This is a genomic window from Peribacillus sp. NPDC056705, assembly GCF_043656335.1.
This window is the reverse complement of record NZ_JBHTYI010000004.1, coordinates 1-57,671: the sequence shown is the minus strand read 5'-3', so window position 1 is coordinate 57,671 and position 57,671 is coordinate 1. Positions and strand designations below refer to the sequence as shown.

Sequence of the window (57,671 nt, the reverse complement as noted above, 5' to 3'; positions counted from 1 at the left end):
GGCGGCAAGCATGCCTGCTGCTCCGACAACGCCAACAATCCATGGCGGGAAAGCATCTTTCGCGATTTTAAATAAGGCAAGGTCCGTATCTCCGCCTTGTAGGTTCGGTACCTGCAAAACCGCCGTAAAACCGATGAAAAGAATGAAAACCAGAATGATTTGATACAGAGGTAAAATGGCAGAGTTTTTCCTGAGAGCCGATTCGTTCTGGGAAGATAAACTCGCTCCAAAGCAATGCGGCCACATATATTGGCCCAATGCGATGGTCAGGCAAAGGGAAATATACCAAGAGATGCTAAACCCTTCATCCGGAAGCAATAAGAATCCCGGTTTTGTTGCTTCTAGGGTTTCGAACATTGGTTGTATTCCACCGAAGTAATGTATTGGCAAATATATGCCCAAAAACACAATTACGACAAGAATGAGGATATCTTTCAATACTGCCGTCCAAGCCGAACCGTGAATACCTGAAACATATACAAAAACAGTTACGCAGAGCATTCCGATCCAAACAGCAACCGTTGGGGGAATCAACCCATATGATGCTTCGGAAACGATGATTTGAAAGCCTTTTAATTGTAATACGATATAGGGAATCATTGATAGGACCCCAATAACAGCAACCAGAAGTCCCAATGGCTTACTATTATACTTTTTTGTGAAAAAGTCAGATTGCGTCAGGACATTATGTTTTTTCGCATAGCGCCAAATAGGGGGTAAAATCCAGAAAGGAACGATGTAAGTAAGAGCGCAAAATATATAGATAGTGGGACCGCCCATACGGTATGCCGCTCCGCTGGCGCCAAGAAACACAAAAGTCGAAAACATCTCTCCTGCCATCAGAACGAACATGATTAAAGAACCGAAGTTCCTCCCCCCGACTGCCCACTGGTCAAGCTTCATTTCGCGCCCCTTTTTTGCGCGGATACCTAAATAAAAAGCCAAAACAAGAGTCATGATGATGATTAATATGGAACTGTTCATTTATTCTCCCCCTGTCTATCACAGATCACACTGCTAATATAAAGGCAGATGGATGTCAAAATAAGCCAGGCAGTGGACCAAAAGATAATGAAAGGCAAACCGAATATATATGGCTCCACACGGTTAATCACAGATAATGAGCCAATCGCGGGTATGACGCTGAGCAACACAATGATTTTCTTCAAATTGAAGTCCCCCTCTTAATAAATCTGTTAATGAAGCGAATGTGAAGGCGCTAAAAGAAATGGGTTATGCACCTTGTTCCTTAACCACCACAATGGCAGTAGCTTCACTACTAACCTCAAAAAAGAAACAATATTACAAATTTTCAAACTGCTATTATCATTTTCTCTCTAATTAATGTTGCAGGTCGGATTCCAGTGTAATCACTTTTTACTTGGCTTACATATAGCATAAGAGACAAAATTATGCATCATCTGTTATGTCATTTCCTTATGCCTGGAATCTATTATAATGGATGAACTTATCCCCCCTTCCTTTTATTATTTGCAAGAGTTATGCCAATCGCATTTATTCATAACCATTCACCCTATAACTCTATTAATACTAGTGATTTAGGAATCCCAATGACCTTACAATTCTTTTAAAAAATTATTGATCATCTGATTCCTGAGTTTTAATCACCTCACCTGAACTGTTTTTAACTCATTAAACAGGTGACAATGTTGAAAACCAAACGTAAGGAAGTCTCCTCCCTGTATTTATAATCATTTTTCACTTGTAGGAATAATCGGCAATAGAATGTGGGAAGGAAATTCCCTGCTATGATAAATCGTTTGTCTGGCCGTTTTTGTTTCACTGCTTTCAATCATTGATTTCCCTGTATTCGGGTTGGGGGCATATTGAGGGAAACTGCTTGATGATATTTCAAGCAGGATTCGATGACCTGGAAGAAAGACATTGCTTGTAGCCCACAAGTTAATTTCGTATTCAACGATTTCCCCATTCAGTTCTTTTTCAGCTCGATGGCCGTTCCGGTATTTTGCGTTGACGATTCCCTCAGTTAAAATAACCGCTGTGCCATCCGGTGATTCATCCACAAGCTTTGCAGTAAAATCAGTATCCGATGCGTCAGTTGATGCAAACAACTTCACTTTAACCGGACCTGTTACTTCAAGTGCTTCTTTCATAGGCCGAGAAGTATAAACAAGCACGTCGTTCCGCTTTTCGATTTCGCTCTGATCATACGGCCCCATTGTAAGTGGGCCGGAAAAAAGTGTAGCTCCACCCTTTGTCGGTACAGGGTTTTGGGGATCATATATATATGAATCCTTCTTTTCGCCCTCCTGCTCATTTCTGCTTAAGCTCCCATCACCTGTTTTCGTATTCGCATTTCCATTACTGTGCAAATAATAACTCGTATATTCAGTCCGTTCAAGCGGCCATTCCATTTCATCACGCCATACATTAATCCCCATCACAAATATTTTTACGGGTGGTTCCTTCTCAATACCATTATCGATGCCTTTTAGCCAATGATTAAACCAGCGAATATGAAGGGTGGTAATATCTTCTTCAAGGTTAATCCAATCCCCAGACGCATGCACTCCAAAAGAGCGTTCACCCTGGATCGAGGAAAAAAGGCCATGGCTCCATGGACCAACAATTAGTTTTTGAGTATTGCTTAGTTGACCATTCACTTTGTTCATTTCCACGTAATTTTCCAGAGTGGGGCCGATAAAACAATCATACCAACCGCCCAAATGAAAAGCAGGCAGCTGTATGCTATCAAATTTCCCAGTAATACTTGAGTTCTGCCAATAAGTTTCGTCTTCGATTGGGTGATTCAAATGTTCAAAGAAAAAGTTATCTTCGTCCAGAACCTTTAATGGCGGCCAATCATTAATAGGTGCATATGCATACAATTCCTCAATATTGTTGAGAGAGTCAGCAAGCATTCGAAATGCTGAAGTCATTTCCTTATTTTTTTCATACTTCCGCTTCAGCAAATCAGGTACAATCGATTCCAATGTCCACGTTTCAAAAAGGCCGAGAGCAAAAGCCCCATTACGATAAACCGTTCCATTTCTTTGGTCATTCAGCGTCATTGCTGGAAAAATGGCGATTAAGTGTGGAGGTTTTTTTTCCGCTGCAAGCAGCTGCGTATATCCATAATATGACAGTCCAAACATGCCCACTTTCCCCGTAGAATACGAGAGTGAAGCCGCCCATTCCACTGTGTCGTATCCATCATCTGCTTCCTGGCTGAATGGCTGAAATTCTCCTTCTGACTGAAATCGTCCTCTCACATCCTGAATGATGACGACGAACCCATTTTCAACAAGACGATTGGTGTCCAAATAACGATGGGAATAAAGCGGTAAGTCCTTACTGTACGGAAGCCTGGTCAATAACACCGGAAAATGCCCAGTCAAATTAGGTCTGTATACATCCGCATAAAGTACGGTGCCGTCCCTCATTGTGCATGGCACATTTTTTTCGACAACTATTTCAACTTTTTTCATCATGACCGCTCCTCTTTGCTATACCATTGTTTTGAGTTACTTTCGACTTTGTATTAATGATCCCCATCCTGTGTTCCTTTCGTAAAACAAAGAGACCAAGTGCTTTTCTTTCCAAGCCTTGGCCTCTTCCTTTTTTATAAACGATTGGCTTAACACTTGGATGCATCATTATATTTCAATGACCATTCAATTTATTTTGAATGATCCTTTATCAATTCACGTCAGACCTTGGATAAAATGATTGACTCGATGATTTCCGCTACCCGGTCCCCCACTTCGGAAGTGGATGCCGTGCCATTCATATCGGGCGTGAGCACCTGGGCTTCCAGCAACAGTTGCTCAATCGCTTCAAGCACAATCTTACCATGTGATTCATAGCCAAAAAAGTCGAGCATTTGGCTTGCTGACCAAATGGAAGCAAGCGGATTTCCGATACCCCTGCCGGCAATGTCAGGAGCTGAGCCGTGAATTGGTTCGAACATCGATGGAAATTCCCTTTCAGGATTAATGTTGGCACCGGCAGCAAGTCCGATTCCTCCAGCAAGCGCTGCTCCTAAGTCTGTTAAAATATCACCGAACAGGTTCGAAGTGACAACGACCTCAAAGCGCTTCGGGTCTTTGATCATCAGCATTGCCGCTGCGTCGACAAGATATGAAGCCGTTTCGACTCCGGGATATTCCCTGCTGACCTCTTCGAATACTTGATCCCAGAAAACCATCGAATAATTCAAGGCGTTGGCTTTAGAAATGCTCGTGAGCGATCTGCCTTCTTTTTTCGCGGTTTCAAAAGCATATCGGATGATCCTTTCCGTCCCTTTACGGGAAAACACACCGTTTTGCAGAACAACTTCATGTTCCTGCCCTTTAAACAGCCAATCTCCTGCGCCTGAATATTCACCTTCACTGTTTTCGCGGATGAACAGCATATCAATATCTTCACGTTTCACATCAACGAGAGGCAAGTGTGCCCCTTTTAATAATGTCACGGGCCGGATATTGACATACTGATCAAAACTTTTACGAATTTTCAATAATAGCTCCCATAGGGAAATATGGTCTGGAACGCCCGGAAACCCGACCGCACCCAAATAAATCGCGTCAAACGATTTCAGCTTTTCTATCCCATCATCATCCATCATTCTACCATTTTCGGCATAAAATTCGCAGCCCCATGGGAAGTATGTGAAATCCAATTGAAAACCTGAATCCAGTTCAGCCACTTTTTTTAATACTTTTATGCCTTCATTAATCACTTCAGGGCCAATGCCATCTCCTGCGATGACCGCAATTTTGAATTGTTTCATAAATGATCTCCTCAATTTTCAGTCTTGGTTCCAAACGACCAATTTCATTTCGGTCATTTCTTCCACAGCGTATTTAATGCCTTCACGGCCAGTCCCGCTTTCTTTGACTCCGCCGTATGGCATTTGATCGACACGATAGGTCGGCACATCATTGATGATCACACCGCCTACATGCAATTCCCGTGATGCGTACAATGCGTTTTTCACATTGTTTGTGTATATCCCGGCCTGCAAGCCAAAGCGGGAATCATTCACTTGATCAATCGCTTCCTTCACTGAACCCACTTTATTTACAATGACAACCGGAGCAAATGCTTCCTGGCATGAGACTTTTAGCGTATGATCTGCATCTGTAATGATTGTCGGTTCAAGAATGTCACCTTGCAATTTCCCCCCTGCAGCGATCGTTGCCCTACTGCCTTTGGTTTCCTCAATCCAGCCCAATACACGGGCCGCTTCCCCTTTTGAGATTAAGGCGGATATATACGTATCCGGATCCAATGGATCGCCAATTCTAAGTTTTTTGGCCGCTGCAGTGAATTTTTCGACAAACTCTTCATACACTTCTTCATGTGCATATACACGTTGCAATGAAATACAGACCTGCCCCTGATTGGAGAAGGCACCCATGATGCAGCGATCGATAATTTTATCGATATCTATATCTTTATCAATGATTAAGGCCGAGTTCGAGCCAAGTTCAAGTGTGGTCTTTTTCAGACCCGCTTTGTTGCGGATTCCGATTCCAACGCTTGGGCTGCCTGTGAATGTGATCATGCTTACCCGATCGTTTTCTACAATCGCTTCTCCGACAGTGCCGCCCGGTCCTGTCACTACATTTAATACGCCAGCCGGCAGACCTGCTTTTTCAAAAATTTCTGCGATGAAAAGTGCGGACAGCGGAGTTTGCGAAGCAGGCTTCAAAACAATGGTGTTCCCTGCAGCTATTGCCGGTCCGACTTTATGCGCCACTAAATTCATCGGGAAGTTAAATGGAGTGATGGCACCAATGACCCCGATCGGTTCTCTTAACGTGTAACCAATTCGGCCAACACCGCCTATGGCTGCATCAAAAGGAATTGTTTCACCGTGAATCCTTTTAGCCTCTTCAGCCGAGAACTTATACGTTTCGATGGTCCTTCCAACTTCCGCTTTTGCGAACATGATCGGTTTGGCTGATTCACGGGAAATGATTTCTGCCGCTTCTTCCGCATTCTCCATTAATAACGCGACAGCCTTCTCCAATATATCCGCCCTTTGATATGCTGGCATTTTTGCCATGACTTCGCGCGCATTGTAGGCTGCTGCAATCGCCTTTTCGGTCAGCTCTTTATCCGCCATGGCAATTTGGGCGATTTCTTCCCCGGAGAAAGGGGAAAATAGCGGGGCATAGCTTTCCGTTTCGACTTTTTCGCCATTGATCATCAAATATTGTTTCATCGATTTAAATTGATTCGCTAATTTACTCATTTAGGGCCTCCAATACCATTTCATGAAATTGAACAATTGCTTTTTCCGAAGAAGAATATCTACCTTTGTTAAAGGCACGGGAGCGGAAACCTATTTGTTCCAGCTCTACAAGTTCCACATCTTCTTGACGGACTTGTTCGGCAAACGTAACAAGATCTTTCTCTTCCTGAGTCAAATTCTCATCGCGGAAATAATATGTGTAAACAGCCAAAGTCGTTTCGTGATCAATCGGAACCATTTGAATGGTTGCCATATTTCCAGGACCTGGATAAATGGTCAACATCAAGTTAGGCCACAGCCAGAAAAAGGATCCTCCTTGCATTTCAGCCTTATTTAAATCTACCGTTCCGTAATTTTTATCCGGTTTAACAATCGAACCTTGCAGTGAATAGTTATCACAAGTAATGATTTGGTAATCATCCATATCAAGTGCTGCAACAAAGCTTGGATGTGCTACATGGCAATGGTCACATTCTAAATAGTTATCTATGAACGCTTTCCAGTTTGCTTTGATCACCCTCGTTTTTTGGCTTGTTCTTTTTAACTCACTTAAAAACGGGTATTTACTTAAACGGTCAAAGAAATCGCCGTAAGATTCACTAAGCGGTTTCGCGTTATCATCCAAGTTTACAAAAATTAAAGATTCCAAGATTTCCATGCGAACGGAGCGTAAACAGGCATCTTGTACACAGGCTTCATCTTCTCCTTTAAAATTCGGAGCTTTGTTCAATTTCCCATCCAATTTGAATGTCCAACCATGATAACTGCATTGTAAAATTTTCTTCTTGCCTGATTCACTTTTTTCAAGCTTAGTGGCACGATGCGGACATACGTTATAAAAAGCGCGGATCACCTCATCCTGGCCGCGGTTCACTATGATCGGCTCATTGGCTACCTCTGTCGTAAAGAATGATCCCACTTTTTCCAATTGGCTGACATGACCCACAAGCTGCCAAGATTTAGAGAATACTAGATCGATTTCCTTTTCGAGAACTTTCGGATCCGTGTATTTGTCATATGTCAATGTTCTTTCAAATGTACGATTTGTTACATTTTCCACCTTGTTATAAGCCATCATTTATTTCCCCCTAAAAAGTGATTACTAGCATCCCTGCTATACTAGCTATTAAAAATTGATATTTCTTAATTGATCCGAACTTCCGATTCAGCTGGCTGACACCGGTATATTGGCGAAAGGTTCCGTCGCCAACTTAATCGAATCTGTCGGACAACCATCAAAGGCATCTTCCAAGTCTTCCTCCAGATTTTCGGATACTTCGGTTATTCCTGTGTTGGCATCCAGGATTGAAAAGGCGATTCCTTCATCGTTATAATCGAAAATCTCCGGTGCAGTCGCTCCACATGCCCCGCAAGCGATACATGTCTCCTGGTCAACTACTGTGTATTTAGCCATGTGGTTTCCCTCCCTCCATTTACATGATTAAACGGACGTTGTGCTTTTCTCTTTTCCTCCCATTGTGCTCGTGCTGTGCAGCGGCTGAACTTTCGCACTCGGGTCGATATGAACTTTTGCATTACTCACTGCTGTAGGCGCTTCACCGAACCCGCTAGCAATCAGCTTCACCTTGCCTTCATACGTGCAAATATCTCCTGCTGCGTATATGCCTTTGATATTCGTTTCCATTTTAGAATTGACAACAATGGAATTGTTTTGAATTTCAAGACCCCAATCCTTAATTGGCCCTATTGATGATACGAATCCATAATTGACGAGAACGTCATCGACTTCCAATTCAAGCGGTTTTCCACTCTTCGCATCCGTCACAATCACTTTTTCTATATGTTCATCTCCGATCAATTCGGATGGGAGATAAGGAGTCAAGACCTCAACCTTGGATTGTTTCAAACGCTCTACACTATGTTCATGGGCACGAAATTTATCCCTGCGGTGAATGAGTGTCACTTTTTCGGCTATCGGTTCAAGCATTAGCGCCCAGTCGACCGCCGAATCACCGCCACCGAACACAACCACTTTCTTATCAGCGAATTGGCTCATATTCTGGACGAAATAATGAAGGTTGGCATTTTCAAATCTTTCTTCGCCTTCCATTTTTAGTTTCCGAGGCTGGAATGCCCCGTTTCCAGCAGTTATGATTATCGCTTTCGTGTAATGTGTTTCTTCGGATGTCGTAATGGCAAACATCCCATCCGAAGTACGAACAATGGTCTCTACAGATTGATTAAGACAAATATCCGCTTTGAATTGACCCATTTGCTCCAGTAATCGATCGATTAGCTCCTGGGCCTGGATTTTCGGGAAACCTGCAATATCATAAATGTATTTTTCAGGGTACAAAGCAGATAGCTGCCCTCCCAATTGAGGCAGACTTTCAATGATTTTCACTGAAGCTTGGCGCATCCCCGCATAAAAGGCTGTGAATAAACCAACCGGTCCTCCCCCGATAATAGTTATGTCAGATACTTCATACTTTTCTTCCAAATTCATTCCCCCTAGATGTCTTCCTTGAATAAGATAAATCCGCTTACTAGAAGTCCGCTATGCTCAGATGTCGATTCATGCAATAATATGACATGCAAACGTAGCACTTCGTCAATTTCACCAATTGATAATTTTATATAATGCAATATGTGTGCCAACCTCCGGAAACACACTAAATAAACAAAATATTTAGAATTCAAATTGAAAACGCTATCATACCGAGTTATAATTAACTCGAAATTGATGAAACCTTAATCAAAATTCACTCATTCCCTTTTGAAAAGAGGATTACCCTATGAAAAGTACGGATTCTACTGACAGTGTCGAGATGACGCTCCAAACTTTATTAAAAATTCTTGATCATTCCTCAGATGAGATTTTCGTCCTTGACGGCGAAAAGCGGATTCTTTACGTCAACAAGGCATGTGAGCGCCATTATGGTCTGAAACCTACTGATGTCATTGGCAAATATAATGTGGACTTATTTGAAAAAGGGTACTGGAAACCCTCCATCGTGCCTGAGGTATTTAAAAGGAAAAAACCTTGCTACATAAAACAACAAACGTATATCGGGGCTGAATTGATGACATCAGCAATTCCAATTTTAAATGATGCGGGGGAAATTGAACTGGTCGTCACTACATCCACAGAAACCCAAACATATAAAATGTTAAAAGCAAATGAAGCAAGTGGTGAGTCAAAAATCACTCATGACGAAGATGAAACGGGGAGATTCATTACTAATAGCGGTAAAATCAACCGCATCCTCACTTTTTGTGAAAAGGTAGCGCCGACTGATTCCACGATTTTAATCCAAGGGGAATCTGGAACGGGAAAAGGAGTGCTTGCCCATTTCATCCACAGGATCAGTAAACGGAAAAGCAAACCTTTTCTGACAATCAACTGTGCAGCCATCCCGGAGGAACTGCTCGAATCCGAACTATTCGGCTATTCAAAAGGTGCATTTACCGGTGCAAACAAAACTGGAAAACGCGGATTGATTGAATCCGCAGACGGTGGCACTGTCTTTCTTGATGAAATTGGGGAAATCCCGCTCGCTCTGCAGGCAAAGCTTCTCCAAGTAATCCAGGACAAACAATTTATTCCCGTCGGCGGCAGTGAAATGAAAAAAGTCGACATCCGCATCGTCGCAGCAACAAACCAGAACTTAATAGAAATGGTCAATGATAAAAGATTCCGTGAAGATTTATTTTACCGTTTGAATGTGATTGATATTCAACTGCCTCCATTGCGAGAACGAAAAGAAGATATCATTCCCCTTACGTACAATTTTTTAAATAAGTTCAATGAAAGATATCACGAAAATAAAGTCATTTCGGAAGAATGCTTGAATCTATTAATTCATTATTCATGGCCCGGCAATGTACGCCAGCTCGAAAACTTGATTGAAAGGTTGGTCTTAATAAGTGACTCCGTTATTTTAATGTCCGACTTGCCAGAAATGATAACCGAGAACGTTGAACAGGTCACACAGATTGATCTCCCCACTACTCTCGATAAAGCACTTGATGAAACGAAACGGATATTGATCAGAAAATCTTACCAAACATATAAATCATCAAGGAAAGTCGCGAAGGACCTCTCCATCAGCCAAACGAAAGCCTCAGCATTGATCCGGGAGTACTGTGAGGACTTAATGAATAAATAGGCACCATGAAAATGACAATGTTTGTCCACCCTTAAACAAGTCCATTTACCCCCACCCGAAAAATGCTGGTTATTCGTTGCTAGTGATCGATGGTGAAGGGTAAACACTTATATTCCCAATTCATATGAGCTTCCATTGTAAATCGCGACCTCTTCTTGTTAAAATCACTTAGCTATTAAAATCAGGCACGAACAGTAAATAAGAGACTTCCCCTTTGCGGGCAAGTCTCTTATTTTTAAGAAGATCCTACTATTTTTTCGCCTCTCGGCTTTGTACTATTTGCATCTGGTTCTCTTGTGATGCCAATATGATTGAAATTATCATTAATGGACAGTTTGTATGTCAATGATCCTGTGCCGGATTCATCAGGCTTGAAAGTTCCTGCGTTTGTCCGTTTTCCATCTTTCAGCAACCACACCTGATACACCTCGGACTTTTGAAGGCTAGGCAAATTCTGAATCTGAACGATTAACCTTCTATCTTCTCCTTGCTGCAAAATGTATGCAGCACCGTCCGTATTCATATTTACAGCGGTCTTATCGGCTGGCTGCAAAGATAGCGACGTTTTAACCTCCATTGGCAGATCGATAGCTGCAAGTTCTTTTTTCAGTTGAATATTGGAATATAACAGCCCAAACGCCAAAACCAGTGCGATCAGTAAGAGACCTGAAGTGACTGGTGTAAACTGCTTAAAGAAAAAACCACTCCAATTCTTTTCCCTTCTCACCGGAGCTTCAACATCAGTCTCAAAGACAAAATTCATAACCTCTGATTTCAGGGAAGAAGAAGGTTCTATTTCTTCGAAATCCCATTTCAATGAATTCCAGGCTTCCGTCATTTGTTCATACTCCCTAGTGCATTCAGAGCATTGCATTAAGTGTTCCATGAATGCTTTTTTTTCTTTTTCTCCCAGTTCACCAGATAAAAATGAAAGCAGGTTAGTGCACTCTGTATCCATTTACAAACCACCTACTTCCAAATACTTTTTCAACAATTTAAGCGACTGATGAAGTCTGCTCTTAATGGTACCAACCGGTTCATTTTCAATTTTGGCAATTTCCGTTAACGAGTACCCTTTCCAATACAGTAAATCAATCAGCCTTTTTTGCGGCTTGCTTAACTTACTCTTTGCATTGGCAATTTCACTGTGTAATAGCCCATTTTCTATATCATTATTAGGATCTTCTATGTCTATTGGATGACTCATGTCCATTTGTTTGTTATTCCGGATATGAACGCTGTCTTTACGGACATAATCCACACACACATTTCGTGTAACGGTCAAAAGCCAGCTTACAAAGTGCCCCTTTTCGGAATTGTAACTGCTTTTTGTGGTCCAGAGCTTTAAAAAGACCAACTGCACAATCTCCTTCGTTTTTTCAGCATTTCCATTTGTGAACTTAAAAATATAACCATTGATTAATTTAATATGCCGGTCATAAAGTTCTTCCAGAGCAGGACGATGCTTTTTCATTACTAGTGCCATCAATTCCTTATCAAGTTTTTCTTTCAATCGCACCTGCAACTCCTCACAAGTAAATTTTTGAAAAAAACGTATAACAGGAACGACCATCACTGATCGTCCCTTTTTTCTTATTTTGGAAAAATCGTCTTGTTATTTACAATATACCAAACTTTTTTCACACCTTCGCCATTGACATCTCCCGCTGCCTTATCATTCACAAAATAGTAGAGTGGAAATCCTTTGTAGGTTACCTGCTCTTCCCCCGTATCTTCCCTTTTAATGGTTCCAAAGTCTTTTTCCTCAAATCCTTTAGGAACAGCAAAATCCCTTTCCATGAATGGCGGCCATTTTTTGAGACAATCACCCATGCAATTGCTTTTTCCTGATTTATCATTCTTGAAAAAATAAAGTGTCATTCCCTTGGAATCAGCGAGGTATTCGTCTGTTGTTCCACTTTCCAACAATTTTAGGGTTACCGCTTTTTCATCGGCAGTCCCACTAACCACTTGATCATTTTTGGGTGAATCATCAGCTTCATTTCCACATGCCGCCAAAACTAGGACCATCATAAAAACTGAAAATACCATCCACTTTTTCATATACTCTCACTCCTCATAAAATTTACTTCCATCCCCATTTTTGAAATACTTGATGGGATTCTTCCGTTTTAAGATAATCAATGAATCGTTTTGCTTTTTTCTTGTTTTCACTCTTACTTGTTATGCTTACCGGGGTCCCTCTATAGAGCTTGTCTTCTTCAGGAAGTTGAACCAGATCCGTCACATCCGCCAGACTGTAATGCCAGGATTCATAAGTAATCCATGCGTCCAATTTAGAATTTGCCTTCCATAGATCGATAGCTTCTGCACTGGACTTCACTGAAATGTCAATATTCCTGCTAATTCCAGGGATCAATCCTTTTCTTCCGGCCAAATCTTCCCATAGCCCCAGTTGCCCGGCTCCATTAACATCTACAATCTTTACGCCCTTCTTCGTTAAATCCTCCAATGACTGTATATTCTTCGGGTTTCCTTTTCTAACCAGAATGCCAGCTGACCGTGCATACAATTCTGTACGTTTTTTTTCATCAAGGACCTCCGGATGATCATGCATGAATTCAGTCAGCATATACTCGGACCCTCCGTAAATGATATCTGCATCCTGTTTGGCTTGATCAATCCATTTTTCTTCAGGTCCCGCTGTAACTTCAACTTTTATCCCTGTTTCTTTGGTGAATCGTTCCGCTATTTCCTTGATAGGTCCAAGAGGGCCACCTGGACCGTATACTTTTACGACATCGTTGACTGCTTGCCCCCGTTTCGTACCCATTTCCGGTGAAAATCCTAACAAGACTGTCATCAATGCTATCCAACCGACAAAAATGACCTTTTTCAATTCTTTTATCTCTCCCCTCTAAAAAGCCTTTGTACTATAGATAACGGGACAAACTTCCAAACGGTTTGAAAAAAATCGTTAATTATTTTTAACTTGCTGCAAAATACATCTAATGATCTCCAGTTTCTCGCAACAAAAAAACCATTCGAACACGGAATGGTTGCAGATGAGACTCCAAAATAATTGAGTTTGCCTACAATTTTTTGTAGGTTTTTAAAATGGCCGTTGATTGGAATGTAGTGCCCGCGGCGCCATTGCACCTGCGGTTTCTCCCATTGATGCGCTTTTCTAAGCAGGAGTCTCGTACATTTCGTTCCTATCAACTTTGTTTTAACATGAAGATAGAGTTCCTTTTGCCTACTTTCATTCCCATACTTTTTCAAGCCTCTTAAATCAAAGATCAAAAAATCGGCTGAAAAGGTCAGCTTGATTTGCTTCCCTTTCTCTGTCTATTTCTTTTTCTAACCATAGCAATTCCCAACAATAACAGAGGAATAATCGTTTGCATCAAAAGTCCATGAAAAGGGAAGGCGACGATATCATATCGACTGACATCCATAGAGCTAGGATACGACCAAAAGCCGAATTCTACAATCAAAACCCCCATCGGCCATACAACAGAACGATAGTCGGAGAGATTCAGCCACTGCGCAGTACCCAAAGCAGCTGCATAATAAAACACAGAAATTTTGACAAACGCTCCTACTATCCATACGGCCATGATGGCGGACTCCAAATGTTCAAAAAAGTTGGCTAAACTGATATACCGAGTTACATTCATCAGGGGATAATTCTTTGTCGATGTTGTCGATCCGAGTACAAAAAGAACGATAAGATTCACCACAACTAACGTCATCATCACAGCAAACACAGTCATCATCCCATATTTCATTCCTTTTTTCACATCCGCTAAAAAAGGGAGGAGAAAAATGATCAGGAAAAACTCGCTGAACCATCCTCCCGGTATAATTGAACCTTTGATTGGAGGCATAATTCCATTCCCCAATATCGGGAATATATTCTTAAATTCAAAATCAGGGCCGAGTAAAATGATTAAGAGGAGGATCGGAAGGATAAAAACAGGAACAAACAATTGGGCAGCTCTCCCCAACACCTCTATCCCTCCACGGACGATAAAGGCACAGAGGAGCAGCATCGATGCCATGATCACGCTAATCGGAGTTTTGACCAGAAAAGAGTCGACAATAAATTCTCCATAACTCCTTAGGATTTGCCCTGTGATCGGGATATAAAAAAACAAGAATAAAAAACCGAGAATTTTCCCCGGAATCCGACCAATGATTTGTTCACTGAATTGGATAACCGTTTGTTTCGGATAAAGTTTGTGCAGTTTATAAGCGATATACACCGTCGCATACCCGATGAGAGACGCCAAAATGGGGGAAAGCCATAAATCAGCTTTGGCATATTTGGCTGTGATGCTTGGGACACCAAGAATAGCCGTTGCCACGATTGTTGGATATATCATGAATGCCATCTGTAAAGCTGAAATTCTTCCTTTCTCCATCGTCTTCCTCCTTTCTGTGGTAGTACGTAAATCTGAAATCACACAACCACTGGATAGATTCACTTTTTCGTAAACTCATCAAACGGCTAAAAAAAGATGCAATCCAATCAGTTGGTTCTGCCCCCGTTGCGCGAGTATGGACATAGATAGCACCTTATCGATAAGATTTTTAGCATAAAAACGCTCATTCAGCTTGTTTCGGTTCCTTTACGATTTCTTTTCCTTACAACCGCAATCACCAACAATATCAGAGGAATAATCGTTTGCATCAAGATTCCTTGTGAAGGGAAGACCATGTTATCATTATGATTAACATCTATTGAGCTAGGCAACGACCAAAAACTGAAAATGACAATCAAAATCCCTATCGGCCATACAACGGGCCGATAGTCGGAAAGATTCAGCCACTGCGCCGTACCTAAAGCAGATACATAATAAAATACGGAAATTTTCAAAAACGCCCCTACTATCCATACCGCCATGACAGCGGACTCCACATGTTCAAAAAAGTCGGCGATACTAATGTATCGAGATATATTCATCAAGGGGTAATTCTTTGAGGGTGTTGTTCCCCCTAGTACAAAAAGAACCAAAAGATTCACCACAATTAACGTCATCATCACGGCAAATACAGTCATCATCCCGGATTTCATCCCTTTTTTCATATCCACCAAAAAAGGAAGAAGAAAAATGATCAGAAAAAACTCGCTGTACCATCCTCCCGGTACAATCGCACCCTTGATTGGGGGCATTAAGCCATTACCCAATATCGGGAATATATTCATAAAATCAAAGTCAGGAATCAGCAAGAGGATTAAGATACAAATTGGAAAAATAAAAACCGGTACAAACAACTCAGCAGCTCGCCCCAACACCTCTATTCCCCCGCGTACGATGAAAGCACACAAAAGCACCATCGATGCCATGATCACACTAATAGGGGTATTTACCAGAAAAGAGCTGACCACAAATTCCGCGTAGTCTCTAACGATTATCCCCGTGTTCTGGATATAAAAAAACAAAAGTAAGAAACCGAGAATTTTCCCCGGAATCAGGCCAATAATCTTTTCAGTGAATTGGAAAACCGTTTGTTTTGGATAGATTTTATGCAGTTTAAACGCAATATACACCGTCAGATACCCTATTAGCGCAGCAAAAATGGGGGAAAGCCATAAATCAGTTTTGGCATATTTGGCAGTGATGCTTGGAACTCCGAGCATAGCCGTTGCCACAATCGTCGGATACATCATGAATGCCATCTGCAGAGATGAAATTTTTCCTTTCTCCATCTGCTCCCTCCTTTCTTTAAAAGACTGAATTTAATGCCGCAACAGATTCACTTTTCCATAAACTCTCCAAATGGCCTGAAAAGAGTTTCCATCCATTGAGTGGGTCCTGACATCTGCGGGAGATTGAACATGGACAAAACCAGGCCAGTGAGGAGCAGTGTAAGAAATGCCACTTTATCTTTTTTTGGGTTTTTTTTCATTTTCGGCCATTCAAACAAAATGATTAAAGCTACGATCACGGTTGTACACAAAAAAGCCCCCCATCTCACTTGTCCTTCACCTCATTTTCAGACAAACCTGCCGGTTTGTTTATATAGCCCTGTCTTCGAATATGGGCCGCAACATCGATTTCCACTTCCATCTCAGCGAATATATCATCCCAGTGGTTTTCGACCTTATTAAACTGTTTAGGGTACTTCCTATAGAAATCTTTACCCAACCCTAAAATGTCCGCTTTCTTATCCTGAGTATGCAGAAAAGCCATCTCGATGCGATCTTCTATATCTTTTTGGTATGCTCGTTCTGCAGCTTTTAGCATTTTTGGACTTGAAAGGTTTAAATTCGTTCCATTTTGTATAACAGCTCCTTCTGTATTTACCTTCACTAACAATTTCCATTTGTTATTTCGAAATTGCGGAATCTTCTTGATTTTAGCCGTCACTGGATTCAAAGAAATCTCCCCTTTCACACCTTCGGGTTGAAAGGTCACGGTGTATGATTCAATTTCATCCCTTAACCACAACAGCCCTCTTGTTTCTTTTTCTGTCATCATCCCGGTCATCTTATCCTTTTTTAAAACGGCTGTCCCAAAAATGTAAGGAATTCCCTGTAATTTTGTTTGCCCTTTCCCCGGCGGCAATATTTTAACGACTGGAAGTGCGGCAGCTTGAGGTTTACCTGTTAACATTTCATCTAAATCCTGTAGTGTGACCAGCATCCCAATATGTAAATCAGATAGTTCTCTAAGCACTTCCCCTGAATATTTTTCCAGGGGTGGCAACGATTCCAGGATAGGCTTTGCTTTCCCTTTACTGACATACACATTTGCTCTCTCTCTTGGCTGAGGATGGCGCAGCAAAAAATCCAGCTGCTCTTGAATTCCTTCCATCGCTAACTTTTCACCGAAAACAAATACTTTACAATGTCCCCAAAATACTTTTCGCGGAAGCTTGCTTTGAAGCTTAGACAATGCATCTGAAATATTGGGGCCTTTTTCACTTCTAACCAATGTCGCAACCGCACTCCCTCCCTGGCTGGTCGCTCCTGAACTGCCTCCACTGCTTATTGAACTTGGAATGAAGACTTGGACAGATAGTTCTATTTGATTCTTATCCTTCTTATCGATGGCGGCTGCTGTGACAATCGCCAAATCAGTGATTTCTATTCGATCCCAACAACCGCTTAGAAAGGGGGTCGTTCCACAAATAACGAGCAAAAGAAGAACGCTTTTCATGAAATGACGCCTCTTTCCTTTCTCCGAGATCCTTTTTCGCTTCCAGCTATTATTCACTCCGTTTCACTCCCCCTTTTAGGATTTGATTTCTGTTCCGGGGCTTGACGGTATACATTAGAATCCCCTGTGAGACGCGGACGTGTATCCATCATCCACCAAGGGGCTCTCCACAGCACATCTTTCAGCTCTTTACCTTTTAACGTCGCCAGTGGCGCTAAGTATGGAACGCCAAAGGAACGTAAGCTGCATAAGTGAATGACTATGGCGATGATTCCCATCATGATGCCAAGCAGCCCTAAGGTACCGGCAAGCAGCATCATTGGGAAACGCAGCATCCGGAAAGCAATTCCGGCAATATAGCGAGGCATCATAAAAGAAGCGATTCCCGTAATCGCAACCACAATGACCATTGGCGCTGAAACCAAGCCCGCTTGTACGGAAGCTTGACCAATCACTAGCGCTCCAACAATGCTGACGGCAGAACCTACCTGCTTCGGCAATCGAACCCCTGCCTCCCTTAGTGCTTCAAACGTAATTTCCATAGCCAATGCCTCTACTATTGCAGGAAAAGGTACCGATTCCCGGGATGCTGCTATGCTTAGCAGGAGTGCGGTTGGGACCGCCTCATGATGGAACGTTAAAATAGCAACATAAAGTGAAGGAAGCAAAAGAGATAATCCCATAAAAAAGTATCGTAACCAACGGATAAAGGTGCCTGCCATAAAACGTTGAGCATAATCCTCTTGTGATTGAATTAAAGAAAAGAAGGATATTGGTGCAATTAAAGTAAAAGGAGTTCCTTCTACAAGAATGACAGCTCGTCCCTCCAGCAAGCTGGCACAGGCTACATCCGGCCGTTCTGTCGACATGATCTGAGGGAAAGGTGAAAACGGATTGTCCTCGATCATTTCCTCGATGTACTCGCTTTCTAAAATACCGTCTATTTTAATTCGTTCCAACCGTGTTGAAATCTCTTCAATCAGTGTTTTATCCGCAAGTCCATCTATATAAGCAATCGAAACATTCGTCCTGGTAAGAGTTCCAATCTTCATAGATTGTATTTTAAGGGCAGGACTTTTGATAATACGTCGCAATTGGGAAGTATTTACCTCTAGAGATTCAATAAACCCCTCTCGTGACCCCCTAACTCCCCCCTCTGCCACAGGTTCTTCAATCGCCCGCTTTTCCCATTTGGACAATCCTAAAGAAAATCCATCGCTTCCCCCTTCATATAGAAGGATCGGGTTTCCAGAGGAAATCGATTCAATGCAATCCGCCAAAAAATTCACTTTTACCACTTTAGGAACGGGCATTTTATGTTCAATAAACTCATTTAATTGTTGTGGTTCTTTTGATGACTCCTGCATGAGTGGGGATAGCACATATTGCTCTATCGCCTCGATGTCTGAGAGTCCCGCAATGTAAATGAGCATCGCCCGCGTCTCTCCGAAAAGTAAGAACGAGCGGAACATGACATCGGAGCAATTATTATAAACAGAACGAAGTGTTTCAACATTTTGACTGAAATTCTCATCAAGTGAATCTGCAGGTTTGGAATCCAGATAATCATTTTGTACCAGGGATTTTTTTTCTTTCTTTTTTCTTAACAATTTGCCAACATTACGAATCAAGCTGGTTACCCCCATTTTTTTGCAGGTCGCTCTAACTCCATTTTTCTATGTTTCTTCATTAAGGGTATTTTATACAGAAAATCATGAGCTCAGCATGAACTTATATTTAGCAAATTGAAAAGTTATGTTATAAGTTGATATTGAATAAACCGTAATCCTTTGTGATATCCTGTTTGTAATTAATAACAAAGGGGTATATCAAAAACCGAGGCTAGTGAAAAATACTGCCTCTGTTTAAGTATGGATTTTGACCAAGATATGCAAGGCCATAAAGTGGGGGATACTTTTTAAAGGATGGATATTCGCTTTAAAATACCCCTTCTTTTTTATCTCTTTATAGAAGATTCATGGGCAAACAGACTAAAACATTAGAAGATAAGGGAGATTCTATGTCATTCTTAATCACATTGCTCGGATTATTAGTTTCCACAATAATCGCTACAATATTAAATGCCATATGGACCCGTATTCCACTGCCGATATATCAGATATCCATGGGAGCAGTGCTTTCATTATTGCCATTTCAATTATCATTGGATTTTCACTCAGAATTATTCATGATCTGTGTCATTGCTCCGCTGCTCTTTACAGAAGGAAAAAATACGTCCCGTAAAGAATTGCTTGAATTGCGTAAACCTATTCTGTTATTGGCCTTTGGGTTAGTGTTCGTGACTGTTTTTGCAGGAGGTTTTTTCATCCACTGGTTAATACCTGATATGCCGATGGCTGTCGCTTTTGCTTTAGCAGCAACGATTACCCCTACAGATGCCGTAGCGGTACAATCGATTACAAAAGGGTTGAAATTGCCCGGAAATATGATGCCCATCCTTGAAGGTGAATCACTTTTCAATGATGCTGCTGGAATCGTTGCTTTTAAAGTTGCCTTGACAGCTGCCCTAACTGGGGTATTTTCTATAAAAGATGCTTCGCTAAATTTTATATTTGTAGCTTTAGGCGGTATCTTTATAGGTATCCTATTGGGCTATTTAATCGTTAAATTACGATTATTTTTACGGGTTCATGGACTTGAAGAAATCTCCATGTCCATTGTTATTGAACTGATTACGCCTTTTGCCATATATATGGTAGCTGAGGAATTCCATGTATCCGGAATCTTGGCAGTGGTTGCTGCAGGTGTAATCCATGGCATCGAGCGGGACCGCCTTCAGAGTTCCACAACTAAATTGCAAATTGTATCAACTAATACATGGTCTGTATTAGGTTATGTTTTGAATGGACTTGTATTTGCTTTATTAGGATTCATGTTGCCGAGTGTTTATCAGGAAATTGAGTCCGACCTAAATAGGGGTACTCTTTTTGGGATAAGTGTTTTGATTGTTCTTTTATTATTGGTGATCCGTTTTATTTGGGTATACATTTTGCATAATACCTTCACGAAAAACAGAGTGAATCCCTTAGAGCAATTCATCATGTCAAGGGTTCATCCAGAAGATAGCGAAAACACCGATGATGATTATGTCTCAAGATCCCGATTTGCATTTTTGACATCCGTTTGCGGCATTCATGGTACCATCACATTGGCTACAGCTTTATCCATACCATATTTCATGCCGGATGACACTTTATTCCCGATGCGTAATACAGTCTTGTTTATCGCAGCTTGCGTCATATTGTTAAGCGTCATATTGGCTACGGTTCTTTTGCCATTACTGGTAAAGACACCGGTTGTATTCAAAGATGAGCGCCTAACCCCTGAGGAGGCTAATAAAATTATTTTAAATAAAACGATCGAACAGCTGAGCAAAGAAGCAACCATGGATAATCAGAAAGCAGTCCATCAAGTGATGGAAGATTTAAATGAACAACTGATAGATTTGGAGCGGGGAATAACGAATAGACCGGATAATCGGACAATACGCGATTTAGTGGAGCTTGGTGCCAACAAGGAATTGGAGGTCGTTTCTGGATTAGTCGAAAAAGGGACTATATCGCAAACAGCCTTTGAACTTTATAAAGTGTATATTTCAAGAACCTTAAATTATATGCAAAAATCTTCGCTGAAAAGGGCTTGGATCAATTTGCAGGCCATTCTTTTCAAGAAAAAGATCAATGTCAAATGGGATAAGAAATGGGAAGCTAAATTGGAGGACTCCATCATTAAAAATGCTGACCTGATACGGGAGTTCCGTAAAGCCCAAAAAGAAGCTTCAAAGGAAGCTATTTCATTGATCAAACAACAAACTACACCTGAAAACCGTCATGAAGTCATGCTTGTCATTCAAAGATATAATCGTTATTTGAATCCATTCGGAACATTAAGTGAAAAAGAAGCTAATCGCTTTGAAGAGATGGTGAGTCATTTTCAGTTGAATGCTATGCAAATCGAACGTGATATCATTCAGCAAATGGTTGAAGATGAGCAAATATCCATGCAAACAGCGACTGAGCTTAGACAGAACTTAATCTATGATGAAATGTTAATGATAGAAAGCCGATAAAATACAAAGAGACACCGATACAACAGCGAGCGGTGTCTCTTTATTTAAATCCAAAGGGGGGCAAACAAATGGAGAAATGTCATAGGAAAAATGAAAATAAAAAGACCTGCTATAGTTCGAGCAGGTATAAGAGGGTTCCAGTTTAAGATGGTACGGTATCTTCATGGAACCTGATCCCATTATCCTTTTTGGTGTTCTTGTTCGTTCAAATGGTAACTTCGTTTTGCAGCTTTAACTGTTGTTTCAATTGAACATACTGCAGTTCATGAAGCATCATGAAGCCGGCGGGTTATACGAAAATGCCTTTATTTTCTTGCGGTTCAGCTTTACACCTCTCTAATTGATCAATCCTCCCTCAATTCTCTCTTTTATCAAGTCCATCATTCAATATCTTCACTTGATGACGGAAATATAGATAGAAAATGATCCAAATGATCATATAGAATGGTATAAAAATCCCAATTCCTATAGCTAATCCTTTTAAGCTGAATGAAATCCACCCAACAAAAAAGGATAATAGGAAGTAAAGGATGCTGACAGTCAGGAAGTGCAGAATGGTTTGAGATAATAAACTCCATTTTTCATTTTCAAAGATGATTGTTGCCGTGCTGAAGAACCAGCCACAGCATAAGCAGCCTATCGCGTTTTTTACAAATATTTCACTGTCTAATGCTGTGACCTCCCCAAAAGCGATCACTCCAAAACACGTCAGCACCATCACGAGTGCCCCAAGGCAAATCCCAGCAAAGCTACGGAATAATAGTGTTTTCATCATAATCCCTTCCTTTTCCATTGAAATGCTTTCTTGATCCCTTGAACATAATGGCGAGAAACATATTCTTTTTCCCCTGATCGGAAATACACACATAAGGTACCGTTGAAAGATGCCTCGAATCTGCTTAACTCATCCAAATTTGCAATCACTGACTTGGACAAACGCACGAATTGATTACCAGGAAGGTCCCTTTCCAGTTCATATAACCTTTCTTTCATTTCGAAAGTACCCTGTTTCGTCCGCACCATTATGGAATCTTGCTCTGTGAACAAACAGATAATTTCTTCTGCCCGGAAGACATGCTGCATTTCTTCTTTTCTACCAACAAAATACGGTCTTTTCCTCTCCTTCAAGCGCTCCATCAGTTCCTGCACTTCCTCATTCCATTCATGATTGCGGATAAGCACCTCTATCGCCTTGATCTCCTCATCTATCTCTACGTTTATTTTCATTCTGCGGCCTCCCTTTACTTATAATGTAAGTATATTAATATCTTTGATATTTCGTTTGTGATTTCCAGCTACATGCCGCTTTATAGCGATAACATGCTTGAAATGGATACACAGATACACTAAATAACCGTCCAAATAATTGGACGGCCCTTTGCAAAATCTTAATTCCCTTTTGATTGCGTTCATATTAATTAGCTTATTTAATGACCTTTTCCAAGAGTTCGATCACTCTTTGCTTGTAAACGTACTTGGCATCACCACGGCGACAACCTCGCCTCGGGCGCAAAGTTTATCGATCGCAAATACCTCTGTTTCGATTCTCCATTTCTTAGGATGAATCTCATGAATTTTCCCAACTGCCATTAATGGCACATCATTTGGGGTTGGCTTTACAAACTCCACTTTAAGTGAAGCGGTCACGAACCTGGGAGGCTCCACTCCATCTCCAACTTCATGCCCATTTTTACGATGCATTGCCAGTGCAGCTGAACCTGTTCCATGACAATCAATTAACGATGCAATCAAGCCGCCATAAACAAATCCTGGAATTGCGATATGCTCTGGACGTGGTGTATAAATTGTCTTTGTTTGTTCGCCTTGCCAACCCGTTCGAAAATGATGACCATCTTTATTTAACCGACCACATCCATAACACCATGCAAATTCATCTGGATAATCATCTTGAATCGCTTTTGGCATATTCTCCTCCATCAACTCTCCCCCTTTTTCAGAATATTATAACACTACTAAAGGATAATCGGTCTATTAGGTAAATGGTGAAAGAGTAGTGTTTTAGTTTTAATTTTCATGAAATAGTAAAATGACGCAGCTTTATACATACTGAGGAAATCGACAACATACATAAAAAGTTTGCAAGGGCTCCTTTACTCGATATAAATGACAAAGGCCCCTGTATGCATGCAGCATTCAGGAGCTTTCCTTTGACTAATATATAGTTAAGAAGTATCTGCCATTGCATTATTAAAAGTTAAGCCTTTTTCTTAAATCCCAATACTTGAATGTCATTTTACCCATTTTCGACTTCGAAAGTGAATCATATTTACGCCCAAGTGCTAGGTTTTGTTTTTCCAGCTTAGTAATTTGTTTAAGCTGAACTGTGTTTAGTTTTTTTAATTGCTTCACTTCTTTAACCAATTCTTTATTTTTCACTTTAAATTCATTGTTTTTATTATCGACAATTGCCTGTTCTTTCATTGAAACTTCCACATCTTTTGGTTTTAATTTAGGATTGCCATAGGTTTCAAACCCTATCGTTTTTAAATATGGCATGTTATTTTGAAAATTTTGTTCAAAGTTTCCATAACTTTTATGGATGTGGAGAAATGTATAACATCCGGATTTTTCCATTGAAGTGATTTGACCATACCCAGACAGTTTAGACAGTTTTTCAACTCGTTTTATTTCTTCAGGTATGTTTTTGACAATATAGGTAAAAACTTCGTCACCATTAAACTCTGCAGGCAATTTTTTCACTTTTTTTGATGGTGCAAGCTTATTCAGTTCATCAAAATCATCTTCATCAATATAAAACATATCCGAGCTTTCAATCACATAATCTGTAATACGTTTGCTCCATAATAGACCTTGCAGTTTTTTTATGGCTTCCGAAAATAAAAACTGCCTGCTAACTTGATACATTCGTTGCGCAGCAAACTCATATATATCCTTATTACATAGCGCTAATTTGACAGCTTCACGGAAATCCTTCTCTGTAACAGCATATAACGGGTAATCTTCGCCAAAAAGCTTTATATGCATTTCAGTTGGATTCATTATTACAGCCTTCCTTAAGATCCCATACTCCAATAGCTTTGTGGACAGTTCCAGACTGCTGTCCATTTCCTCACTTCTCCAGGTTATCCCAATATCACTGTTCACGATTAATTGTTGGGCATTCTCCCTTGTCAATGCCCCGTACCATGTAAGCCCATCTGTATTTTTAAGGAGGTATGCAGCTTCTTCCTTAAAATGAGAATCATCTTTAACCCATTTGAATTTATCCCCCGCTACATCAAGTGACAGATTCGGAATCTCACGTTTTAATTCTTTAAAAGCAGTAATGATGGGAATGGTCTTCCAGTCCGGGTCGAATTTCCCTGTATATACAAGTTTGTTTTTTAACCGGGTCTGCCCTTCTGCTGATTCAACGTTCGGTATCATCGGCGTAAGCAGGGAAACTTTGTTTTTTTCTTTATTCAAATTAAGAATCTCAATGACAAAATCGCACATCTCTTCTGTTTGACATAAGAAATACGCACACTGATCATATATATTTTTGATGCTCTTAAACTTTTCTTCATTAACATCCTGACCTATGTGAGTCAAGCCTGTAGCATAAACTAATGTATTCTTTATGATATGCTCATGCTTTGCTATTTTTTCAACAGTCTCAATGCTTCTTACAAATAGCCAATCATATTCATTTTGACTCCAATAATGTGAAATGAGCATTTCAGCTATATCAAAATCAATGACACCTTTTTTTACCCACTCATCATCGGTGGCCCTAAAAAAAGGATCAACAAAAGGATTGAGAATGGTTATATTATCAAATTTCTCAAGAGGCTGAATTAGGATATCACGTTTGACCGGGCTAGCTAAAAGCAAGTCAACTTCGATGTTGGAATCTAAAGCAATGGTCGATGCTAAGGAAGATAAAAATACTGCAGATCCATCCATTGAATTCATGTCAATAAAGCCAAATAGAAGCACCTTCATTTTTCTGTTTTCAACTAGTTCATGTGAATTCAAAGTTTTCACTCCAATGACTGAAATCTGGTATGAATTTTTATTTTTTTATTTGCTCTTTAATAGATGATTTAAGCGCAAGATATTTTAGCGTGAATTTCCCTGCATATGTAACGTTGAATTTGTGTTCTAATAACTTAAGTCTTCGCATTTCTTTGTTAAGCTTAATATTTTCTTTTTGGGCCATCTTACTTTTTTCTAATTCTTCCCGGAGCCTATTATTTTCTTTTGTCATATTCTCAATTATTTTTTGCTTTTCAGTGCCACTTGCCTCTATGAGCTCCAATGTCATGGACATCATGTCTTTCATTTGTAATTCAAGTTCCTCATACATAGTTTTCCAATATTCGTTTCGTTCGTCCATATTGAAAAAACTCCCCTCATTTAACCTTGGATAATCTCCAATTCTCTTTTAATAACAACATCTACCGCGCATTTTTCACGAATCGACTGAGAAGCTTGTTTTGACACTCTTAAAAATACGTCCGAGTTGTAATATAAGCGCTCTATTGCATCCGCAATATCGATAGGGGACTCAGGTTTTGTAAGAAGGCCAGAAACGTCGTGTTTAACGAATTCCGGAATTGCCGTGATATCTGTTGAAATCGGCACTAGCCCACTGGACATGGCCTCGCACATTGAAACACCTTGAGAATCCAAACGGGTCGGGCAAAGGAAAATTCCATACTCCTTATGTAATGCAGCGATTTGCTCCTGAGAGAGGAAACCTTTATGAATCGTTACATTCTCAAAATCCAGGATTGGCTCAACGGTTTGATCGAACAATTTCCCATCACCATAAAATCCAAATTCCAACTTATCGAAGTATGGTCTCTTCGATAGTTCCAGCACCGCTTTCACCGATAAATCATTGGCGTATTTTCGTGAAGCGTATGGCCTGATTGAAAGGACTTTTGTCCGCTTTTCAACGGGCTTTTCCATAAAGGTAAACAGATTGTCATCTATTACATTAGGAATGATTACTGAATTTTTCGATTCCGTTCTTGCGTCACATTCCGCAATATGTTCTTTGAACCATTTGGAAATATGAACAAAGGTTGTATCCAATTCATTCGTTTGATAAAACCAATTCATAAAAGAAAGCTGTTCTATATAATAGTCTTCCGACATTTCAAGTATCTTCCTCAAGCTTTCAGGGCTTTCAAGAAAATTAAACCATCTCCTATGCCATGCCTCCGTTTCAAATCCATGTATCCAGGTGATAATCGGTAAATCTGTGTTCGTATCTTTTATCGCTTGTACCATTTTTGGATTAACAAAATGAATGAGCGCTTTTTTATGTACTTTATGATTTAAGAAAATGCGCAGATGCTGTTCAGTTCCTCGATAAACAGGCACATCTTCATACGTATACTTTTCTGCTTTTTTATAGGCAGGATGCAAAACAAAGACATCGACCTTCAAACCCTCATCCAGATAAGCCTTGACTCTTCGATGGATAAACCCATTCCGATATAACTGATCTTCATGCGGATAAGCATTGGTAATGATTACATATCTATCTTTTTCACTAAATGTAAGCTCATATAGATTTATAGATTCCTCCATTTTTGTTCACTCCTACTATTCAGTCATCTTCAATCAGCCTGCTACTCATCTGTAAATGAAGGATTTTTAGAAGACCCTTTTCCAATCACTTTTAAAACCGTCAATCGATTATAACAAACATGTATTACTGAATATCGACATCAATATGAGAATTCTGTAAATATAAGTAAAGTTTTCATGAACTTTTATATATTTTTGTTAAATTTCAGTAATGACATAACCGGAAGGATCAGCATTCGTATAATCGCCCTCTTACATATAAACTATTATATTTAAGTCTGTTAATAGGACTTGGGAGTGTATAGCATAAAATCAAAAGCTCATCATATCCTTAATGGAATTTATTTGGTCCAGGGACCAATCAGTACCTTTTTCTACCTTCAAGAATTATTCAAGCATGTTTTTGTAAGAATAGAATAGAATCGAAAAAAGACCAATTTGCTGAAGAGAGTGATATAGATGGAACCCATTACCTTTAAAGCATGTGCAATCACTAATGAAATTGATTTGAACAAAATCGCCATTCATTGCGGCATTCCTAAAAAATTCACCTGGGAAGAGCCTTTAATCCTTAAAGGCGATATTCTAAGTTCCATCCTTAATAAAAATGTGGACGAATCGCAACAGGTGCTGGTTTTCTCCTTTGGCAGCATTGTCTTCATTAATTACTCACACGCGGATGAGATTAAGGAGTTTTCATCCTTTATCCATTCTTTCGAGCCGGACATTGATCTCGTTAATGTAGACAGATATACAGACGATTACAGCCTTCACTTCAGTGAAACTGAAAACATCAATTTGACAGACGAATATGTAGTTGTGCCTAAATATGAATTTTTCTATCCTGAATTAATTTCCACCATTCTCGCAAAATCGGTGGCACTTGAAAAAACAGAGGAACAACTCGGAAAAATCCACGACAAGCTCGAAGCCATGATAGACCGGCTGGAAAAAGGCAAGCTAAGAATCGGCAACAAGGAATTAGCGAGGACGACGGCAAAAATCGTTCGTCACGAGTACAATACCCTAGCGTATATCATGATTCTGGATAAACCTGATATTACATGGACAAGCAGTATTGCCGGCGAATTTTATGACAGAATGCTTAATTTTTTTGAATTGAATGATCGGTATAAAATCTTGAAAAGTAAAACCGAAATTTTATATAACATTATGGATGGGTTTTCTAACATCAGCCATTCGATCAGGGGACTATTCGTTGAATGGATCATTGTGATTCTCATTGTCTTTGAGATTGTTCTGACGATTTTAGAAATTGTAGGATGGATACCATGAATTCTGAACATGTCGTATCCATATCAATGGTGAAAATTTTCCTGCATGGCAGGTTGGATGGAGAACTTTCAAAAAATAAGCATCATTAAGATGCTTATTTTGCGTTTAACCACTCTTTCATTTTTAAGTTACTGTATATGGAAGTTTAATTAAATTCCTTCCATACCGGGGACTAGGTACTTTTTGGGATTTGCATCTCCTTTATGCCTCTAATAATGATTGATCCCCCTATCGTTTACCTCTTATGGGAGAACGTTTTTCTTCTATCATACTCCCCCGGGGTTGCCAACACGTTCCACTGCCCTCTATATATTCCGGAAGTTATCTAAAGCTCACTTAATCCAGAGCAAAATGGAAAATAAATTCCTCCCCTTCTTCCCCGTTAAATCTGTATCCTTTGTCAACGAATCCAGCTTTTTTATATAAATTTATCGCTGGAACATTCGAATGATGCACTGTTAGTATAATCTCATTTTTATCTGGATGACTTAGTTTGATCATCTCAGGCAACACTTTTAAAGTCTTAAAAGCCAGCCCCTTTTTTTGATGGCGCAAATCCAAGGAGAATGATTTAAGAAGAACCGCATTCTTATTACTTGTATATTGATTTCCCGCTTTATCCGTATATAAGGCAAAACAGCCGATCAACTCCTCATCTAAATAAATGACCATGGGAAGGTTATATTTATCCTTTCTGAAGTCTTCGATAACTTTCAAAGGTAAGGAAGTATAGATTGCTTGTTCTATAGGTAAACAATAGTTGCTCAGCGCCTCATAGTCATTTTCGATAAAAGGCCTAATGGTTAATCCAGTCAACATATTTGCACCCCATTTTTCACATTTTGATAAATCCATATTAACAGATACTAAAGTTTTACAATCCACTACAAACAATAATTTTCAAAAATGTTTATTCACAAAAAAAGGAATGGCTTGTTTGCCATTCCTTCAGACTGTAGAAAAACTCGAAGAAAAGCGAGTTGATTACAACCTTTTTAAAAAACGTTCCTGGTAAAAAAGGACCATTAAGGATAACCAAGGCTTATTTTCTTCTTCGGTTTTGCAAATCATGATGTTAAATCATTCAGATGCCGATAATTCACTTTCCGTTACCCATTTATGGTTCTTTACTTTTTCTCCCCCCGTAGTCGGTGTATAATCGACCATATAAACAGTCGTTTTTTCAGCAGATTCAACTTCAGCGACTGTCCCGTTCATCCCTTCCATATGAGAAGCATTTACTGTGACCTTCGCTCCGGGTTCATACGTCTTCTCTCCTGCATCTTTGATTTCTTCTTGTATGATCCATTTATGATTTTCCACTTTTTCCTCGCCATTTGCAGGCGTATACGAAATGGCATAAGCAGTCGTATCAAATGCACCCACTATTGTTGCTTCAGCCCCCCTCATGCCTTCCATATGACCTGATTTGATAATCGCTTGACTTCCAACTTCATATGTTGGTTTTTCTGCAGCTTTTAATTCTTCAGGAACATCACCCGAGCTAGAATGGTTCATATCCATTTCACTATGTCCCATTTCTTCTTTATCCTCTTTGTTTTTATCATCGCTGTTGGAACATGCGCCAAGGATTAAAAACAGCGCTGCCAATAATGATAGGATGATAGGCAATTTTGTTCTTTTTTTCATATTGAGTAAACCTCCTTTATGATTGCATCCATCTTACCAATTAAATATGCAGAAAATATGGAGTGACTCGTGAAAAAAGTAATGGAGCCCCATACATTTTTTTGCAATAGTCTTGCCTGAATTGAACCTGATGGCGTTAATATTAAAGGTCTGAAAAAAGAAGAACCATTCCCGCAGATAGAAAAATCACCTTTTTTTGGCTGAACAGAATTCTATTTAGCCACCACAATCTTTACTTTTATTGCTATTCGACTTTTCTTGCAAAAACTTTTTGAATTGCTCTTTTGTAATATTTGATTTCATTGCCAATGTGACTAATTCCAGCCATTCGTCAGGAAGGTTTCCATCAAAATCCTTCATATCATCATCTCTTTCTTTTTATTTTTAGTCTATTTTTCCAATAATGTGTAAAACTATATTCGGAATATCATTATAAATTAACTCAATCATCCATAGCTGCATTTTAGTGTAAATTTAATAAGTCTTTACATTTACCATAAGGCCCCCATGTTTGTTTGTAATCAGGGAATTCCCCATTCTTCTATATTAATAACCTTAATTATTTCATAATAAAAGTGAACAGCATGCTCTCGCGTAGTTTAACAGAGGTAAAAAGAGATGAGATGGATATAGAGGGTATTTGAGGTGATCAATCCTTCCGGATATTGCCTGGTAATCAAGCAAGAAGGACTTGGTCAAAAGTCCTTCTTATGTCTAGTCTCCCAAAGTTGATTGTTCGATTTTTTGCATGATATGCGAAAGGTTCATGGAGGCATGTTTTTTATAATCCCTGCCTATGGATTTGAATAACCCTTTCGCTATACCTATTAACATGATTTTGGTATGTCCATCCGAAATAATGGACTTATTAGGGAAACTTGATATAGCTTGCGCACCGCCAATCTTATTAGCTGTTTCCTTAATAAAATCAATGATTTTAATTTCCTGGATTTCCCCTTCAATGTCGGTTTTATAGATAATTTGATTTCTCCAAAGCTTAAGTTCAATCCTCTGTTTAGTATAATCGAAGAGGTCTTCCGTGATATGAACATTGCTCATTTGAATGGAGTCTTTAATGGGATATAATTTCGGGTTAGGATTGATTTTCTTTATTAAGGATTGGTCAATCGTGACCTTTTCCCGCTTAATGCGCGTATTTTTCGTTTCACATAAAATCAACCTTAACTGTCCGGCAATTATATTGTTGAACTCTTCTAATCCAAAGAGTTCAACGAGCATTACGCTATATTCCAAAATGGTGATCGCTTCATCGAATTCTCGTTTAGCAGCTGCATTCGATCTAGTAAAAACCAATCGATTCTTCCTCTCCATATCCTTCTCACCCCACTGAATTCAAATTTATTGAATAAATTGTAAAAACTTCTGTAATGGATTATTTAGACTGTAGGCAAATTCGAAAAAAGCGAGTTTGTCTACGTTTTTACGAATTTCGCTTCCTTTCCGCAGCCTGGCTGCCGGTATTCATAAAAAAGACTGTCGGGAATGGACAGTCTTTTGGTATGGACGCCTTAGATATTCAGTCTTTTTATCCATTATCTATCGAAGTGCTGTTTCATTAACTCTTTAAATCGTGTTCCATCTATTTCTTCTTTCGTCACTTTCCCATCTTCCCACTGTGTAAAGGATGTATCAGTTAAAGTGATGTTCCCGCTGTTTGTCAAACGGGTGATTAATGAATGTTTATTAAATGGCGATTGGGGATTTTCCCTGATGATCGTTTGGACCTCATTAAGTTCCGTTACATTTTCTACCGGTTTTGAAGAATCAAAAGCATACCCTATTCTCCAATCGCGATCCTTATGTTTCAGTTTCAATTCAAGGATATGATCTCCATGGTCGGTACTTTCTTTTTTTATCCTGAATTCACCATTTTGGGAAACGACCGTTTCTGCGTTCAACGGAACTGGTTTTAAAGGCAGGTTCCCGCCAAAACCCGTATCGATCAAATAGGTTCTCCCCTCATGGTTCAATAAAATGGTGACATGGGTCCTTCCTATGGTCATCCACCCCTGATTATAGATGACACCCCGTACCAAGAATACATCAAAGTCATTCTCCTTCAGGAAAAAATAAAGGGCTGCATTCAATTCATAGCATAATCCACCCTCATTCCTCACGAGGACTTTGTTCCTGATATTCGTTTTATTAATATCACTCAGATGGGATGCCATGATCGATAAGTTTTCAAAAGGAATGGTTTTCGCTGTCTTTTCCAGCATTTCATCTAATTTCTCAAATGTCAGTTTCACATCTTCCTGGAGCCCTATTCTTTTCCTGAATAATGCATTCAGTTCATTCATTAAGATTCCCCCTTAGACAGATACCGACGAAGAGTATCTCGACTTTGTATATATTCATTATACTTTGTCCATATTTCATTCTTCAATCATTCTGCCATTAGCTCCACCACTTCCCCAGACACTTAATTCACCAATATTGGATTGGCCATATAACCGGATTTCCCTACTCGTGAAATAATATCCGTTCTACTTATCGCAAAAACTTTCACCTTAATTAATATTCTACCTTTTCCAGGGTGGGCTTGGAAAAATCTTTAGATAGCAATTTTTACTCACCTACTGCTTTCATTTGTCACTCTTCTTATATTTAAAGTAGTGACCATCCTTTAATAAAGTTGTCTTGAAGATGGAAACTATGCTACTCCAAAACATACCCACACGCAAATAATCAGATTTTGTTAACATAAAAAAACCGATGTCCCTTTAGGGGCCATCGAGCCTTTTTTGAAAAGCTTCCATTACCTTTTATTAAGTGATTGACTTCTATCCAAGTCATGATGCAATTGTGCTGCTGGAACCTTAGGGTTAGGAATCTGCCCCTTTGCAACTGGTTCAGCAACATAAACAAAATCTCCCGTACCATCTGGAGCGCTTCCTGTTGCCCAAAGGCCGTCTCCTTTTACCTTCTGACAAGTTCCAGAATTCGTACGCTTCCGATTGAGATTCCATTTCCGCTTCCAGTGGGAATGAAGCGGGAACGACTACGCCATTTTTTTCTTCAAGTTCTGCAATGGCCGCCATCCATTGATATTGGTGGTAACGATCACGGGCTAACATTTTACGGAAAGTAGCACGGACCCCTTCATCTTTGGTCATATGGTATAAGCGGGCCACTTGAAGGCGTCCTTGGCTTTCAGCATGGAGATTCGATCGCATGTCCGCTAATAGATTTCCGCTCGCTACAATATAAGATCCGTTCCAAGGCACCCCATTTGAGTTGGTTGGCAGTCCGCCAAGTCCGCTTACGAGCAAATGCTGGGGATTAATTCCATCCATGATCGCTGCTGTGGCAGGATCTTTTGCAGCTTCTGCCTGATCTTCCGGAGAAGCGCCATCAAGTAATTGACTAATGAGCGAACAAAGCATCTCTACATGTCCAATTTCCTCTGTACCAATATCCATCAGCATATCCTTGTATTTTTCTTCTCCACGGCAGTTAAAGCCCTGAAAAAGATATTGCATCATGACAGTCATTTCCCCAAACAGTCCACCTAACACTTCCTGAATTTGACGTGCAAGCATTGATCTGGCTGCTCTACCTTAACTTCAAATTGCAATTCTTTTTGATGACGGAACATATTAACTCCTCCTTTTATTAATAGTTGACTTTCTAGGTTTTTATTACCCGCCTGCCCATGCTTGAAACATGAATCCAGTTATAACGAACAGTAATTAGAAAAAGTTTACATGCAATCAACAATGATCATTGAACTAAAAATCCAAGGATTATTTTAGGATTATGAATGGATCACTAATAAGATTTAAAAAGATCCATATACCTGTCTATAACTTTACAATACAGGGTACAGTAGAAGAACCATATATAGGAAAACCAACCACATTATAAAGAAACTTAAAAGGAGGATGGAAAATGGATTTCAGGCCCCGAAATCAAAGAAATCAATCCATTTCAGAATTACGATATACTTATTCCGCTCGTAATCTATGGTCCGGTTTTCTATTCGGGATCGGATTGGTGGCATTCATCGATGAGACCATCTTTCATCAACTATTAAATTTGCATCATTTCTATGACAAGTCCACATCCAGCATTGGACTTGTCTCGGATGGTTTATTTCATGCCCTAAGCTGGTTCGCAACGGTCGGGTCTCTGTTCATGTTCGCTGACCTTCGCCGCCGAAAGGGATTATGGCTGAAAAGGTGGATAGGAGGAGTTTTGCTTGGGGCAGGTGCTTTTCAGTTATATGATGGGACCATCCAGCACAAGCTAATGCGTCTCCATCAAATCCGTTACAATGTCGATATTCTCCCATACGACTTGATTTGGAACATTGCAGCCGCAATCATGATACTGATCGGCATTACCATCGTCATTCTAACAAGAAGCAGCTTACTTAAAATGAAAGAAGACGGCCGCCATGCACAGTAATGGACATATTCATGATAATGGAACTGGTTTTGAACCGATTTTATTGATTCTTTTCTCACTTGTTATAGTTATTTATATCGCAGCTGTCGTATTTTCGAATCGCCGCTATAAAAAATGGCCCTTATACCGTACTTTCTTTTGGATTCTTGGCACCATCTGTGCAGCCTTTGCAATTATAGGTCCCATAGCAAATCGGGCGCATATGGACTTCACCACGCACATGGTTGGTCATTTATTGCTTGGAATGATTGCACCAATTCTACTCGTGCTTGCTGCACCTATAACTCTTGCACTGCGAACACTTGATGTACAATCAGCAAGACGACTTTCAAAGTTGTTGAAAAGCTGGCCGCTGCGAATTTCAAGTCATCCAATCACTGCTTCCACGCTTAATATTGGGGGACTCTGGATCCTTTATACGACTGGGTTATATGGGTTGATTCATCACAATTCTCTTCTACATGCCTTGGTGCATTTTCACGTGTTCATAGCCGGCTATCTATTCACTGCGTCCATGATCTATATGGACCCTGCGCCACACAGGTTCAGCTTCATGTTTCGAGCTATCGTTTTTACAATTTCACTGGCCGCCCATGATATCCTTTCTAAATATATTTTTGCCCACCCTCCAAGCGGAGTCACCAAGGAACAAGCGGAAAATGGTGGAATGCTAATGTACTATGCCGGTGATGCCATTGACGTCGCACTAATCTGCATCCTTTGCTATCAATGGTTCAAAGCCACCCGGCCTAAGGGTTCATTTGCCTTGTAGGAAGGACGGTTCCATGATTCCTTTGGTAAACTCCATGTTTCTGTTTATTCATCCAGCATTTGGCTCATACTAATTTTTGATAAAAAAAATTTAGGATGGAGCTGAATGGAAAATGGAATTCGAAGCTAATAATTCTACTGAAAATGCTCTTCGTGATTATAAAGCTGGAATCGGTGTCTTTACGCATAAAATGCCTGATCTCGCAGAGAAATTCAATTCATTTACGGAAGAGTGCTTTAAAGAAGGTCAATTATCCCAGAAAGAAAAACAGCTTATCGCACTAGGAATAAGCTTATATTCTCAAGATGAATACTGTATTATCTATCATACAAAAGGATGTCTTGATCAAGGCTGTTCCGAACAAGAAATTCTTGAAGCCATTGGCGTGACCGCAGCATTTGGCGGAGGAGCCACCATGAGTCAGGCTGTAACCCTCGTCCAGGAATGCATCCAGGAAATAAATCAGATGAAACAATAATAAAGAAGGGATAGGAGAGTTGGTCCTATCCCTTCTTTATGTTCTTAACAAATGCTTTTAATGACTCATATTGTTGTTATTTCCTTGTGCCGGTGCATACGAATTCAACATTTGTTGCATATCCTGCTGCGCAAGCTGTGGAACTTGGTAGTAATGATGTTTGTTTTGATATATCGAAATCTCATATGCCATTTCAATGCAGTTCGGAACGGAATCTGCAAATACGCGGCGAACCACCGGATTCGTTATTTCAAGCGCTGCCATTGCTTTCATGGATGCTGCAGACTTGACAGCTCCAAGCATCAAGCCTGAAATGCATTCATCCGTAATTTCCGAGACGGATTGCAAAGGTTTCTTTGGCTGCGTTGGTGTCAATCCATATATAAAATCGTTATCTTGATTCATTTTGTAGCTCTGAGTCCGTTTAGAAGGATCCTGGCCCGTTTGGAAGCACTCCAATGAGATATTATATTCATCTTGGATGAACTGATATTGACGATCCATGATGTCAAGTAATTCCTGATCCTTGATATGCTGACGCAAAAGAGTATACGTGTTTAAAGTACCAATCGTTCCCGACAACACTTCATGTACATCGAATACTTCGTGACCACCGTGATTCATTTGTGGGGGAATGGCACCCGTTTGCATGTTCTGGTGTACTTGACCTTGTTGATATTGGTTTTGCATTGTATTTCCCTCCTCGTTTTATCAATGATGCGAACAAGTTTAGTATGTTGAACCCCAACTGGATTATTCAATCTAAACTCTTCCAAGAAGACCAATTAAGCTGCAGACATGTTTTCTGTATAAAAAAAACGTGACGTTTTAAACTATTAACACATTTATTTCAATGGGAGGATTTCTAATGACATATAAATGCTTCTATTGTACTGATGAAACGGAAGAAAAAAATCCATGCCGTAACGTTTCAAGTTACTGACATGGATAGAAATGAAATGCTCTGTGATGAATGTTATCAAGAAATGCTACAAGGAATAACCTGTTAAGTATCAAACAGCATTTATATTTTCCAACTTTGCTTTAATGAATGAGCATAAAAATATCCCCTTAATCATGTTGACTTTGTGATTGAATGCCCCAGCATGATTAAGGGGATTAGATAATGAAAGGACAATTAAGGCATCACTACCATTGCAGACTTTCGATTAAGTAGCACTTTGTACATTGCTGACTATAGTCATGCTTTACAAATTCATGAATACAATTCTCCCGAAAAATGTTCAGCTCTCTTTTCAGCTGTTCCAATTGAGTTTCCAACTGTTTCATTTCAACTTTTATCTGGATTACCCGATTCATCGAATTCTCCCTCTCGTCGGAATCATTGATAGATTTCCCCGTCCGTTTTCCTGAATTCATTCGCTTTTTCTTTAAGCCCTTCATCGATTACCGACTCAAAACCCAGACCCTTTTCCTTCGCCAGATCACGGATGTCCTGGGAGATTCTCATACTGCAGAATTTCGGGCCGCACATTGAACAGAAATGGGCTGTTTTGGCACCTTCAGCCGGTAGAGTTTCATCATGATATTCGACCGCCCTTTCAGGATCGAGGGAAAGATTGAATTGATCTCTCCAACGAAATTCGAATCTAGCCTTCGAAAGGGCATCATCCCGTTTTCTTGCATGCGGATGGCCTTTAGCAAGGTCAGCTGCGTGGGCCGCAATTTTATAAGTTATGACCCCTACCCGAACATCCTCTTTATTCGGAAGTCCCAAATGCTCTTTCGGTGTCACATAACAAAGCATGGCAGTTCCAAACCATCCAATCATGGCAGCTCCAATCGCAGAAGTGATATGATCGTATCCAGGAGCTATATCCGTTGTCAATGGTCCCAGGGTATAGAATGGTGCTTCTTGACAGACTTCCAGCTGCTTATCCATATTTTCTTTAATCAAATGCATCGGTACGTGACCAGGTCCCTCCACCATGACTTGAACATCGTGCTTCCAAGCAATCTTCGTCAGTTCCCCAAGTGTTTCCAATTCAGCAAATTGTGCCTCATCGTTTGCATCTGCAATGGATCCAGGACGAAGGCCGTCACCTAATGAGAAAGAGACATCATACGCCTTCATGATTTCACAAATCTCTTCAAAGTGAGTATAGAGGAAACTTTCTTGGTGGTGGGCCAAGCACCATTGTGCCATGATGGAGCCCCCTCGGGAAACGATTCCCGTAACTCGCTTGGCTGTCATGGGGATGTATCGCAAAAGGACACCAGCGTGTATGGTGAAGTAATCGACACCTTGCTCAGCCTGCTCGATTAATGTATCCCGGAAAACTTCCCAATTTAAATCCTCCGCGACTCCATTCACTTTTTCCAATGCTTGATATATCGGAACCGTCCCAACTGGCACAGGTGAATTTCTGATAATCCATTCCCGGGTCGTGTGAATATTCTTCCCGGTGGAAAGATCCATTATATTGTCTGCACCCCATCGTGTAGCCCAAGTCATTTTCTCCACTTCAGCTTCGATCGATGAACTTACAGCCGAATTCCCAATATTCGCATTTATTTTCACATGAAAATTACGTCCGATGATCATGGGCTCACTTTCAGGATGGTTAATATTTGCCGGAATGATAGCCCGCCCGCTAGCTACCTCTTCTCTTACAAACTCAGGGGCCACATTTTCCCTGATCGAAATGAACTCCATTTCTGGAGTAATGATACCTTTACGGGCATAATGGAGCTGGGTCACGTTTTGCCCTTTCACTGCACGCAATGGTTTTCTTTTCAAACCCGGAAAAACTTCGGCATTGGATTGTGACTCAACTTTTTTATACCCGTTATCTTCGGGCTTTATTTCACGGCCATCATACTCTTCAACATCTTCCCGTTCCAGAACCCAGCTTCGTCTAATCGGGGCCAGACCTTTTCGAATATCAATGGGATAATCTGAATCCGTATAAAAACCGCTTGTGTCATAAACTCGTAAAGGCGGATTCTCTTCTTCGCCGAATGACCCTGTAGTCGGACTTAGCTTAATTTCACGCATAGGTACTTTAATATCGGGTCTAGATCCTTCAGCATACACTTTTTTACTCCCGGCAAAACTGGACATAATTGAAACGTTCATGTCATTTACAGAATTACTCATCATGATTTCATTTCTCCTTTTTAAGTTCATTTAAAAAGGACAAAATCCAATCCATTTCGCACGAAAAAGCCAGATCTCATATTTAAGACCCGGCTAACGTTAGTATGACTACAGAAATGACCAATTGAAATGTCATTGTTTAGTAGATTCTAACTTCCCCACGCTGGTATGAACCAGATCAGGTCCTGAGGGTTAAGAAGCTTATGCGCTTCTCTCTCAGCCCAACTTTTATTGGACACCCCTAGTCTGAATAATTTAATTGATTACAGGGTAACTATATATCACCCTTTTCATTCTGTAAATAATTTGAAAGACCTAATATTTTCATTACAACTCTCCAAAATCTGTTATTTGGAGAGTGCCATTAATTAATTCCCCAAGCTCTCAAGAATTGGGTAAAGCTCCTCTAAATGCTTGATTTCATAGGTCGGAATCACTTCATTCCGTTCCTTATCATGGCGATTTATCCAAACTGACTTTATGCCTACCCGTGATGCTCCAAGGATATCGGTCATTAAATTGTCTCCGACCATCAATACTTCATCCTTATCAAGCTCCATGATTTCCAAAGCATGCTCAAAAATGGAGGCATCTGGTTTACCTCGTCCAAAAGCGCCTGAAATCACGATTTGGTCGAAATAAGGAACCAGTTCAGGGGTAATTTCAAGTTTGGTATTTTGCAGTTCAGGAGATCCATTCGTAAGCAATAGCAATTTGTACTTCCCTTTTAATTCATCGAGAACACGGAAGGTCTCTTCATAGATAAATGGCTTTTTGCGTCTCTCGGCCGGGAAACGTTCTGCCAGTTCAAGCCCGAATTCCTGATCATCGATCCCTAATGCCTTCAAACCTCTCGTCCACGCTTCTTTCCGATAAGCCGGTGCAATCCCGGCCATCTTCCGGAATTCATCATGATCATCCTGAAAGTTTCCCCATAATCCCTCAAATGGGTTGATTCCGATCATTTGAGTGAATGCATATGTATCGTAAGAAGAATAAAGCTCACGTGCTTCCTTTCGCACAGCCTCTTCAAACTCGACGACATTCAGGCCATATTTCTCCTTAGCCACTTCGCATGTGGCCACAAAAGCCTCTTTTACACTTTTCTGATCCCAAAGTAATGTATCATCTAAATCAAAAAAAACTGCCTTCAGCAAAATGTCCACCCCTCTTCCCCTATTATTGAATTCGTAGAAATTACACTATTACAATAATAAACCACAACCAATAAAAAAAGAATAACTATTCGGAAAATGCCTTCCTCTTTCTTAAAATAAGCAAAAATGACTTACCCCTTCTGGTAGGAAACCTAATATAGTCCCTTTATCATCTTTTAAATACATAAAGCTTTCCATTACTGGCAATCTTGAACTTTGGACCATTAAACCCCCGTCGTATCAGCTCTTTCCTCATATATACCATGAGGGCGGCATGACTCACGATCAGAACATCCCTGTCCCCCTTTGCTAAGACCTCATCCAATACTTTATTGATCCTTCGCTCAGCGATCTTAATTTCCGCCCTTGTCTGCTTGTTGATTACCGAGCAGCAGCGGATCCAGATTGCCCAAAGGATGAACGGCAGCTTAACCTTTCCTTTAAGTGGAGGGGAAGGTATTTCCCGCAGCTCCTCCATCCGATGAACCGTACCTGGATAGATATGTTCCGCTGTCTTGACAGCTCTCGACATATCACTGCAATAACATTCCTGCCATTCCTCCACACCAAACAAAGTCGTTCCGTAAATGATATCCGCTGCATCATAGTCCTCAAACCATTGCCTCATATCATCCGCCGTAACAGGTCTCCCAGTGGGAAATTCATGTGCCACCTTAAAATGCCGTACCAAACCAATTTTCATATATTCTCCTTTTTAACTTTTAAAATATACATTTCGTTTTCTTGTAAAAGTCCTTATCAATATATTACCCTATGTAAAACCATAAAAATATGTATGGTGCACCATAAAAAACCTTACTGATCTCTTCTTGACATTGTGTATGTCTAAAAACTCTTACGGATTGTCTCACTATCAGCATTTGATTATGATGGCATCAAAAAAAGAGAAAGCATTTCGCCTTCTCCAGTTTTGGTTTATTCTATGAATTGAAGTTCCGTTATCGTACATCTTTTCCTGAATTTATATTTCCCGCTCAAATCACTGAATTGATAATCATTGAGGGATTTCCCCAGTTGTTCCTTTAGCTTATCCACAGTGATTGATTCCTCTATTATCTCTTTCCAATTTTCCTTTCCTATTAACTCTTCGAACGGAATTGTAGCCAGGACTTCATCATATATCTGGATACTTTGATCGATGCCGAAGCTGCCATAGATACTGCCATTTTCATCAGCAAAGATATGCTCCGATTCCAATTCTTCCACCAATACTTCTAGATATTCCTTTGACTTAACAGGCTTAATGGCAATCTCTGCTTCCGCCGTTACAGGTCCCAATCTCTTATCGACGATCTCTATCGTCAATTTAACGTGAACGGGCGGATACCCAAACCCTTCACAAAGTTCTGCTGCCGAATTATATACCATCCATACATCCTCCTTTTGTCACTATCATTATATAATAAAAATACTCCATCTCATTACCCAAAACCCTTATTCAAGTTCACTTGGCAATGCATCTAATTATTAAATCAACTCTTCTTTTTGAGTCATATGCTCCTTCATCATCTGAAGGGTCAATCGTAACATTTCCGAAAAAATCAGTGTAATCCTGATTTCTTCCGTTCAAAGGCATAATTACCATTCATATTTCACACCCATTTTATACGTTTATCCATAATACACCATTACCTATTTGCGAACATATCCAAAAATTCCAATGCATCTCCATGCATTGGAATTTTTATAAGCTTAAGATTAAGGCTTTAACACCACTTTAATGCATTCATCTTCGTGATCGTTAAAAATTTGATAAGCTTCACTCGCTTTTTCGAGAGGGACTTTATGAGATATGATTTCCGTAGGGTCGAACTTTCCATCCGTGATTTCATCAAAAAGTTTTGGCATGTAGTGAATGACTGGTGCTTGCCCCATTTTCAGGTTAATGTTCCTTTCAAATAAATTGCCTAATGGGAACATATTATATTTGGATCCGTATACGCCAGTCAGTTGGATCGTACCGAATTTACGTACGGCGTTAAGTGCAATCTCGATCGCGCTTAACGTTCCGCCCTGAAGTTTCAGCTTTTGCTCAATCGCCTCGATCGTTGATTTCTTGCCATCCATCCCCACACAATCGATGACCACATCGGCCCCGCCTGAAGTGATTTCCTTAATGTAGCTGCCCATATCGTTATACTCGTCGAAGTTATACGCCTCAACCTTATTCATCTGTTTTGCCTTATTGAGCCTATAAGGAAGATTGTCGATTGCAATGACCCTTTTTGCGCCTTTCATCCAAGCGAACTTCTGAGCCATCAAGCCAATCGGCCCACAGCCAAGTACCGCTACCGTATCATCTTTCTTGACGCCAGCATTCTCTACACTCCAATATGCGGTTGGCAGCACATCGGACATGAACAATAGTGCTTCATCTTCAAGTTCACATGACTTTGGTATGACAAACGGCATGAAGTTTCCATATGGGACCCTTAAATATTCTGCCTGCCCGCCTGGATAGTTCCCATATCGTTCCGTAAAACCAAAGTATCCGCCTGTATCCACCGCTTCATTTGGGTTGGAATTATCACATTGGCTCTCCATATCATGTTCACAATAATAACAGTGCCCACAAGATATGTTAAAAGGCAGGACAACCCTGTCCCCTTTTTTCACCTTCGTTACTTCCGGACCCACTTCTTCAACGATGCCCATCGGTTCATGGCCAATGACATAATCCTTATGCGTGGGCAAAGCACCCTGATATATATGGAGATCGGATCCGCAAATAGCCGTTGAAGTCACTCGTACGATGATATCATCCTTTTGCTGCAGTTTCGGATCTTCAACTTGTTTTACCTGTATCTCTTTTGCTCCTTGAAAAGTGACAGCTTTCATAATCAACCTCCTAAAATATTTTTAATACATTTGATATACCCGTCAAAAACTACCGCTAAGCCTAAGACCACCCAATTTGCCCTTCAATACAAAAAAAGCCCCGGAAAAACCGGGACTCACATATAAAGCAATTATTTAGTAACCTTATAAATTCCCATTTTCATTGTGACTATCATGTTTGTACTCTCTTAGTACCTCGCTGAATACATCAGGATAATTAGTGAACAGCCCCGTTGCACCCCATTCAAGAGCCTTTTTCATATCCGCTCTATCATTTACTGTATATGGATGGAATTGAAGGTCATGACTGCGAACCATCTTCACATATTGTCCGTCAACCTTATTGAAGTTCGGGCCAACGCCAATTGCATATTCCTTAACGGATTTCAATTCTTCATCGGAAATGGTTGCTGGGTTCTTATAAGAATAGAGTTGTACAAGCGGTAACTTTGGATTCATATCATGAACCTTCATAAGGCTTTCTTTACTGAACGATTGTATTAATACATTCTTGGTACGGCCTTTTGAATCCACCATTTTATATTCTTCGAGAACCTGCAGAAGTTCTTCTTCCATTCCTGGATATACTTCAGGTGACTTTGTTTCGATATAGTAATTGGCCTGCTTTCCGAACTTCTTAAAGACTTCTTCAAGAGTGGGAACCTTTACCCCCTCATATACCTCTTTTGCCAATTGCGGATATTGTTCATTGAACCATGAACCGGCATCCAGTTTCTTGATTTCTGCCAGCGTTAAATCCTTCACCAGACCTGTACCATTCGTTGTACGATCCACCTTTTCATCATGCATGGCTATCAATCTTCCATCCTTGGTCATCTGAAGATCGATTTCTATGTAGTCACCTTTCATTTGTTCTCCCAATTGATAAGCGGGAATGGTATGTTCAGGTGCATGGCCAGAAGCTCCCCGATGTGCAATATTCACGATTTTCTTCTCATAAATAGATGAATTGGAATGACTTCCATTTGCAGCTGATGCCCCCATGGAAGTAGCTTGCAATATAAAGGCCGCACTCATCATACAAAAGCCGAATTTCTTTATATTCGTTTTCATTTTCCCTCTCCCCCTCCTATTATTACCATCATTTTAGAAGGGGAATGTGAATCTACAGCTAATATAATGTAAAGAAATCATATTTTAGTAAAAATGAGTAAAATAACCTATCAAACAATTACCCCCGTGCATTCATAAATCCGCTAAAAGCCTCTTTTTCTAAAAAAATCATAAATGAAAAATGTGCTAAACATGGATACTGGTAATCCAATAAGAAAATATAAAAAGTTTCTTGGCATGTACATATTGAAATAGTAGAAAAAAACAGTCACCCAAATACAAGCAACCAAATATTTCCAAAATCTCATTACTTAACTCCATTCTTCGCGGTCTTTAACGATTTCTTTATCGTTCATCCCCAATAGGGCTTGTTCTTTAAGTCTTACACATCCATACTAAACCAAAAACAAACCCAATAAAACCCATATATTAGATCAGATGTGCCAATGTTGACATACTAAGTGCGCATGGATAGATATGTTCCTAACTCCTTGACCTCCCCTTCCGGTACTATATAGAAAAACTATCGATGGCAACACCTATCTTTTTCTGATTTACAAAAAACTAGTATCATATTACTATTAAACAAACAAACAGAATATTAATATTAAGGGGAATTATGTTAAAAAATTATCAATATTATCAAAACAAACACCGATTTATACTGAAAGCATTCATGGCAATGATATCCCTTTTACTATTAGTTGGGATTTCTGTATCACCTATAAGTTGGAAAGATAATCCCTACGCGATGATATTGCAGGTCATTTTAATATCGGGGATGATAATTTCTCTGTTATTTTACTTAAAAACTGAAGTCAATTTTTATAAAACCCTATTCATTTTCTTAATTACTGTTTATTTATATGGGAAATTCTTGATCTTCCCAGATACCGCAATCATGTTGGCTTTATTTGCTTTAGCACCCTTGATTCCCATTTTTCTCTTTGATAAAATCGGGTTTTATATTGTCGCCACTTTAAATTTCATATTAGGTCCCGCTTCCATCTTGATCATTTCAAAAACAGATCTTCAAAATACTTATGAATATGTCGCTTTGGATAGTTTCGGCAACACGCTTAATTTCATCGCCATACAAATCATATTGGTATTCGTATTCATAGGAACCAATAATAGGGTGGAATCCACGAATGCATTTCACAAGGAAATACAGCAGGCCAAGCAACTGAACTCAATCGGACAGCTCGCTGCCACCATTGCACATGAGATACGTAATCCGATTACAGTCGTGAAAGGGTTTGCCCAGTTATTAGATCAAGAGAAGGAACTGAATGAAACGGAAAAATTTTATGTACAGACCATGCTCACAGAACTCGAATATACACAAGTGATAATCAATGATTATTTGTCTTTGGCAAAACCGCAAACGGATAATGTAGAGGTCATTCCTTTAAATTTCGAGATCCAAAAGATTTCCGATCTATTAACGAGTTTCGCCAATAATCAAAACATAGGCTTTCTCTTGGATTTCCGTGACGACCTGCACATTAACATGAATCCCATCGAGCTTAAACAGATACTGGTCAATATCATAAAAAACGGAATTGAGTCAATGAACGATCCCGGATTCATCAAAGTGGAAACAGAGCAGGAAGGCACTATGGCAAAAATTCGAATAACGGATACAGGAATGGGCCTCTCCAAAAAACAGCTTGAAATACTCGGTACCCCTTTTTATTCGCTTAAAGACAGGGGAACAGGTATCGGACTGACCGTTTGTTATTCCATCGTTCAAAAATACAAGGGGAAAATCGTGGTGCAGAGCGAATTGAACAAAGGAACATCTTTCACCATTTATTTACCCTTACATAGAGAAATAGATTAAACAAACATTACCAAACAAGAAAAAGGATGACCTCCCAAAACCGGGCGGTCATCCTTTTCAATTAGGCTTTAAAACTATCTTGCCATTTCAGTAAATGATTTTCTAAAAAGCGGACAAACGAATCGGAGATTTTGCCAGCGAGGGCAAAAATGATGATGCCTACGAATACGACGTCCGTCTGCATGAATGAACGGGCATCCTGAATCATGAAGCCCACCCCTCTATCCGCACCCAACAATTCAGCTACGACCAGGCACATCCAAGCCGCACTTAAGGCTAAACGGATACCAAGCAATATGTTTGGCAAAGCTGCCGGAATCATGAGCTTCGTTATTTGTTCCAGACGGCTAAACTCTAAGATTCTAGCAACATCGTATAGTTTTTTATCCACATTCCGAAGGCCCAAAAAAGTTTGTAAATATAGAGGAAAAAAAGCACCTAAAGCAATAAGCAGCACTTTGGATAGTTCACCAAACCCGAACCACATAATGAATAAAGGGGTAATCGCAAGTAAAGGAACCGTTCGTAACATTTGAATGCTCGGATTAAGATATTCTTCGGATTTTTTTTGCATGCCCACGATGACTCCTAGCAATAAGCCTAAAAAACCACCTAATACAAAGCCAAGAAGAGCCCGCGTTAAACTGATTTGTAAATGCATGCCCATTTCCCCTGACCGAACGAGATCTATGAAAGTCGTGACGATCAATAAAGGAGATGAGAATAATTGGGCAGGCAGGATGCCAACCGAACCTAATGATTGCCATGCAATCAACACGACAACGGGAAGGAACGAACCCCGCAATGCTGATTTGGCAAGTTGGGATTGTTTTTTCGTTTTCCTTATGACAAGCGACTTGTTTTGAGCAACGGTCTGCGTAGACATATTTTTCATCCTTCCTTTTTTCAAAAATTAATTAAATGCTCCAATCTTCCCTTTCTTCCGGATGATGATCAAGTTGGGTTAAAATGACGGTCCTGAATTCCTGAAACGCTTTGCTTGTTCGAAATCTTGGATATGGTAAATCAATTGGAACGATAGCTTTAATCCGTCCAGGCTTTGCCTCCATGACTACCACTTTGCTCGATAAAAAGATGGATTCATCAATATCATGGGTGACAAGCACCATCGTTGTCATATTCCTCTCCCATATTTCTAGTAAAGCCTCTTGAAGATGCGTTCTCGTGAAGGCATCCAATGCACCGAATGGCTCATCCAGCAATAAAACTTCAGGATTACGTAATAAGGCCCTGGCAATGGCAACACGCTGCGACATTCCACCGGATAATTGGCGTGGATACGCCTTTTCAAATCCTTTTAGCTTAACAAGTGAAATTAAATCATCCACTCTTTTTCTGATGTCCGTTTTTTTTAATGGAAGGTTACCTGCAATATTTTTCTCCACATTCAGCCATGGAAATAAGCGGTGCTCCTGAAAAATGAAACCACGGTCTTTAGAAGGGGCGCTAACAGGATGATCCCCTGCTATGATCGTGCCGTCAAAGTCTGAATCAAGTCCTGCGATCAGCTTTAATAATGTGCTTTTCCCGCAGCCGCTCGGACCAATGATGGTGACGAACTCACCATTTTTGACGTGCAGATTTAAATTATCCAAAACATGGACACTTTCATTATCATTCTTAAATGTTTTGCTTACATGATTCATTTCTAACGTCGCTACCAATAACCTCACCCTTTCTCAAATAAAAAAAATAGAGATCCAGCAATAAGGCACATATTGTCCCTTTGCTGAATCTCTAGTTAACTAGTCGATTCAATATTTCATTTTATATTAACTTATCGATTATTTATAATCAACACTCAATACCAATTTATTTTATCGGATTAATTAAAAATATTAATTGACAGATTATTCTAACAACTGCTAAGATGCATTCATACACAAATCCGCTTCACAAAAAACCAATTAAATATAGGTCATGTGAATCAACTGGACTACCGGAGATTCAATGAAGAGTAACCCTGCATACTCTTCGTTGAATCTCTTTTTGTCATTAATCTGACTATCCAGATGTGGTAAGTGTAATAAAAAGGAGGGAATTCATGAAGGAATACCGTAACAAGTTAACCGCCGTATTGCTTGCCATCATTAGCATTGCTGTATTGGCAGGTTGCAATTCCGATGCCGGCAAGGCTTCCGGGAAAAGTGATCCACTTAAAGTTCATATTGCCTTAAATGGCAAGATGGGGCCTTTGGTCATTGCAAAGGAAAAGGGATTGTTCGACGAAGAGTTTTCTAAACTGGATGCCCAAATCGAGTGGAGTGAATTCCCGAGTGGTCCCCCGCTTTTGGAATCCCTCGCTTCCAATCGGGTTGACCTATCTTTTTTAGGGGATGGTGCACTGATTGCCGGAATTGATAAGAATCTGCCATTTGAAGTGATTGCACAAACGGGTCGAGGTGAGTCATCTGTCCGGATCCTGGCTCAGCCAGATGGAGACATTAAGAAGATTGAAGACTTAAAGGGAAAAACAGTCGGTGTTGCCTCCGGGACAACAGGTCATGTGTATTTAATCAAGGCATTGAAAGCACATGGTTTAACGATTGATGATATTAAACTCATCAATTTACAACCGGATGATGCCCAATCCGCTTTTGAAACCAAACAATTGGACGCCTGGGCGATTTGGAACCCTTATTACCTTAATAATATTGAAAAAAGGAATGCAGTCGCACTTAAAGTAAAAGAAAAAATATTAGCTCCTGGTGCAATCATTGCACGTAACGAATTTGCAAAAGCACATCCTGAAATTGTCGAGGCCTATTTAAAGGTTTATAAAAAAGCTGCCGATTGGCAAATTGCAAATCCAGATGAAGCCTCTGAAATTTATTCTAAAGAAACTAAATTGCCTGTGAGCACAGTCAAGAAAATAATAACGGCTGAAGAACCAAATATCTACTTTACCGATGATGCCATCAAGGCACAACAAGAATCAATCGATACTTTAGCTGGTGTGGGTTATATCAAGAAATCATTTAATTTTAAAAACCAGATCCACAATGAATACATTGATGCAGCCTTTAAAAAATAAAAAAACATACCTTATAGGAGGAGATTGATTATGACGGAAACTAAAACACAACAATTAAAAGTGGTACCCGTAGCAGGAAGGATTGGTGCGGAAATTCAAGGAGTCCAATTAAGCGGAGACTTGGATTTAGCTATTTTCAATGAAATCAAACAAGCGTTAAACGATCATAAAGTCGTATTCTTCAAGGGTCAAAATCATTTGGACGATGCCAGCCAAGAGGCATTTGCCAAACTATTGGGTGAACCTTATGCGCATCCTACAGTACCGGTCAAAGACAACACTAACTATATTTTCGAACTTGATTCCGAACGGGGTGCTAAAGCAAACCATTGGCATACTGATGTCACTTTTGTTCCAGAGGTCCCCAAATACTCTGTTTTAAGAGGTGTAACCATCCCTGATGTTGGCGGCGATACAGTATGGGCAAATACGAATAAAGCATATGAGGACCTGCCTGAGGGATTGAAGAATTTAGCGGATGAACTATGGGCGATCCATACAAATGAATATGATTATGCACAATTCAAACCAGCCGAAAACATTGATGATGAAGTTAAAAAGAAATATCGTGATATATTCGAATCGACCATTTATAAAACAAGGCACCCAGTCGTTCACGTGCACGCAGAAACCGGAAAAAGACATTTATTATTAGGTGGCTTTGCCGGCAGAGTGGAAGGATATACAACAAGTGAATCTGAAAGATTATTAAGCATCTTCGATTCATACGTCACGCGCTTGGAAAATACCGTGCGTTGGCAATGGAGTGAAGGGGACGTGGTCATTTGGGATAACCTAGCCACGCAGCATTACGCTATTGCCGATTACGGGGACCAGCACCGCGTCGTTCGCAGGGTCACAGTAGGAAAAGACGTTCCCGTAAACAAGGAGAACGAATCTAGCAAACTAATTATTAAGAAATAAAACTCATGTATGGAATGTAAGGTTCCATTACTTGGATGCCTCATAAGCGAAAGACCGAATTGTAAGGTAAAAAAGAAACTGCCGATTAGATATCGACAGTTTCTTTTCGTTTTCATCCAGCTTATTTTTGACCTCACTGAGGGCGTTTTTATCAGGATTAATTATCCTGAACGATTATTTCATCGATTATACCGTAATCCTTCGCCTCTATTGCGCTTAAGAAGTAATCACGATCGGTGTCCTTCGCCACCTTTTCGATAGGCTGCCCAGTCCTTTCCGAGATGATTTGATTGATATGATCCTTTAGTTTCAAAATCCTTCGGGCAGAAATTTCAATTTCCGTGGCTTGCCCCCTCGCCCCACCAAGCGGTTGATGAAGCATGATTTCACTATTTGGCAAAGCGCACCGTTTCCCTTTCGTACCTGCCAATAAAAGCATGGCACCGAATGATGCAGCCATCCCCGTACATACAGTCCGGATATCAGGCTTAATATATTGCATCGTATCATAAATGGCGAAACCGGCACTGGTCGATCCCCCCGGACTGTTTATGAAAATGGTAATTTCCTTCTCAGGTGCATCTGCTGCCAAGAATAACAATTGGGCAACCACACTATTGGCTAAATGATCGGTGATTTCTTCCCCAATCATGATGATACGGTCTTTTAGAAGTCTGGAATAAATATCATACGAGCGCTCACCCTTGCCTGATTGCTCAATTACATATGGAATTGTCGTCATATCTCTTCTTCCTCCTAACAATGATATTGGCTATGCTGCCATTGAGAGTGTGTTTGAAGGAGTGAAGCTTGATTTGGAAAGAATCGAACGATTCATCAGTTTAGGAATCATGGATTCACTGTTCAGGGATTTGAAAGATGGGATGCTTCTAATGAGGATATCAGGATTCTGGGCTTTTAAAGCCTGTGTCATCAGGGACATGAGCCGCTGTTCCTCATCATCTAGCCAATCTTCCACACCAGACAACTTACGCTCTTCAGCCTCATCGGCAAAACGTTTTTTCACACGGTTCAAGATTGCCTTTACAGCCGTTTCTGTCGTGTGCAAATATTCTGATATTTCTTTTGACCGATAGAGGAATCCTTCCTTTAACAGGAAAACAACAGCTTGTTTCGGGGTAAGTGACTTCATTATATATTCAACAGTTTCAAAGGCATTTTCCCCAACTGATCCCTGTTGTTCGGTATCCAACAGTTCGTCTAATGATTCTTTTTTTCTTTTTCGTATTGTATCAATCCAGGAATGGCGGGCTATCGTTTTCAATAAAGCCGTTGTTATCTCGGTTTTCTTACCATAGCCCTGCATTGCCTTCAATACCGTTTCCTGTGCCAAATCATCCCCATCCCAATTATTTTGGGTCAGGAATCGGCAAAACCGAAGCAATTCAGGATAGACTTCACGCAAAATCGCACCGTTATCCTTTTCTTCAGAAATATCTTCCCTTAACTTATTTATCATTTTTCTCACTCCTTCAACACCCTCTATCCTATAAACGTTTCAGAAAGTGAAAAAGATATGGGGGTGGAAAATTTTCCTACATTCTTCATAATATTCTATTCCATTCTTTCCATTGGATTTCCTTTCATACTAAAAACCTGTTTGGTCAAGATCCAAACAGGCTAATGTCAATGTTCTATATGCAACAAATATGCCCTCCCCCTGTGTACCCGTTCGTCACCAATCATTTCGGCGAAACCTTATTTTCCAAAACACTTATATTCCCGTGAATTCCGCTCCGTTCCATTAAGCCAACCAGCTTTTGGATGTCCCCCGCTCACGGAAATGTTCGGCTATATGTCCTTACCTTTTTGCTAAACCCTGATGTCCAGAATCCTTGTTGTCCTGAACTTCAAATTTACGGTTGTTCCATAGGAACTCTGCTGCTATTCCAAGTGTTCAATGCATTCAACCGTATATTCGCTAGGTTCCAGAACGTCTTCTTCAATACCAAACCAACTGGAGGTGCGATTCTCATTAGCGCTATCTTTACAATAGTTCACCAAAGAACCTGCTGGCTTCTCTTCTTGATCGCTCATCTCTTCAAAATTAACGGATTGCTCGTTATGACGCCCGCCGCTGTCTGTCTTTTCCTTCTCCAAGTCTGCGAACATGAACATACAGTAAAAAACCGCAACCATTATTGCCATAGTAAACACCCTTGACATTAAAGGCAGTAACTTTTTCAATATAACTAAACCTCTCTTCATGTTGGTTACCCCAATCCTGTTAAAGCATAATAAATTCAGAATGAATTAATTCATCTATTAAATATCCATCAAAACGTCAGTTTAGAAGAATATTCCTATAGATTCATTATATCAAGTTCCAGAAGTTTTTAATGCCATTGTTCTGCCTAAAACGAATAAACAACTAAAATTCTCCTAACCGTGGACAGTCCAAAAAATATCAATAGACCCATCACATTGACTTCCATCCTTTTCAAGTGTTACTCTTAAATTAATAAAAAAGTATACATTCAAAATACTGATTCCATTAGCATGAAATAAGGGTGATCTCATTGCCAAAAGAACATTTAATTGACGTTCAACCAATCAGATCATTGGAAAAATTAGATGATATGAAATGGTCACTGAAGAGACATTGCAGCGAGAGAGACTACATATTGTTTCTGTTAGGCATTAATACCGGCTTGCGTGTGTCTGATTTATTATCGCTGAAGATAAAGGACATTAAAGGTAAGATGGAGGTCATCATCAAGGAAGGCAAAACAAAAAAGCCAAGAATAATACAGCTTAATAATGTATGTAATGAATTGGCAGCCTATATAGCGACCATCGATGGTGAATGGCTATTCCCTTCACGCAAGGGCGATAAGCCAATTAGCAAGATACAGGCTTACAGACAGCTTAATAAAGCAGCGGACATGGTGGACATCGAGGGCGTCGGTACCCATACCATGCGGAAAACGTTCGGGTACTGGCACTATAAACGAAGTAAGGACCTTGCTGAATTACAAACGATCCTTAATCATTCACATCCTGAAGTTACACTAAAGTACATTGGGATTGCTGATGAAGGAACAGAGGACAGCTTAAATGATATTATGGGAGGACGGAAGAAATGTCACTGACTGAATACAATGCAAAATATGAATCCATCATTCGAAGCAATATTTCCGATAGGCAAAAGGCATTGAAATTAGCTGATTTAATGACCGATATGGAAGGCCACCTAAGAAATGACATCGGGGAACATCGAAATAAAGAGGTACATGCACTATATAAAAAAGTATCTCTCCTATCCAACTTGTTATGATCACCTTAAGACCCTTGCCGAATGTGCAGAGGTCCTTTTTTTGCCGTGAAATTAAGTGATTTGTTCCATTCAGGCTTTAGACTACTGTACCAATCGTATCTGATAGGCCTTTTCCTGTAGGACCACACCAAACAAACGAAAAAGCTCTTATTCCAAGCTTTATTCTCTCTCCTCTCTGACTTTCCTAAGCCAGACAACATCCGAATGAAAAATAACTTGATTAATATCATCGCCCCACCGCCAATGGTCAAGGTTTAAAAATTAAACATACTTAAAGAATACTTTTTCGCCATCATTTCCAAGATTTTTACCCCCGCTACGCTGTTCCCCTTCTCATCCAGCGCTGCACCATAAATTCCAATCCCACATTTTCCGGGAACGGCCCCCATGATTCCCCCTGACACACCGCTTTTTGCCGGTATGCCAACATTGATGGCAAATTCACCTGATGCGTTATACATGCCGCAAGTGACCATGAATGTCTTGCAAATACGGGCAATATCCCCGGGAATGATTTGCTTTCCCGTCAACAAATCTTTCCCATTCATGGCCAGCACACAGCCTATCCTCGCCAAATCCTTACTATCCATTTCAATGGCACACTGCTTCGAGTACAATTCGATTAAGTCCTCCACATCCTCATTTATTAAATTATGCTGCTTTAAAAAATAGCTTAACGACCTATTTAAGTCTGCTGTATTGTATTCTGACCGGGCTACATCTTCATTAAAACCAATCGTGGGATTTTGCGTCATTTCCCGGATAAAATCTAAAATACGCTGAAATCGTTCATTCACACTATCACCTGCGATCATGTGGGTCACAGTCAATGCTCCTGCATTGATCATCGGATTTAACGGTTTGGATGGCTTGTTTGTCTCTAACTTGGCAATCGAATTGAAAGGGTCACCGGTGGGTTCCTTTCCTACATAGGAAAAGACATATTCCCCCCCTTTTTCCATTAATACAAGAGCAAGTGTCAAAACTTTTGATATGCTTTGCAGTGTCATTTTCCCACTTACATCCCCCGCACAATATCCTTTTCCGTCAGGATAGTAAATAGCAACAGATAAATCCCCAGGATTCGCCTTTTCAAGAGCCGGTATATAGTCTGCCACCTTTCCCAAATTTGTATATTCTTTTGCCTGATCGACCAGTTGCTGTAACTCGTCATTGGACCTGCATTGACATCCCATATTGTTCACAATTTGCCGCCCCTTAGAAAATTTATTATTTGTTGTGCACTTAAATAGTGGTTTTTTATTTATTACCATATTTCATTGATATTATTTAGAAAAAGTACGAAGCGGAAAATAAATAGAAGTAAGGTTAAAGGATCTAATTTCCTAGTTGATAACGGGACTAGTGCATCATGTCTCAATTTGAACATTCTAACAACACAATAACACACTCCTATGCAGAACATGATTCTGCATTGCTTTGGTGGTGTTAAAGACAAAGAAAAACAACAACATATACAGGCAACAGTCAAGCAGTAAGACAGCTAAGCTAACGCCATGTAAAAAAATCAGGAGCAACTTCCCTGATCTTTAAAGAAGATCTAATTGAAAAAAGAAGGAATTAGACGCTCTCAGACGGAAATATAGACCCTACGAATATTATTAAGCTTTCATTTGTCTTTCACACTTGATGGAAAGTAGGAAAAGCCATGGGAAAATCGAATAGTTTACAAGAAATCTATAACGCCAACCGTCCAGAAAATAATGAACTTTTCCGAGCGATACAACAGCATCTGCAAATGAAGCATCCAGACAAACGAATGACAGCTACGAGAACATTGCAAATAATTGTGGCTGATAGGGTTTCATTCGGAGAGCTGCGTAATTTGGAAGCCCGCCTTCTTCACAGTCAATAAGGATCTGTTGTTTTATAAGCCCTTCGATAATTTTAAACACAGAAAGGAACTCATCAATGAAAGTATCTCTAAAAAAATTCTAAAACATTCGTCTTAATCGTGCCACTTGTGACATTGGCTTTTTGATGCTCAACCAAATCTAGTAATCTAGCTTAAATCAACATGTCACATGTAAGTTGGTTCGTTTCGTAAACTCAGCAACATTCATTCCCAATCACTTTTGCCTTTGTAATAGCCTGTTTTCGTTTTACTCAATTTGAGTACGGATTTACTTTCAATTGGTGAGTTAAAATGCTCATAAGATAAAGATTGACAACATTTTTATCGTGACTCATACTAGAAATGAATTAATGACAGAATATTAAGAATAGTGGAGGGGTAAGTATGAATAAGATTTTTGTTCCTAACGCAATCACCACTTTAACAAATCTTTTCTACAATTCGACTACAATGAATGAGTATTTAGCGATGAGAACCGCTCAATTCTACATTGAAGACCTGAAGCTACTGCAAGACGTGGAAGCTGTTGCCCTGGCAATCGAAAATCAAAATGCTTTCGCTTTAATGTCTAAATTTAAATTATTTGATTATAAGGCTGCCGAAGAAATTGAAATCGCACTATCCTCTTCTGGCTATACGGAAGCGGAGCTAAATGCTATTAATATTGAAATCTAAATTTATTGTTTTGGAACGAATGGGAGAGTTAATGCTCTTTCCATTCGTTTTTTATTTTCATCATTAGAATAAACGTACTCTGTACTATTGCTGATCAAATAATTTTTAAATGGAGAATATTTCTTATCACTCCCCGCAATATCTGTGGCACCTGAATTCATGTATCGCCTTCATTCTTGAGTGATGAAAAATCAATGCACAATAATCCCGCACATTATTTGTACATATGTTATAGTGCGGCATAAACACAAAAAAGCTTCACACAATTAAGTGTGAAGCTTTTTGTAATAGCGATTCTTCGCTATTCTTGATACCGGTGGCCGGGGTCGAACCGGCACTCCAGAGGAACACGATTTTGAGTCGTGCGCGTCTGCCAATTCCGCCACACCGGCATGTATGTTGGAGGCGGCAACCGGAATCGAACCGGTGGTAAAGGTTTTGCAGACCTCTGCCTTACCGCTTGGCTATGCCGCCAACGTTTTTGGAGCGAAAGACGGGATTCGAACCCGCGACCCCAACCTTGGCAAGGTTGTATTCTACCACTGAACTACTTTCGCATATGGCTGGGCTAGAAGGGATCGAACCTTCGCATGACGGAATCAAAATCCGTTGCCTTACCGCTTGGCTATAGCCCATTAACGTTGTAATCATTATACCATGTTTTATTAAATGGGGCGACTGATGGGAATCGAACCCACGAATGCCTGAACCACAATCAGGTGCGTTAACCACTTCGCCACAATCGCCATTATAGGATTGAAATTGGCAGGGGTAGTAGGAATCGAACCCACACTGGAGGTTTTGGAGACCTCTGTTCTACCTTTAAACTATACCCCTGTAATAAAGATGGTGGAGGGGGGCAGATTCGAACTGCCGAACCCGAAGGAGCGGATTTACAGTCCGCCGCGTTTAGCCACTTCGCTACCCCTCCGCATATGGATGAAACATGGTGCCGGCAAGAGGACTTGAACCCCCAACCTACTGATTACAAGTCAGTTGCTCTACCAGTTGAGCTACACCGGCACTACTATGGTGGCTCAGGACGGAATCGAACCGCCGACACAAGGATTTTCAGTCCTTTGCTCTACCGACTGAGCTACTGAGCCAAACAATAAAATGGCGGTCCCGACGGGAATCGAACCCGCGATCTCCTGCGTGACAGGCAGGCATGTTAACCGCTACACCACGGGACCATAGATTGCGGGGACAGGATTTGAACCTGCGACCTTCGGGTTATGAGCCCGACGAGCTACCGGACTGCTCCACCCCGCGACGGTAATAATGTTACTATTATGAATCAAGTTTTCGTGTTGAGCGTTTCAATGGGATGAATGATCAATCCTTTACACAGAAACAACCTGATCTTATTGAATAATGGTGGAGGATGACGGGATCGAACCGCCGACCCTCTGCTTGTAAGGCAGATGCTCTCCCAGCTGAGCTAATCCTCCAATATGTTGTCTAAATGGTGACCCGTACGGGATTCGAACCCGTGTTACCGCCGTGAAAGGGCGGTGTCTTAACCGCTTGACCAACGGGCCAGGTATAAATGGCGGAGAGCAAGGGATTTGAACCCTTGAGACAGGGTTACCCGTCTACACGATTTCCAATCGTGCTCCTTCGGCCACTCGGACAGCTCTCCAATAATGGCTCCGCAGGTAGGACTCGAACCTACGACCGTTCGGTTAACAGCCGAATGCTCTACCACTGAGCTACTGCGGAACAATATAAGCTTGGCGGCGTCCTACTCTCACAGGGGGAAACCCCCAACTACCATCGGCGCTGAAGAGCTTAACTGCCGTGTTCGGAATGGGAACGGGTGTGACCTCTTCGCTATCGCCACCAAACATGTAAGGAACGTTGTTCCTTCAAAACTAGATAATAAGAAGGTATTTCATTTTTTAAAAAGCGTTGGTTAAGTCCTCGATCTATTAGTATCAGTCAGCTCCACATGTCGCCACGCTTCCACCTCTGACCTATCAACCTGATCATCTTTCAGG

Annotated in this window: 56 protein-coding genes, 15 tRNA genes, 2 rRNA genes, 1 pseudogene and 1 riboswitch (1 of these 75 running past the window's edge); of the genes and pseudogenes, 13 read left to right on the top strand and 61 right to left on the bottom strand. The window is 40.3% G+C overall.

Annotation, left to right across the window (positions count from 1 at the left end):
- From ACFRAK_RS07020 to ACFRAK_RS06985, 8 genes are all read right to left on the bottom strand, one after another.
- A protein-coding gene (locus tag ACFRAK_RS07020) for a sodium:solute symporter family protein (RefSeq protein ID WP_387597020.1) crosses the window boundary here: on the bottom strand, positions 1-984 show its 5' portion. It extends 501 nt beyond the left edge of the window; the window shows 984 of its 1,485 coding nt (coding positions 1-984); it begins with the start codon at positions 982-984; its stop codon lies beyond the left edge, outside the window.
- On the bottom strand, positions 981-1,169 hold the full coding sequence (locus ACFRAK_RS07015; RefSeq protein ID WP_387597023.1) for a DUF3311 domain-containing protein: 189 nt from the start codon (positions 1,167-1,169) through the stop codon (positions 981-983). The genes ACFRAK_RS07020 and ACFRAK_RS07015 overlap by 4 nt, the downstream gene beginning before the upstream one ends.
- Positions 1,170-1,712: 543 nt before the next feature.
- Positions 1,713-3,473, bottom strand: a complete 1,761-nt coding sequence (locus ACFRAK_RS07010) for a CocE/NonD family hydrolase (RefSeq protein ID WP_394571459.1) — start codon at positions 3,471-3,473, stop codon at positions 1,713-1,715.
- 218 nt (positions 3,474-3,691) lie between these two features.
- Complete coding sequence (locus ACFRAK_RS07005) at positions 3,692-4,774, bottom strand: tartrate dehydrogenase (RefSeq protein ID WP_387597028.1); 1,083 nt, start codon at positions 4,772-4,774, stop codon at positions 3,692-3,694.
- Positions 4,775-4,792: 18 nt separating this feature from the next.
- A complete protein-coding gene (locus ACFRAK_RS07000; RefSeq protein WP_387597031.1) occupies positions 4,793-6,244 on the bottom strand; it encodes an aldehyde dehydrogenase family protein in 1,452 nt (483 codons plus the stop codon).
- Positions 6,237-7,319 (bottom strand): aromatic ring-hydroxylating oxygenase subunit alpha, encoded by a 1,083-nt coding sequence (locus tag ACFRAK_RS06995; RefSeq protein WP_192208154.1) that lies wholly within the window; start codon positions 7,317-7,319, stop codon positions 6,237-6,239. The genes ACFRAK_RS07000 and ACFRAK_RS06995 overlap by 8 nt, the downstream gene beginning before the upstream one ends.
- Positions 7,320-7,409: 90 nt before the next feature.
- Entirely contained in the window at positions 7,410-7,658 is a 249-nt protein-coding gene (locus ACFRAK_RS06990) for a ferredoxin (RefSeq protein WP_387597034.1), read from the bottom strand.
- A 27-nt stretch (positions 7,659-7,685) separates the two neighbouring features.
- Positions 7,686-8,705: an NAD(P)/FAD-dependent oxidoreductase gene (locus ACFRAK_RS06985; RefSeq protein WP_387597037.1), complete on the bottom strand. Its 1,020-nt coding sequence runs from the start codon at positions 8,703-8,705 to the stop codon at positions 7,686-7,688.
- Between the two features lie 295 nt (positions 8,706-9,000).
- On the opposite strand from ACFRAK_RS06985, the gene ACFRAK_RS06980 reads away from it, so the two are divergent.
- Positions 9,001-10,374: a sigma-54 interaction domain-containing protein gene (locus ACFRAK_RS06980; protein ID WP_192207941.1), complete on the top strand. Its 1,374-nt coding sequence runs from the start codon at positions 9,001-9,003 to the stop codon at positions 10,372-10,374.
- A 235-nt stretch (positions 10,375-10,609) separates the two neighbouring features.
- On the opposite strand, the gene ACFRAK_RS06975 is transcribed toward ACFRAK_RS06980, so the two are convergent.
- The 9 genes from ACFRAK_RS06975 to ACFRAK_RS06935 form a co-directional block, all read right to left on the bottom strand.
- A complete protein-coding gene (locus ACFRAK_RS06975) occupies positions 10,610-11,332 on the bottom strand; it encodes an anti-sigma factor domain-containing protein (RefSeq protein ID WP_387597040.1) in 723 nt (240 codons plus the stop codon).
- Positions 11,333-11,887, bottom strand: coding sequence for an RNA polymerase sigma factor (locus ACFRAK_RS06970; RefSeq protein ID WP_387704822.1), 555 nt, complete (start codon positions 11,885-11,887; stop codon positions 11,333-11,335).
- A gap of 80 nt (positions 11,888-11,967) precedes the next feature.
- Complete coding sequence (locus ACFRAK_RS06965; RefSeq protein WP_387597046.1) at positions 11,968-12,438, bottom strand: COG4315 family predicted lipoprotein; 471 nt, start codon at positions 12,436-12,438, stop codon at positions 11,968-11,970.
- A 22-nt stretch (positions 12,439-12,460) separates the two neighbouring features.
- On the bottom strand, positions 12,461-13,234 hold the full coding sequence (locus ACFRAK_RS06960; protein WP_394571458.1) for an extracellular solute-binding protein: 774 nt from the start codon (positions 13,232-13,234) through the stop codon (positions 12,461-12,463).
- Between the two features lie 421 nt (positions 13,235-13,655).
- Positions 13,656-14,762 (bottom strand): GerAB/ArcD/ProY family transporter, encoded by a 1,107-nt coding sequence (locus ACFRAK_RS06955; protein WP_387597052.1) that lies wholly within the window; start codon positions 14,760-14,762, stop codon positions 13,656-13,658.
- Between the two features lie 188 nt (positions 14,763-14,950).
- Entirely contained in the window at positions 14,951-16,051 is a 1,101-nt protein-coding gene (locus tag ACFRAK_RS06950) for a GerAB/ArcD/ProY family transporter (protein ID WP_387597054.1), read from the bottom strand.
- A 47-nt stretch (positions 16,052-16,098) separates the two neighbouring features.
- Positions 16,099-16,302 (bottom strand): hypothetical protein, encoded by a 204-nt coding sequence (locus tag ACFRAK_RS06945; RefSeq protein ID WP_260287353.1) that lies wholly within the window; start codon positions 16,300-16,302, stop codon positions 16,099-16,101.
- Between the two features lie 14 nt (positions 16,303-16,316).
- Entirely contained in the window at positions 16,317-17,504 is a 1,188-nt protein-coding gene (locus tag ACFRAK_RS06940; protein WP_387597057.1) for a Ger(x)C family spore germination protein, read from the bottom strand.
- A gap of 53 nt (positions 17,505-17,557) precedes the next feature.
- A complete protein-coding gene (locus tag ACFRAK_RS06935) occupies positions 17,558-19,150 on the bottom strand; it encodes a spore germination protein (protein WP_387704816.1) in 1,593 nt (530 codons plus the stop codon).
- A gap of 374 nt (positions 19,151-19,524) precedes the next feature.
- Here ACFRAK_RS06935 and ACFRAK_RS06930 point away from each other — a divergent pair, with 374 nt between their 5' ends.
- Positions 19,525-21,594: a Na+/H+ antiporter gene (locus ACFRAK_RS06930; protein ID WP_394571457.1), complete on the top strand. Its 2,070-nt coding sequence runs from the start codon at positions 19,525-19,527 to the stop codon at positions 21,592-21,594.
- Positions 21,595-21,949: 355 nt separating this feature from the next.
- Here the strand turns inward: ACFRAK_RS06930 and ACFRAK_RS06925 are convergent, their stop codons facing one another.
- The 6 genes from ACFRAK_RS06925 to ACFRAK_RS06900 form a co-directional block, all read right to left on the bottom strand.
- Positions 21,950-22,369: a DUF3021 domain-containing protein gene (locus ACFRAK_RS06925; protein ID WP_394571456.1), complete on the bottom strand. Its 420-nt coding sequence runs from the start codon at positions 22,367-22,369 to the stop codon at positions 21,950-21,952.
- A complete protein-coding gene (locus tag ACFRAK_RS06920; protein ID WP_214743187.1) occupies positions 22,366-22,821 on the bottom strand; it encodes a LytTR family DNA-binding domain-containing protein in 456 nt (151 codons plus the stop codon). The genes ACFRAK_RS06925 and ACFRAK_RS06920 overlap by 4 nt, the downstream gene beginning before the upstream one ends.
- 225 nt (positions 22,822-23,046) lie before the next feature.
- Positions 23,047-23,532: a PaaI family thioesterase gene (locus tag ACFRAK_RS06915; protein WP_387597068.1), complete on the bottom strand. Its 486-nt coding sequence runs from the start codon at positions 23,530-23,532 to the stop codon at positions 23,047-23,049.
- Positions 23,533-23,802: 270 nt separating this feature from the next.
- Positions 23,803-25,593: a glycosyltransferase family protein gene (locus ACFRAK_RS06910; RefSeq protein ID WP_387597071.1), complete on the bottom strand. Its 1,791-nt coding sequence runs from the start codon at positions 25,591-25,593 to the stop codon at positions 23,803-23,805.
- A 37-nt stretch (positions 25,594-25,630) separates the two neighbouring features.
- Positions 25,631-25,954 carry a hypothetical protein gene (locus ACFRAK_RS06905; RefSeq protein ID WP_394571455.1) on the bottom strand — a complete coding sequence of 108 codons (324 nt, stop codon included), beginning with the start codon at positions 25,952-25,954 and terminating at the stop codon, positions 25,631-25,633.
- Positions 25,955-25,974: 20 nt separating this feature from the next.
- Positions 25,975-27,159 (bottom strand): glycosyltransferase family 4 protein, encoded by a 1,185-nt coding sequence (locus ACFRAK_RS06900; protein WP_387597077.1) that lies wholly within the window; start codon positions 27,157-27,159, stop codon positions 25,975-25,977.
- 459 nt (positions 27,160-27,618) lie between these two features.
- Between ACFRAK_RS06900 and ACFRAK_RS06895 the strand changes: the two genes are divergently transcribed.
- Positions 27,619-28,455 (top strand): RMD1 family protein, encoded by an 837-nt coding sequence (locus ACFRAK_RS06895; RefSeq protein WP_387597080.1) that lies wholly within the window; start codon positions 27,619-27,621, stop codon positions 28,453-28,455.
- 336 nt (positions 28,456-28,791) lie between these two features.
- On the opposite strand, the gene ACFRAK_RS06890 is transcribed toward ACFRAK_RS06895, so the two are convergent.
- From ACFRAK_RS06890 to ACFRAK_RS06865, 6 genes and pseudogenes are all read right to left on the bottom strand, one after another.
- Positions 28,792-29,310, bottom strand: a complete 519-nt coding sequence (locus ACFRAK_RS06890) for a GNAT family N-acetyltransferase (protein WP_394571454.1) — start codon at positions 29,308-29,310, stop codon at positions 28,792-28,794.
- 225 nt (positions 29,311-29,535) lie between these two features.
- Complete coding sequence (locus ACFRAK_RS06885) at positions 29,536-30,105, bottom strand: YdhK family protein (protein WP_387704808.1); 570 nt, start codon at positions 30,103-30,105, stop codon at positions 29,536-29,538.
- A 216-nt stretch (positions 30,106-30,321) separates the two neighbouring features.
- Positions 30,322-30,465, bottom strand: coding sequence for an anti-repressor SinI family protein (locus ACFRAK_RS06880; protein WP_387597086.1), 144 nt, complete (start codon positions 30,463-30,465; stop codon positions 30,322-30,324).
- 354 nt (positions 30,466-30,819) lie between these two features.
- Positions 30,820-31,437 (bottom strand): hypothetical protein, encoded by a 618-nt coding sequence (locus tag ACFRAK_RS06875; protein ID WP_387597089.1) that lies wholly within the window; start codon positions 31,435-31,437, stop codon positions 30,820-30,822.
- Between the two features lie 221 nt (positions 31,438-31,658).
- Complete coding sequence (locus tag ACFRAK_RS06870; RefSeq protein ID WP_394571453.1) at positions 31,659-32,426, bottom strand: arylamine N-acetyltransferase family protein; 768 nt, start codon at positions 32,424-32,426, stop codon at positions 31,659-31,661.
- Between the two features lie 458 nt (positions 32,427-32,884).
- A pseudogene (locus ACFRAK_RS06865) lies at positions 32,885-33,724 on the bottom strand (manganese catalase).
- 293 nt (positions 33,725-34,017) lie between these two features.
- On the opposite strand from ACFRAK_RS06865, the gene ACFRAK_RS06860 reads away from it, so the two are divergent.
- The 3 genes from ACFRAK_RS06860 to ACFRAK_RS06850 all read left to right on the top strand — a co-directional run bounded on the left by ACFRAK_RS06860 (position 34,018) and on the right by ACFRAK_RS06850 (position 35,786).
- The gene (locus ACFRAK_RS06860; protein ID WP_394571452.1) at positions 34,018-34,536 is read left to right on the top strand and encodes a DUF2243 domain-containing protein; all 519 of its coding nucleotides are present in this window, start codon (positions 34,018-34,020) and stop codon (positions 34,534-34,536) included.
- The gene (locus ACFRAK_RS06855) at positions 34,526-35,308 is read left to right on the top strand and encodes a cytochrome c oxidase assembly protein (RefSeq protein WP_394571451.1); all 783 of its coding nucleotides are present in this window, start codon (positions 34,526-34,528) and stop codon (positions 35,306-35,308) included. The genes ACFRAK_RS06860 and ACFRAK_RS06855 overlap by 11 nt, the downstream gene beginning before the upstream one ends.
- A 112-nt stretch (positions 35,309-35,420) precedes the next feature.
- Positions 35,421-35,786: a carboxymuconolactone decarboxylase family protein gene (locus ACFRAK_RS06850; protein WP_098370871.1), complete on the top strand. Its 366-nt coding sequence runs from the start codon at positions 35,421-35,423 to the stop codon at positions 35,784-35,786.
- Between the two features lie 57 nt (positions 35,787-35,843).
- Here ACFRAK_RS06850 and ACFRAK_RS06845 read toward each other — a convergent pair whose 3' ends face one another.
- From ACFRAK_RS06845 to ACFRAK_RS06810, 8 genes are all read right to left on the bottom strand, one after another.
- The gene (locus tag ACFRAK_RS06845) at positions 35,844-36,476 is read right to left on the bottom strand and encodes a spore coat protein (protein ID WP_387597101.1); all 633 of its coding nucleotides are present in this window, start codon (positions 36,474-36,476) and stop codon (positions 35,844-35,846) included.
- A 459-nt stretch (positions 36,477-36,935) separates the two neighbouring features.
- The gene (locus ACFRAK_RS06840; protein WP_387597104.1) at positions 36,936-37,106 is read right to left on the bottom strand and encodes a hypothetical protein; all 171 of its coding nucleotides are present in this window, start codon (positions 37,104-37,106) and stop codon (positions 36,936-36,938) included.
- A 22-nt stretch (positions 37,107-37,128) separates the two neighbouring features.
- Positions 37,129-38,910 carry a phosphomethylpyrimidine synthase ThiC gene (thiC, locus tag ACFRAK_RS06835; protein WP_192207914.1) on the bottom strand — a complete coding sequence of 594 codons (1,782 nt, stop codon included), beginning with the start codon at positions 38,908-38,910 and terminating at the stop codon, positions 37,129-37,131.
- 135 nt (positions 38,911-39,045) lie between these two features.
- A riboswitch (TPP riboswitch) is annotated at positions 39,046-39,160 on the bottom strand.
- A 115-nt stretch (positions 39,161-39,275) separates the two neighbouring features.
- Complete coding sequence (locus ACFRAK_RS06830) at positions 39,276-40,064, bottom strand: HAD family hydrolase (protein ID WP_387597109.1); 789 nt, start codon at positions 40,062-40,064, stop codon at positions 39,276-39,278.
- Positions 40,065-40,233: 169 nt separating this feature from the next.
- Complete coding sequence (locus ACFRAK_RS06825) at positions 40,234-40,767, bottom strand: histidine phosphatase family protein (protein WP_260287316.1); 534 nt, start codon at positions 40,765-40,767, stop codon at positions 40,234-40,236.
- A gap of 233 nt (positions 40,768-41,000) precedes the next feature.
- Positions 41,001-41,453: a hypothetical protein gene (locus ACFRAK_RS06820; protein WP_387597112.1), complete on the bottom strand. Its 453-nt coding sequence runs from the start codon at positions 41,451-41,453 to the stop codon at positions 41,001-41,003.
- Positions 41,454-41,783: 330 nt separating this feature from the next.
- Positions 41,784-42,923 carry a zinc-dependent alcohol dehydrogenase gene (locus ACFRAK_RS06815; protein WP_387597115.1) on the bottom strand — a complete coding sequence of 380 codons (1,140 nt, stop codon included), beginning with the start codon at positions 42,921-42,923 and terminating at the stop codon, positions 41,784-41,786.
- A gap of 144 nt (positions 42,924-43,067) precedes the next feature.
- A complete protein-coding gene (locus ACFRAK_RS06810) occupies positions 43,068-43,997 on the bottom strand; it encodes a glycerophosphodiester phosphodiesterase (RefSeq protein ID WP_387597118.1) in 930 nt (309 codons plus the stop codon).
- A gap of 619 nt (positions 43,998-44,616) precedes the next feature.
- Between ACFRAK_RS06810 and ACFRAK_RS06805 the strand changes: the two genes are divergently transcribed.
- A complete protein-coding gene (locus ACFRAK_RS06805; protein ID WP_387597120.1) occupies positions 44,617-45,843 on the top strand; it encodes an ATP-binding protein in 1,227 nt (408 codons plus the stop codon).
- 61 nt (positions 45,844-45,904) lie between these two features.
- Here ACFRAK_RS06805 and ACFRAK_RS06800 read toward each other — a convergent pair whose 3' ends face one another.
- Together ACFRAK_RS06800 and ACFRAK_RS06795 are read right to left on the bottom strand one after the other, a co-directional pair.
- Positions 45,905-46,738 (bottom strand): ABC transporter permease, encoded by an 834-nt coding sequence (locus ACFRAK_RS06800; RefSeq protein ID WP_387597123.1) that lies wholly within the window; start codon positions 46,736-46,738, stop codon positions 45,905-45,907.
- Between the two features lie 22 nt (positions 46,739-46,760).
- Positions 46,761-47,510, bottom strand: a complete 750-nt coding sequence (locus tag ACFRAK_RS06795; protein ID WP_387597188.1) for an ABC transporter ATP-binding protein — start codon at positions 47,508-47,510, stop codon at positions 46,761-46,763.
- A 398-nt stretch (positions 47,511-47,908) separates the two neighbouring features.
- Between ACFRAK_RS06795 and ACFRAK_RS06790 the strand changes: the two genes are divergently transcribed.
- On the top strand, positions 47,909-48,898 hold the full coding sequence (locus ACFRAK_RS06790; RefSeq protein ID WP_394571450.1) for an aliphatic sulfonate ABC transporter substrate-binding protein: 990 nt from the start codon (positions 47,909-47,911) through the stop codon (positions 48,896-48,898).
- Positions 48,899-48,928: 30 nt separating this feature from the next.
- Positions 48,929-49,822, top strand: coding sequence for a TauD/TfdA dioxygenase family protein (locus ACFRAK_RS06785; RefSeq protein ID WP_387597128.1), 894 nt, complete (start codon positions 48,929-48,931; stop codon positions 49,820-49,822).
- Between the two features lie 157 nt (positions 49,823-49,979).
- Here ACFRAK_RS06785 and clpP read toward each other — a convergent pair whose 3' ends face one another.
- The 3 genes from clpP to ACFRAK_RS06770 form a co-directional block, all read right to left on the bottom strand.
- Positions 49,980-50,564 (bottom strand): ATP-dependent Clp endopeptidase proteolytic subunit ClpP, encoded by a 585-nt coding sequence (gene clpP, locus ACFRAK_RS06780; protein ID WP_098370859.1) that lies wholly within the window; start codon positions 50,562-50,564, stop codon positions 49,980-49,982.
- 30 nt (positions 50,565-50,594) lie between these two features.
- The gene (locus ACFRAK_RS06775) at positions 50,595-51,302 is read right to left on the bottom strand and encodes a sigma-70 family RNA polymerase sigma factor (RefSeq protein WP_387597132.1); all 708 of its coding nucleotides are present in this window, start codon (positions 51,300-51,302) and stop codon (positions 50,595-50,597) included.
- Positions 51,303-51,727: 425 nt separating this feature from the next.
- Positions 51,728-52,051, bottom strand: a complete 324-nt coding sequence (locus ACFRAK_RS06770) for a hypothetical protein (RefSeq protein ID WP_387597135.1) — start codon at positions 52,049-52,051, stop codon at positions 51,728-51,730.
- Positions 52,052-52,422: 371 nt separating this feature from the next.
- Between ACFRAK_RS06770 and ACFRAK_RS06765 the strand changes: the two genes are divergently transcribed.
- Together ACFRAK_RS06765 and ACFRAK_RS06760 are read left to right on the top strand one after the other, a co-directional pair.
- Complete coding sequence (locus tag ACFRAK_RS06765; protein ID WP_387597191.1) at positions 52,423-52,935, top strand: tyrosine-type recombinase/integrase; 513 nt, start codon at positions 52,423-52,425, stop codon at positions 52,933-52,935.
- Positions 52,926-53,120: a hypothetical protein gene (locus tag ACFRAK_RS06760; RefSeq protein WP_192207901.1), complete on the top strand. Its 195-nt coding sequence runs from the start codon at positions 52,926-52,928 to the stop codon at positions 53,118-53,120. The genes ACFRAK_RS06765 and ACFRAK_RS06760 overlap by 10 nt, the downstream gene beginning before the upstream one ends.
- A gap of 254 nt (positions 53,121-53,374) precedes the next feature.
- Here the strand turns inward: ACFRAK_RS06760 and glsA are convergent, their stop codons facing one another.
- On the bottom strand, positions 53,375-54,316 hold the full coding sequence (gene glsA, locus ACFRAK_RS06755) for a glutaminase A (RefSeq protein ID WP_387597194.1): 942 nt from the start codon (positions 54,314-54,316) through the stop codon (positions 53,375-53,377).
- A gap of 473 nt (positions 54,317-54,789) precedes the next feature.
- Between glsA and ACFRAK_RS06750 the strand changes: the two genes are divergently transcribed.
- Together ACFRAK_RS06750 and ACFRAK_RS06745 are read left to right on the top strand one after the other, a co-directional pair.
- The gene (locus ACFRAK_RS06750) at positions 54,790-54,996 is read left to right on the top strand and encodes a hypothetical protein (RefSeq protein WP_387597137.1); all 207 of its coding nucleotides are present in this window, start codon (positions 54,790-54,792) and stop codon (positions 54,994-54,996) included.
- 384 nt (positions 54,997-55,380) lie between these two features.
- Positions 55,381-55,671 carry a hypothetical protein gene (locus ACFRAK_RS06745; protein ID WP_192207899.1) on the top strand — a complete coding sequence of 97 codons (291 nt, stop codon included), beginning with the start codon at positions 55,381-55,383 and terminating at the stop codon, positions 55,669-55,671.
- Between the two features lie 2 nt (positions 55,672-55,673).
- Here the strand turns inward: ACFRAK_RS06745 and ACFRAK_RS06740 are convergent, their stop codons facing one another.
- The 18 genes from ACFRAK_RS06740 to ACFRAK_RS06655 form a co-directional block, all read right to left on the bottom strand.
- Positions 55,674-55,832, bottom strand: a complete 159-nt coding sequence (locus ACFRAK_RS06740; protein ID WP_394571449.1) for a hypothetical protein — start codon at positions 55,830-55,832, stop codon at positions 55,674-55,676.
- 150 nt (positions 55,833-55,982) lie between these two features.
- Positions 55,983-56,063: transfer RNA gene (locus ACFRAK_RS06735), tRNA-Leu, on the bottom strand.
- A gap of 8 nt (positions 56,064-56,071) precedes the next feature.
- A tRNA-Cys gene (locus ACFRAK_RS06730) sits at positions 56,072-56,145 on the bottom strand.
- An 8-nt stretch (positions 56,146-56,153) separates the two neighbouring features.
- Positions 56,154-56,228, bottom strand: a tRNA-Gly gene (locus ACFRAK_RS06725).
- Between the two features lie 3 nt (positions 56,229-56,231).
- Positions 56,232-56,306 (bottom strand) — tRNA-Gln (locus tag ACFRAK_RS06720).
- A 35-nt stretch (positions 56,307-56,341) separates the two neighbouring features.
- Positions 56,342-56,417: transfer RNA gene (locus tag ACFRAK_RS06715), tRNA-His, on the bottom strand.
- A 17-nt stretch (positions 56,418-56,434) separates the two neighbouring features.
- Positions 56,435-56,508: transfer RNA gene (locus ACFRAK_RS06710), tRNA-Trp, on the bottom strand.
- 10 nt (positions 56,509-56,518) lie between these two features.
- Positions 56,519-56,602, bottom strand: a tRNA-Tyr gene (locus ACFRAK_RS06705).
- Positions 56,603-56,618: 16 nt separating this feature from the next.
- Positions 56,619-56,694 (bottom strand) — tRNA-Thr (locus ACFRAK_RS06700).
- A gap of 7 nt (positions 56,695-56,701) precedes the next feature.
- Positions 56,702-56,777 (bottom strand) — tRNA-Phe (locus ACFRAK_RS06695).
- Between the two features lie 11 nt (positions 56,778-56,788).
- A tRNA-Asp gene (locus tag ACFRAK_RS06690) sits at positions 56,789-56,864 on the bottom strand.
- A gap of 5 nt (positions 56,865-56,869) precedes the next feature.
- Positions 56,870-56,943, bottom strand: a tRNA-Met gene (locus tag ACFRAK_RS06685).
- A 103-nt stretch (positions 56,944-57,046) separates the two neighbouring features.
- Positions 57,047-57,122, bottom strand: a tRNA-Val gene (locus ACFRAK_RS06680).
- A gap of 15 nt (positions 57,123-57,137) precedes the next feature.
- A tRNA-Glu gene (locus ACFRAK_RS06675) sits at positions 57,138-57,212 on the bottom strand.
- A gap of 9 nt (positions 57,213-57,221) precedes the next feature.
- Positions 57,222-57,313: transfer RNA gene (locus ACFRAK_RS06670), tRNA-Ser, on the bottom strand.
- A 5-nt stretch (positions 57,314-57,318) separates the two neighbouring features.
- A tRNA-Asn gene (locus tag ACFRAK_RS06665) sits at positions 57,319-57,393 on the bottom strand.
- 9 nt (positions 57,394-57,402) lie between these two features.
- Positions 57,403-57,518: ribosomal RNA gene (rrf, locus tag ACFRAK_RS06660) — 5S ribosomal RNA — on the bottom strand.
- A gap of 64 nt (positions 57,519-57,582) precedes the next feature.
- Positions 57,583-57,671 (bottom strand): 23S ribosomal RNA (locus tag ACFRAK_RS06655); the annotation flags it as partial.

Bases quoted from the DNA above. Each gene is read 5' to 3' on its own strand.
- ACFRAK_RS06880 (WP_387597086.1), bottom strand. From the start codon at position 30,465: ATGAAGGATTTTGATGGAAACCTTCCTGACGAATGGCTGGAATTAGTC.
- ACFRAK_RS06905 (WP_394571455.1), bottom strand. From the start codon at position 25,954: ATGGACGAACGAAACGAATATTGGAAAACTATGTATGAGGAACTTGAA.
- ACFRAK_RS06975 (WP_387597040.1), bottom strand. From the start codon at position 11,332: ATGGATACAGAGTGCACTAACCTGCTTTCATTTTTATCTGGTGAACTG.
- ACFRAK_RS06935 (WP_387704816.1), bottom strand. From the start codon at position 19,150: ATGGGGGTAACCAGCTTGATTCGTAATGTTGGCAAATTGTTAAGAAAA.
- ACFRAK_RS06850 (WP_098370871.1), top strand. From the start codon at position 35,421: ATGGAATTCGAAGCTAATAATTCTACTGAAAATGCTCTTCGTGATTAT.
- glsA (WP_387597194.1), bottom strand. From the start codon at position 54,316: ATGGGATGTCAATGCAGGTCCAATGACGAGTTACAGCAACTGGTCGAT.
- ACFRAK_RS06785 (WP_387597128.1), top strand. From the start codon at position 48,929: ATGACGGAAACTAAAACACAACAATTAAAAGTGGTACCCGTAGCAGGA.
- ACFRAK_RS06950 (WP_387597054.1), bottom strand. From the start codon at position 16,051: ATGGAGAAAGGAAAAATTTCATCTCTGCAGATGGCATTCATGATGTAT.
- ACFRAK_RS06770 (WP_387597135.1), bottom strand. From the start codon at position 52,051: ATGAAGAGAGGTTTAGTTATATTGAAAAAGTTACTGCCTTTAATGTCA.
- thiC (WP_192207914.1), bottom strand. From the start codon at position 38,910: ATGATGAGTAATTCTGTAAATGACATGAACGTTTCAATTATGTCCAGT.
- ACFRAK_RS06745 (WP_192207899.1), top strand. From the start codon at position 55,381: ATGAATAAGATTTTTGTTCCTAACGCAATCACCACTTTAACAAATCTT.
- ACFRAK_RS06885 (WP_387704808.1), bottom strand. From the start codon at position 30,105: ATGAAAAAAAGAACAAAATTGCCTATCATCCTATCATTATTGGCAGCG.
- ACFRAK_RS06860 (WP_394571452.1), top strand. From the start codon at position 34,018: ATGGATTTCAGGCCCCGAAATCAAAGAAATCAATCCATTTCAGAATTA.
- ACFRAK_RS06775 (WP_387597132.1), bottom strand. From the start codon at position 51,302: ATGATAAATAAGTTAAGGGAAGATATTTCTGAAGAAAAGGATAACGGT.
- ACFRAK_RS06990 (WP_387597034.1), bottom strand. From the start codon at position 7,658: ATGGCTAAATACACAGTAGTTGACCAGGAGACATGTATCGCTTGCGGG.
- ACFRAK_RS06820 (WP_387597112.1), bottom strand. From the start codon at position 41,453: ATGGTATATAATTCGGCAGCAGAACTTTGTGAAGGGTTTGGGTATCCG.
- ACFRAK_RS06875 (WP_387597089.1), bottom strand. From the start codon at position 31,437: ATGGAGAGGAAGAATCGATTGGTTTTTACTAGATCGAATGCAGCTGCT.
- ACFRAK_RS06800 (WP_387597123.1), bottom strand. From the start codon at position 46,738: ATGAAAAATATGTCTACGCAGACCGTTGCTCAAAACAAGTCGCTTGTC.
- ACFRAK_RS07010 (WP_394571459.1), bottom strand. From the start codon at position 3,473: ATGATGAAAAAAGTTGAAATAGTTGTCGAAAAAAATGTGCCATGCACA.
- ACFRAK_RS06890 (WP_394571454.1), bottom strand. From the start codon at position 29,310: ATGGATTTATCAAAATGTGAAAAATGGGGTGCAAATATGTTGACTGGA.
- ACFRAK_RS06825 (WP_260287316.1), bottom strand. From the start codon at position 40,767: ATGAAAATTGGTTTGGTACGGCATTTTAAGGTGGCACATGAATTTCCC.
- clpP (WP_098370859.1), bottom strand. From the start codon at position 50,564: ATGACGACAATTCCATATGTAATTGAGCAATCAGGCAAGGGTGAGCGC.
- ACFRAK_RS06995 (WP_192208154.1), bottom strand. From the start codon at position 7,319: ATGGCTTATAACAAGGTGGAAAATGTAACAAATCGTACATTTGAAAGA.
- ACFRAK_RS06810 (WP_387597118.1), bottom strand. From the start codon at position 43,997: ATGAAAACGAATATAAAGAAATTCGGCTTTTGTATGATGAGTGCGGCC.
- ACFRAK_RS06790 (WP_394571450.1), top strand. From the start codon at position 47,909: ATGAAGGAATACCGTAACAAGTTAACCGCCGTATTGCTTGCCATCATT.
- ACFRAK_RS06955 (WP_387597052.1), bottom strand. From the start codon at position 14,762: ATGGAGAAAGGAAGAATTTCAGCTTTACAGATGGCATTCATGATATAT.
- ACFRAK_RS06765 (WP_387597191.1), top strand. From the start codon at position 52,423: ATGAAATGGTCACTGAAGAGACATTGCAGCGAGAGAGACTACATATTG.
- ACFRAK_RS06740 (WP_394571449.1), bottom strand. From the start codon at position 55,832: ATGAATTCAGGTGCCACAGATATTGCGGGGAGTGATAAGAAATATTCT.
- ACFRAK_RS06855 (WP_394571451.1), top strand. From the start codon at position 34,526: ATGCACAGTAATGGACATATTCATGATAATGGAACTGGTTTTGAACCG.
- ACFRAK_RS06925 (WP_394571456.1), bottom strand. From the start codon at position 22,369: ATGATGAAAACACTATTATTCCGTAGCTTTGCTGGGATTTGCCTTGGG.
- ACFRAK_RS06940 (WP_387597057.1), bottom strand. From the start codon at position 17,504: ATGAAAAGCGTTCTTCTTTTGCTCGTTATTTGTGGAACGACCCCCTTT.
- ACFRAK_RS06795 (WP_387597188.1), bottom strand. From the start codon at position 47,510: ATGAATCATGTAAGCAAAACATTTAAGAATGATAATGAAAGTGTCCAT.
- ACFRAK_RS06845 (WP_387597101.1), bottom strand. From the start codon at position 36,476: ATGCAAAACCAATATCAACAAGGTCAAGTACACCAGAACATGCAAACG.
- ACFRAK_RS06805 (WP_387597120.1), top strand. From the start codon at position 44,617: ATGTTAAAAAATTATCAATATTATCAAAACAAACACCGATTTATACTG.
- ACFRAK_RS06915 (WP_387597068.1), bottom strand. From the start codon at position 23,532: ATGGAGGAGAATATGCCAAAAGCGATTCAAGATGATTATCCAGATGAA.
- ACFRAK_RS06900 (WP_387597077.1), bottom strand. From the start codon at position 27,159: ATGGAGGAATCTATAAATCTATATGAGCTTACATTTAGTGAAAAAGAT.
- ACFRAK_RS06760 (WP_192207901.1), top strand. From the start codon at position 52,926: ATGTCACTGACTGAATACAATGCAAAATATGAATCCATCATTCGAAGC.
- ACFRAK_RS07000 (WP_387597031.1), bottom strand. From the start codon at position 6,244: ATGAGTAAATTAGCGAATCAATTTAAATCGATGAAACAATATTTGATG.
- ACFRAK_RS06895 (WP_387597080.1), top strand. From the start codon at position 27,619: ATGGAACCCATTACCTTTAAAGCATGTGCAATCACTAATGAAATTGAT.
- ACFRAK_RS06980 (WP_192207941.1), top strand. From the start codon at position 9,001: ATGAAAAGTACGGATTCTACTGACAGTGTCGAGATGACGCTCCAAACT.
- ACFRAK_RS06870 (WP_394571453.1), bottom strand. From the start codon at position 32,426: ATGAATGAACTGAATGCATTATTCAGGAAAAGAATAGGGCTCCAGGAA.
- ACFRAK_RS06965 (WP_387597046.1), bottom strand. From the start codon at position 12,438: ATGAAAAAGTGGATGGTATTTTCAGTTTTTATGATGGTCCTAGTTTTG.
- ACFRAK_RS06815 (WP_387597115.1), bottom strand. From the start codon at position 42,923: ATGAAAGCTGTCACTTTTCAAGGAGCAAAAGAGATACAGGTAAAACAA.
- ACFRAK_RS06920 (WP_214743187.1), bottom strand. From the start codon at position 22,821: ATGAAAATAAACGTAGAGATAGATGAGGAGATCAAGGCGATAGAGGTG.
- ACFRAK_RS06750 (WP_387597137.1), top strand. From the start codon at position 54,790: ATGGGAAAATCGAATAGTTTACAAGAAATCTATAACGCCAACCGTCCA.
- ACFRAK_RS06930 (WP_394571457.1), top strand. From the start codon at position 19,525: ATGTCATTCTTAATCACATTGCTCGGATTATTAGTTTCCACAATAATC.
- ACFRAK_RS07005 (WP_387597028.1), bottom strand. From the start codon at position 4,774: ATGAAACAATTCAAAATTGCGGTCATCGCAGGAGATGGCATTGGCCCT.
- ACFRAK_RS06840 (WP_387597104.1), bottom strand. From the start codon at position 37,106: ATGAATCGGGTAATCCAGATAAAAGTTGAAATGAAACAGTTGGAAACT.